We start from the raw sequence: 57,438 nt of genomic DNA, 5'->3' as shown, positions 1-57,438 counted from the left end.
TTCTTGTTTAGGTTGGCGCTCAGTTCGATATTCTGGTTCAGCATTTTCATTGATCACAGCTTCATTGATCACAACAGTACCAATATCAGAGCGACTTGGTAAATCGTACATCGTATCGAGTAAGACGTTTTCAAGAATTGAACGTAAACCACGTGCACCTGTATTACGCTCAAGTGCTTTTTTCGCAACAGCTCGCAATGCTGAATCTTCAAATAATAGATCAACATCTTCCATTTCGAACAAGTATTGATACTGACGCGTTAATGCATTTTTTGGTTCAGTCAAAATTTGCATTAATGCTTCTTCGTCCAATTCTTCGAGCGTTGCAATCACTGGCAGACGACCAATGAATTCAGGGATTAAACCAAATTTCACAAGATCGGCAGCTTCTACCTGACTAAATAATTCAGATAACTTCTTAGAGTCATCTTTAGTCTTCACGTCAGCAGTGAAACCAATTCCACCTTTTTCTTGACGCTGTTGCACGACACGCTCCAAACCAGAGAATGCACCACCGCAAATGAACAGGATATTAGACGTATCAATTTGAATGAACTCTTGCTGTGGATGCTTACGACCACCTTGAGGTGGAATTGAAGCTACCGTGCCTTCGATCATTTTTAAAAGCGCTTGTTGAACACCTTCACCTGAAACATCACGTGTTATTGAAGGATTTTCAGACTTACGGGTAATCTTATCGATCTCGTCGATATAAATGATACCCTTCTGTGCTTTCTCAACATCGTAATCTGCTTTTTGTAGCAATTTTTGAACGATATTCTCAACATCTTCACCAACATAACCAGCTTCAGTTAATGTCGTTGCATCAGCCATCGCAAATGGCACATCTAATAAGCGCGCTAAAGTTTGCGCCAACAAAGTCTTACCCGAACCTGTTGGTCCTATGAGTAAGATATTGCTTTTAGCAAGTTCTACACGATCTTCTGACTTTGCAGTTGATTGAGTCACTTTAAGACGTTTATAGTGGTTATATACCGCAACAGAGAGCGTTTTTTTCGCAGTGTCTTGACCAATCACATATTGATCTAAAGCTGCACGAATTTCATGCGGCTTAGGTAATGGACGAGTTGCCCATTCACCAGTTTCGACTTGCTGGCTCGTCTGAACTAAATCTAAGCATACATCTACACATTCATTACAAATGTAAGCGTCCTCGCCTGCAATGAGTTTACCCACTTCAGACTGCGTTTTACCGCAAAATGAACAATGCTTTTGTCCTTGAGGATTTTCAGACATCTTCACTCCAAATAAATTTCTATGCTTTACAGCTTAAAGTTGCGGACGTTTCGTTAAAACTTCATCGACCAAACCATATTCTTTTGCAGCTTGAGCGGTCATAAAGTTATCACGGTCTGTATCACGTGCAACAGTTTCATAATCTTGGCCACTGTGTTCAGCCATTAGACGGTTCAAACGCTCTTTAATAAATAGAATTTCACGTGCATGAATTTCAATATCTGAAGCTTGACCACGGAAACCACCCAATGGTTGGTGAATCATAACACGAGCGTTTTCTAAGCAGTAACGTTTACCCTTAGCACCAGCATTCAATAAAAAAGCGCCCATTGAGGCTGCTTGGCCCATACAATATGTCACGACATCTGGTTTGATGAATTGCATCGTATCGTAAATTGCCATACCCGCAGTCACTGAACCACCAGGTGAGTTAATGTACAGATGAATATCTTTTTCTGGATTCTCAGCTTCTAAGAACAACATTTGCGCAACGATTAAGTTCGCCATATTGTCTTCAACTTCACCCGTTAAGAAAATTACACGTTCGCGCAAAAGACGCGAGAAAATATCAAAAGAACGCTCACCACGAGATGATTGCTCTACGACAACTGGAACCAAAGCATTATCAATTGTTGGAACATACATACGTTATTTATTCCTGAATTTTTTGTCACTCAATACATTTTCACAATATGAGGGATAATTGTCGAAAATGCAAAATATTCACCATTAAATATCAGATATTTTTTAATTAGGCTTTGTGAATACAGGACAAGTTGATCCATATTTTTTACAAGAAAAAAGGCGCGTTAAGCGCCTCTTCCTTCGGATAACCGATTAGCCTTGTTGACGAGCTTGTTGTTCTTTCAACAATTCTTCATAGCTAACAGCTTTATCAGTTACTTTAGCAGACGCTAAGATGTGATCTACAACTTGGTCTTCTAAAACAACAGCTTCGATTTGTGCACGTTGTTGCTTATCATTTTTGAAGTATTCAATAACTTCTGTAGGATCTTCATAAGAAGTCGCCATATCTTCGATATAAGCTTCTACACGTGCTTGATCAACTTCGATTTTTGCTTCAGCAAGAATACTGCTCACCAAAACACCTAATTTTACTGATTTTTCAGCTTGCTCTTTGAATAATTCATCTGGAAGCATGCTTGAATCAAATGCTTTAGCGCCTTGAGCACCAAACTGTTGAGTAAACTGTTGGATCATTTGTTGACGTTGACGGTCAATTTCTTGAGACAACATAGATGCAGGTACTTCGATTTCATTTGCAGCTACAAGCGCATCAAAAGTTGCACCTTTCACTTGATTGCGAAGACCGTTTTTCACTTCACGTTCCATATTTTTGCGAACGTCAGCTTTTAACTTCTCAACACCTTCTTCTTCAGTTAAACCAAAGATTTTTAGGAATTCAGCATCTACGTCAGGAAGCTTTTGTTTTTCAACAAGCTTAACTGTGATTTTGAATTGAGCTGATTTACCTGCAAGGTTTTCTGCTTGGTAATCTTCAGGGAAAGTTACATCAATTACTTTCTCTTCGCCTTTCTTCATACCAACGATACCGTCTTCGAAGCCAGGGATCATACGACCAGAACCTAATACTAGTTTGAAGTCTTCAGCAGAACCACCTTCAAATTTTTCGCCGTCAATAGAACCTTCGAAATCAAAAGTAACTTGCATGTCTTTTTTAGCCATGCCTTTTGTTTCAGTCCAAGTCGCGCGTTGCTTTTGAAGATTTTCGATCATTTGATCTACATCTTTATCATTTACTTCAGTAGATTTACGTTCAACTTCTAAACCGTCAAACTTAACTGAAACTTCTGGATAAACTTCAACAGTAGCTTCATAAACTAAAGCATCTTCTTTGTTTTCAACTTTTTCAATGTTAGGCATGCCTACAGCATTGATTTTCTCTTGTTGAATTGCTTCGAATACTGTGTCACGAATAACATCATTTACCACTTCTTGGTAAATGCTCGCGCCGTATTCACGACGAACAACATTTAAAGGCACTTTACCTGGACGGAAGCCGTTGATCTTAACTGTTTTAGCAGTACGTTTTAAACGAGCTTCGAATTGCTCATTAACACGGCTCGTCGGTACAGATACATTTAAACGACGGGCTACGCCCGAAACCGCTTCAGAAGTTACTTGCATGGCTTCCTCGATATAGAAATAGTAATTGCAATTTTTAAAGTGCCACATTATATGACAACAATCAAAGATATACAAAATACCTTTTTCAAACCATCTTTTTTATGAACCTGAGAATATTTTTTTGCTCACAAGGTTTGACCATATTCAATTCATATTTCTTAATTATTGTTTGTTTTTTATTGCAAATGATAAAGTTTATCATTAATATTTGCATCAAATTTGATCATGCCCTCAAGCATCACTCATACCAGCGGAAGAACATAATATGAGTAAGTTTAAGCTTCAACCTCTTACAGTTGCATTATTCGCTTTGACTAGCGGTGTAACATTTGCAAATACCACAAATGAAAATAGTGCTCATCAACTTTCTACAATTGTAGTTTCTGCTGCGGGTTTTGAGCAGGATCTTAAAAATGCCCCTGCATCAATCAGTGTTGTTACGAAAGAAGATATTGAAAAGAAAAATGTGACTAGTATTGCTGACTTACTTGCAGATGTTCCTGGTATTGATGTTCGTAACGGCGTTGGTAAAACTGGTGGCTTGAACGTCAGCATGCGAGGTATGAATGCCGATGACACGATGATACTAATTGATGGTCGTCGTCAAACTACTGCTTCTGAAAATATTATGCCAAATGGCTTTGCAGAAGCAGCTACCAGTTTTATGCCTCCACTTTCGGCAATTGAACGGATTGAAGTTATTCGTGGCCCGATGTCTACTCTTTATGGCGCAGATGCAATGGGTGGTGTAATTAACATCATCACAAAAAAAATACATGATGAATGGATTGGCAACATTACGATCAGCGGTAATCTGATGGAAGATAAAAATGAAGCAGACTCGTGGAAAACCAGTTTTCTTTTCAATGGTCCAATTGTTAGTAACAAGGTAGGTCTACAACTTCGTGGTAGCTATTATGATCGTAACCGCTCTGAACGAATTAATAATGGAACAAGCCGAGATCCACGACCTACAGAAGCTGATAACTACGATTTTGGCGGAAAGTTAACACTCAACCTAAACAATGAAAATACACTTTGGTTAGATAGCTTTACTTCAAAGCAAAGTTACTCAAATGATGATAATCGCTTAGGTAACAAGGATATTCCAGCAAAAGCCAATGGCTATAAAGATGAGTTAGAGTTTTCACGTACACAATTTGCTGTAGGTCATGATGGTGACTATGACTTTGGCGTCTGGAAATCATATATAAGCCATTCAGAAACCGAAACTGATGGTCGTACTTTGCCAACTGATGCTTTTCCTAAAGGCAGTAACAATCCACTCATTGGAACTGACCGTACGTTAAAAAGTACAGACTTAATTGCAGACAGTCATATCATTTCAGAAATTGGTGCTCATAAGCTAACGCTTGGGATAGAATTTAAAAAACTTGAAATCGAAGATAATATTGCTGAACACATTACGGGTAAAAAGATTTTTGATAAAAACTCATGGTCAATTTATGCTGAAGACGAATGGCGTCTAACAGAAAGTTTAGGACTAACATTAGGTGGTCGTTATGAAGACCATTCAGGCTTTGGTGGACATTTTAGCCCACGTGCATACTTAGTGTGGAATACAAATGATATCCTAACGATCAAAGGTGGAGTAACTACAGGTTATAAAGCGCCGACACCTAAAGACCTTGAAAATGGTTTGGTCGACATGAGTGGTCAAGGTTCAACTTATATCTTCGGTAATCCTGACCTAAAGCCTGAAACATCTACAAACTATGAGCTGGGTTTCAACATTCAACCTACTGATCAAATCAACTTTACTGCAACTGGTTTTTATAATCAGATTGAAGATGCCATCATTACTAATGACCTTTCTGGACAAGCAATTTGCCCTGTTACCAATTGTTCACAAGATATAAATGCTCAAGAAGCTAAAGTCTACGGCGTAGAAACTGCGCTTCAATATAGCATTATACCTCAATGGGATATTAAAGCAGCTTATACCTACACGAAGAGTGAAATTACCGATGGTGAAAATGAAGGACTCTATTATAACAACAATCCACGTGATGCCTTTAACTTCACCTCTACTTGGCATGTAAACTCTGCTCTTAATCTCTGGTTGCAGCACGAATACAAATCCAGTCGTACACGCTTTACTAGTACACCGACTTCAGGGGACAATTTAGAAATTTATAAAATGTATGGCAACCAGTTTGCAGGATATAACTTGTTTAACTTTGGTGCCAGCTATACTATGAATGATCAAGTACGTCTGAATATGGCAGTAAATAATTTACTTGACAAAGACTTTACAGAAAATAAAACTTTAAATAATGTCACTGGCTACAAGTATCTTTCTACTGGCCGTAGTACAACAGGCACATACCTACCTGGTCGTAACTACTGGTTATCTATTTCATATGATTTCTAATTCTAGGTAGATTCTCTCTAGTAAAACCCTGCGCTAGCAGGGTTTTTTATTTTATTAAAAATTAATTCCCTATCAAAAATAGCCATACAAAAATGTAGAAACTTTAATTTTTCCAATATTATTTAAATTCATTTACTTATACATAAAATATTACATTATTACATTTAAGCTTCCGTTATTTAGTTTAACTTAAATCGCAAATATCAATTTTAAGACCCGTTAAAGCTAAAAAAGAATCATTATTATTCTCAACCTGAAAACAAATTCATATCAGGTTGAACATGGCCTTTATCAAGACACGTAAAAAAATCGTTTCATCTGCAATAGCAACGTCATTGGCTGTTATTTCAGGTCAAACTTTCGCACAAGAAGATACAGCGCATTTAGAAACAATTAAATCAGAGGCTCAATCAGAGCAGTCATTTAAAGTCGACAAATCCTCAAACGCTAAATACGTTGCTCCCCTACTCGATACTCCCAAATCAATCTCTGTTATTTCTCAAAAACAGATACAAGATACTCAAGTGACTACGCTGTCTGATGCTTTAAGAACTGTTCCAGGAATTACACTTGGTGCGGGCGAAGGTGGCAACCCAAATGGTGACCGTCCATTTATCCGTGGTTATAACTCTGAAAGTTCAATGTACGTTGACGGTGTGAGGAACTCTACTTCTCAAAACCGAGAAATGTTTGCCGTTGAACAGGTTGAAGTCACCAAAGGCTCCGCCTCTACTTTAGGTGGTGGAGGTTCCACGGGTGGTAGTATTAACCTAATTTCCAAATTAGCCAAATCTGGAGATGCTTTCCAAGGCTCTGTTGCTGGCGGTACTGATGCTTATGCACGTATCACATTAGATGCAAATAAAGATTTTGGGAATGGTATTGCGACTCGTGTCGTGGCAATGGGTCACCAGAATGAAAAAGCGGGACAACATAATGGCGCTGAATATGAACGTGCTGGTATTGCACCAAGTATTAGCTTTGGGTTAGACACGCCCACTCGAGCGACACTAGCCTACTACTACCTAAAGTCTGCTGATAAGCCAGATTCAGGTATTCCATATAAATACGACACTGACAGAAAAGCGACCGTCGGCTCACCCGTTGATGTTAAACAGGGTACATACTACGGTTGGTTAAATCGTGATTTTCAAAAGCAAGAAAATCAAAGTGGGACCCTTAAGCTAGAGCACGATTTTAGCGAAAATCTAAGCTTGATGAATACTGCTGTCTATAGCAAATCAAAAAATAATTACTTATGGACTCAACCAGATGACAGTCAGGGCAACGTCGCAAATGGAAAAGTTTGGCGTCGTCTAAATACCAACCTAACAACCACTGACAGTTTTACAGATCAACTCGCATTAACAGGTAAACTCCAAACAGGCATCATAAAACATAATTTCAATTTGGGTGCTGAATACAGTAAACAAGATTCTGAACGCGGCACAAACATTGTAACCGACCCTAATACCACGTTAATAGGCGGTAGTGGTGCTAATAATGCATGCTCATTAAATATTTCAAATGGTTGGTGTACTGATCTTTATAACCCCAATTCGAATGATGCTTGGCTAGGTAAAGTTCAAGCTAATCCAAATGTCATGAAGATTAAATCTGAAACACAATCAGTATATGCCCTAAATAATATTGAGCTTAATCCTCAGTGGCTCCTTGACCTTGGTATTCGCTGGGATGAATTCGAAACTGAAATGAAATACAATCAAGATACTGGTTCAGGCACTTCAGCAATTCAAGCAGGAACAAAATATAATTCAAAACACGATTTCTTCAATTATCAAGCTGGATTAACCTTTAAACCAAGAGAAAATGGATCAATTTATGCAAGCTATGCGACTTCAGCTAATCCCGTTGGAATCGATGCTGGTAATGGTTCAGAAGGGTTAAGTGTCCCAGGACGAAATACGACTGATGCACAAGCAAGAGCAATTAACAACCTCAAACCTGAAGAAGTCAAAACCTATGAAATCGGAACCAAATGGGACCTTTTGAATAACAGAATTAATCTCACAGCTGCTATTTTCCGTACAGAAAAAGAAAATACTCGCGCTTTAGATAGTGATGGATTTACAAGAAATATTGGTGAGACACGTGTTGATGGCGTTGAATTAGGCTTAAACGGCAATATCACAAATAAATGGGCTTTATCTGCAGGATACACATATTTAGATAGTGAAATTGTTGATGCAGGTTATGTAAAAAATAGCGATGGAAGTTATTCGGCTAGCCCAACTAATGGTAACCAAGTCCAAAATGTCGCAAAACACTCTGCCACTTTGTGGACAACTTACCAAGTTCTCCCTAAATTACAATTAGGTGCTGGTGTTTTAGCTATGGATCGAGTGTATGGAGATGCTGCAAATACCAAATTTGTACCAGGCTATGTTCGTTATGACGCCATGGCTCGCTATCAAGTAAATTCAGATGTTGATCTTCAATTGAACGTCAATAATCTCTCAGATACACGTTATTTCACGAAAGCTTATGCTTCGCATTATGCAACTGAAGCTGAAGGTCGAAATGCTGTATTGTCTTTAAATTTCAAGTTTTAATTTCATTTCAGCATAGCTCTATACAAGCTATGCTTTTCATCACCTAAAGCAGTGAGTGATCGTAGTGATTCATCATATTCCAAATATTCTAAGCCCTGAACAAGTTCGATATTTTCGTGAAGAAATGTCTAAAGTAGATTGGGTCAATGGAAAGGTAACAGCTGGAACACTCTCTGCAACAGTGAAACATAATCAGCAACTTTCCAATAATCATCCCCTGACCAAACATCTAGGCGATATTATTTTAGAATCCCTAGGTCAACATCCTTTATTCTTATCAGCAGCAATTCCACTAGATATCATCCCTCCTCTGTTTAATCGCTATGAACAGCATCAATCATTCGGTTTTCATGTCGACAATTCGATTCGCAGAGTTCAAGGCTCACAAGAACGCTTGAGAACAGATTTATCTTGTACTTTATTCTTGAGTGATCCGCACGAATATGACGGCGGTGAATTAGTCATTGAAGATACTTATGGATATCACGAAGTCAAACTCCCTGCAGGAGATTTGATACTTTATCCATCTACTAGCTTACATGAGGTCACTTCTATCCAATCGGGTTGTCGCTTGGCATCATTTTTTTGGGTACAAAGTATGATTCGAGATGATTCAAATCGACATATGTTATTTACTTTAGATCAATCTATTCAGCAACTTCGTATGGAATTAGGGGATCAACATGAGCAAGTCATCAAACTCACGAGCCTCTATCACAATTTAATTCGAAAATGGGCAGAACTCTAATTTATTTTTCATCGTTAATTTTTATAATGAAAAATTTTATTAAAAAAAAATATATTGTGAAAAAAAATTTCACATTCATCATACTTTGATCTAAATCAGGGAATAATTCTCTTGAAGATCGCACTATAATAAAAGAAAGAATTTACAAGCACTGTGACGGTATAGCTAAGCTCTATATATTCAAAAGATTTTTAGAGAATTCAGCAAAATGATGCAGTAAGCCACTTGTAAATTGATAGAATAGACACAATCGATATAAATAGCGCAGTGCCTTTACACAAGACCCAAGCATGTTGTGCTATGAAAGGAGTTATCTCATGATGTTGGCTGATCCAAGCAAAAAATACCGTCGCATGTACCAACGTGTAGACTTACCTGACCGTCAATGGCCAAATAACGAAATTAATAAAGCGCCTATCTGGATGAGCACCGACCTTCGTGATGGTAACCAAGCTATTTTCGAACCAATGAACATCGAACAAAAATTCAAGATGTTCCAAATGTTGGTGAAAATTGGTTTCAAACATATTGAAATTGGCTTTCCATCTGCCTCACAGATTGATTTTGACTTTACCCGTAAATTAATCGAAGAAAATCATATTCCAGATGATGTCTATATCGAAGTATTAGTTCAAGCTCGTGATCACTTGATTCAACGTACATTTGAATCATTACAAGGTGCAAAACGTGCAATTGTGCATATCTATAATTCAAACTCACCAACATTCCGCCAAAAAGTATTGAATGTTGATGTAGCGGGTGCAAAAGCCTTAGCAGTGAATGCGGCTCAAAAAGTGAAAGAATATGCAGCGCAATACCCTGAAACTGAATGGGTGTTCCAATACTCTCCTGAATGCTTTACCGCAACTGAATTAGAAGTTGCAAAAGATGTCTGTGATGCTGTCACTGAAATTTGGGACGCTCGTCCAGATAATAAGGTTATTTTGAATTTACCAGCGACTGTAGAAGTTTCTGGACCTCATATTTACGCTGACCAAGTTGAATGGATGCATCGCAACTTACAACGCCGCGATGGTGTCATTATTTCTGTACACTGTCACAATGACCGTGGATGCGGTATTGCAGCATCCGAGTTAGCGATCATGGCTGGTGCTGATCGTGTGGAAGGTTGTGTATTTGGTAATGGTGAACGTACAGGTAACGTTGACGTTGCAGCGATTGCATTAAATATGTATACCCAAGGTGTCGCTCCAAATCTAGATTTTTCAAATATTAATGAAATCATTTCTACTATTGAAGAATGTACAGGTATACCCGTTCATCCACGTCATCCATATGCGGGTGATTTAGTATTTACTGCATTTTCTGGCTCACACCAAGATGCGATTAAAAAAGGCTTTGAGTTCCAGAAAAACGAAGAAATTTGGGACATGCCTTACTTACCAATTGACCCTAAAGATTTGGGACGTGATTATGACGCAGTCATTCGTGTCAATTCACAATCAGGTAAAGGTGGTATCGCATACTTGTTAGAGTCGAACTACAACGTCGTATTACCACGTCGCTTACAAATTGAGTTCTCGCAAGTCGTACAACAGGTAGCTGACGAAGAAGGCGTAGAGGTTTCTGCTGAGCAAATTTGGAGTTTATTCCAAAGTACATATGTAAATCAGAAAGATAAACATTATGTCGCGAAAAACTATCGATTATCTGATGAAAATGGCAATCAAGTCATTGAATTAGATATTGAAGTCGGTGGTCAAGTTCAACATCTACGTGGTGAAGGCAACGGACCAATCTCTGCAATTTTAGATGCTTTACAGTTGCCAATCGATGTTGTGAACTATGAAGAACGTAGCATTGGTTCTGGTGCAAATGCTAAAGCGTTGGCACTAATTGAACTTCAAGTCAAAGGTACAGGTAAATCAGCATTCGGTGCTGGTGTACATGACAACATCGTGACTTCATCTATTGAAGGAATTATTGCATGTACAAATCGTTTAATTGATCAAGGTGTTTTGAGCACAGATCAAGTGATCGCTGCGGCAGTATAAATATTAGCAATAATATTTAGCACGAAAATGACTTTAGAAGGATACCCTCAAGTGGTATCCTTTTATTTATTCATACTTAAGATTTTAGGCGAATTTATCCTGTGTCTTTTCCAGCTGACTCAGTGGGCATTGTTGTTCCACAAAAGTTCCAATTTGAAGAACCACTCGCATTAGAATGTGGCCGCGTTTTACCACGTTTCGAATTGATGGTCGAAACTTATGGCACACTCAATGCAGATAAATCTAATGCAATTTTGATCTGCCATGCGCTTTCTGGTCATCATCATGCTGCTGGTTATCACCATGAAGATGATAAAAAAGCAGGTTGGTGGGATGCTTGTATTGGGCCAGGCAAAGCAATTGATACCAATACATTTTTTGTGGTGGCATTAAACAATATTGGTGGTTGTAACGGATCAACAGGACCAACCTCCCCAAATCCTGAAAATGAAAATCGTCCTTATGGTCCAGATTTTCCATTAGTGACCGTGCGCGATTGGGTTAAAACTCAAGCAATGCTGTCTGATCGTCTTGGTATCACTGTTTGGCACTCTATTATTGGTGGCTCTTTGGGAGGCATGCAGGCACTTCAGTGGTCTGTAGATTATCCTGACCGATTAAATAACTGTGTCATTATTGCCAGTGCGCCTAAACTTTCAGCGCAAAATATCGCATTTAATGAGGTCGCGCGCCAATCCATTTTGTCCGATCCTGATTTTCATCATGGTCGCTATTTAGAAAAAGATAGCTATCCTAAACGTGGTCTTATTCTAGCGCGGATGGTAGGCCACATTACCTACCTTTCTGAAGAAGCCATGAAACAAAAATTTGGTCGTGATTTAAAATCTGGCAAATTCATGTATGGTTTCGATGTTGAATTCCAAGTTGAAAGTTATCTTCGTTATCAAGGTGAACAATTTAGTCGTAACTTTGATGCGAATACCTACTTGATCATGACTAAAGCTTTGGATTACTTCGATCCTTCTCGTGAGTATGAACAATCTTTAGTTAAAGCAATGTCGAATACAAAATGTAAATTCCTTGTGATTTCATTTACTACGGATTGGAGATTCTCTCCTTCCCGATCTGTTGAAATTGTGGATGCATTGATTACCAATCATAAGCCTGTGAGCTATGTTGATATTGATGCAGAACAAGGTCATGACTCATTCTTGTTCCCTATCCCTTTATATGTCAAAACTTTAAGGGCTTTCTTAGGTGGTGTAGACCATCTTGCTTCAACCCCTAAGGAGACCGTGTAATGCGTATCGATCAGAAGCTTGCAGAAAAATGGATTAAACCTGATTCAAGCATTTTAGATCTTGGTTGTGGCGATGGTGAATTACTTGCTCATATGAGCAAAAAGCACAACATTCGTGCATACGGATTAGAAATCGATCAAGAAAAGATTGCAATTGCAGTCAGTCGAGGGTTAAATATCATCCAACAAGACTTGAACCTCGGTTTGGGACGCTTTGCAGACCAGTCATTTGACTATGTTGTCATGGCACAAGCTTTGCAAGCTGTAGATGCACCTGATGTGCTTTTGCGCGATATGGTGCGTGTTGGGAAACAAGCAATTATTACTTTTCCTAACTTTGCACACTGGAAAACACGCTCTTTCCTTGCTTTAAAAGGGAAAATGCCTGTTTCGGATGCCTTACCCTATATGTGGTATAACACTCCAAATATCCATCTGTGCACGTTTAAGGATTTCGAAGCACTTTGTGCTGAGAATCAAATTAAAATTATTGACCGTTTAGCCGTGAATGGGAATCAACAAGGGAGTTTGCTCAGCAAGCATATCCCGAACTTGTTTGGCGAGGTCGCGATTTATCGAGTGAGCGCTCTATGAAAAAGTTATTCTTAGGTACTTCATTATTTCTAGGGTTGTTGAGTTTCCAAGTTCATGCAGATTATGTACCTCAACAACCATCAACTTCTGCACTGGCTGCACAGTATTCACGTATGCCTGTATCTGAGCTGCAAAAAGCTGCTCGAGCAGGTCAACCGGCTGCCCAGTTTTATCTGGCAACACATTATCAACATGGTAAAGATGTTGCTAAAGACCTAAAACAAGCTTTCGTTTGGTATAAGGCAGCAGCCGATCAAGGTATTTCATCTGCTCAGCTGAATGTGGGTCGTATGTATGCTGATGGTATTGGTGTTACTAAAAATGAAACCTTAGCTCGCCAATACTTCGAAAAAGCAGCAAGTCATGGTGACAATCGTGCAAGCTTCAATTTAGCCGTTATGGAAGAGCAAAAGAAAAACTATATGGGTGCTTACCAATGGTATGAGCTTTCTACACGTGATGGCATGTTAGATAATAAAGTGATCAATATGTCTGAGACGAAAAAGACGGCTTTGGCTGCCAACCTGACACCAGAACAAATTCGTACTGCACGTGACCGTGCTGATCAATGGATTCAAAGCCGTTAATTACGCTTATAAGTTTGAAGAAAGCACCTATCGGTGCTTTTTTTATTCGATCATCTTCTTCATTCTTATGAATTTCATATCTTCGAATATGTCCACTTCACTATGTGAAGTAAAACCTAATTTTTTATAAAAATGAACAGCCCCTATATGTGCATTGACTGTTATCTGTTGGATATCCGTTTGAGTTAATTGATCTAACACATAATTAAATAAATGAGTTCCAACGCCTTGAAATTGCAGATTTGGATGAACAAAAAAATGAAAAATATGGGCGGGTTGTTTGTAAGCAATCACCCCCACAAGCGACTGCTTTAATTCTGCAACAAAGTATTTTATCTCTTGATGATTGATGTGCGATACAAGAGCTTCTTTTGAAAATAGGGACTTACTTTTTGGAATTTCATCAAAGTGATTCAAAGCTAAAGCAATACAGGATGCAATATTTTCAGCATCAGCGATCTCGGCTTGACGAATATGAATGCTATTTAAATTTGTCATGATTAATGATTGGTTATTTTAAAGATGAGTTCATCTGTATCATCGCAAATATCCGTTAGAATAGCTTCAAATTTGAAACAGAAAGTGATTCAACATGGCGTCTAAAGATTGGTTAGATCAAGGTACTTTGGTTTTAGCGAGCAACAATAAAGGGAAAATAGCTGAGTTCGAAAAGTTATTTGAAGAATTAAAACTCCCTGTTAACGTTGTGCCTCAAGGACAACTGAACATTGAGGATGCGGTGGAAGATGGGTTAAGTTTTGTAGAAAATGCCATTATCAAAGCACGACATGCCTCTAAGATTTCGGGTAAACCAGCTATAGCAGATGACTCAGGTATTTGCGTCCCTGCACTTGGTGGTGCTCCTGGTATTTACTCTGCACGTTATGCTGGTGAGCATGGCGATGATGCTGCCAATAATGCTAAATTACTGGCGGATTTAGCACCATTACGTAACAATGGTGACGTGATTGAAGGGATGTTTGTGTGTGTACTCGCCTTAGTTCAACACGCTGAAGATCCTTTACCTCAGATTTTCCAAGGAATCTGGAAAGGTGAAATTTTGGAAGTAGCACGTGGCAAAAATGGTTTTGGCTACGACCCACTGTTTTGGCTACCTGAACTCAATATTAGTAGCGCTGAAATGACCAAAGAAGAAAAAAATAAGATCAGTCATCGTGGTCAAGCCATGCAGTTATTCAAAGCAAGCCTCGAAAAGAACTAAACGATCAGTCCATGATAAACCATGGCAAATAAACCAATTGTCATGCAACTTACGATGGTACCCGCTGCGATATATTGGGCTGAAACGCCTGTTCCTGAATAATGTGTTTCTAAAGCAACAATATTCGCTGCGGGTGGCAATAAAAAAAACATAGACATCAGCGCAATAATAACCAGTTCGTGAGGAATCGGTAGAAGCAAATAGGCTACCGCACAGCACACTAAACCAAATAAAAATTTAATCAAAGCAAGTTTTAAACTTTCAATTAAGTCGGACAAGTGAATTTTTACTTGAGATAACCACATCCCAAGGATACACATCCCTGTAAAGGTCATTAACCACTTATCCAATATATACAATGATTGAATTATTGCATTCTGCTGAAAATGACTAACATTCCATAACGAAAGAAAACCAGCAACTAGTAAAGCTAAAATCGGTGGAGAGAAAGTCAACTTTCTCAAAATCTCCATCGCAGACTGCTTTTCAGCACTTAATACGGTCACTGCACAAATATTACCAAAAATAGAGCCCCCGACATAAAGTGCAACCATAGGACTAGATGCTTGCGCACCAAAAATAGCGAATGCAAATGGAAAGCCAAGCCAAGCCATGTTTAGGTAACTGGAACATAAGGAGACTAATTTGTCTTTTGTACGGTAATAAACAAATAAATACAGCAAAAATGAAGCGATAAAACTAAATAACATCAACCATAAACTGCCCTCTTGATAAAACACCATATTGTAAATAATGATGAGAGGAATCAGCACTTTCGCCAACAACATCGCCATAAAGGGACGAATTTTTTGTAAATATTCTACGCCAAAATAGCCGATAAGAAAGGAGACTAGTGGGAGTAGAAGAACCATATTAAATATGAAATAGATTTTTTCTCATCTTAGCACAACATCTATTTCACTTCAGGATAAGTCTCTTGCACACATAAAAAAGCCATGACTTCAAACTGAAATAATTCCGTCAACTTGCTGTCATAAAGAACTGTTGAAATCATTCAAGATCATTTTCAATAAGGAATATATCATGGCTGGATTATCAATTTGGCACGTACTTATTTTCGCAATTGTCGTTTTACTTTTGTTCGGTACGTCTAAGCTAAAAAATTTGGGTAAAGATGTTGGTGGTGCGGTTAAAGATTTTAAAAAATCAATTAAGGATGACGAAGACCAGAGCACATCTGCTCAATTAAAAGAACCACGCACGATTGAACATCAAACATCTCATGATTTGAACTCAACTGCGAAACATTAAAGGTAGGTAACAGTAATGCTGAATATTGGTATGGCTGAACTATTAATGTTTGGCATCATTGCATTGCTTGTTCTTGGACCTGAAAAGCTTCCTGAGGGTGCGCGATTTGCAGGTAAATGGTATGGCAAAATTAAGCGTATGGTCAGTAATGTACAAAATGATATTGATCGTGAACTAAGAATGTCTGAACTTAAAGAACAAATGCAGACTGAAATGAAGCGCATTCAAAAATTAGAAGAAAAAATGAAAGCGCAAATGCAGGAAATTGAAAAACACACAGTATTAAGCGATGAATATTTAAATCCACCTATCGATCTACAGGTTCTCTCTGAAACAAGACCTATTTATGTGTATTTAAACGTACAGCACAGTACAGCAGTTCCTTTTAGAGGACACGCTACACCTAAGCAAAGTTTTATTCATATTCAAAATTCAGCGCAACACAATAAACCGTATGTCGTCTTAGCGGAGGCAGTATGAGTCACAATACTCTCCCAAATATCATCTCTTCAAATGAGGAAAATCCTCAGCTTGAAGAAATGCCAATAACCAAGCATCTTATTATTTTAAGAAAATATTTATTTAGAATAGTTGGGGTCATTCTCGTTTTATTCTTTTGTTTATTACCATTTGCAAATCAAAGCTATCAAATGATGTCTGAGCCTCTTAGAGCTCAACTCCCAATAAATTCATCAATGATTGCAACGGATGTCACCGCGACATTTATGGCACCATTTAAGTTAAACTTCTTCGTTGCTCTAATGATCGCCATACCATTTATCATTTATCAAATATGGGCTTTTGTCAGACCGGCGCTATATAAAAATGAGAAAGCTTTAGCTCTACCATTACTCATCGGAAGTATTACATTATTTTATGCGGGTGTTGCTTTTGCTTACTTTATAGCCCTCCCTTCGATTTTACATTTTTTTATTAGCGTTGCACCTGAAACGGTTGCACCCATGACTGACATTAATAGCTATCTGAGTTTCTGTTTAAAATTATTCTTGGTTTTTGGTTTAACTTTTGAAATTCCAATTGTGACTTTATTACTCATTATGATTGGGGTCGTTACCACAGAACAATTGGTTGAAAAAAGACGTTTTATTATTGTAGGTTGTTTCTTCGTTTCTATGTTTGTGACGCCACCTGATGCACTATCGATGATTATGTTGGCGATACCAATGTGGATGTTATTTGAATTGGGGCTTTTCTTTGGAAAATTACTCGAAAATAGAAGAGCAAAGTCAGTACTTTGATATTTTGACCCTTTTAAACATAGGCGAGTCTTAAGACTCGCCTTTTTCATACTCTTTAAATAAAAGCTTAATTCAACTGACATAAATCTATCATTTGATTGTCATGATTGCGCATTAAGTTGTTGGTGACGCTAAAAACTACCAAGCAAGATGCTAGGAACGAACATGACTGATTTAACACCTTTTAACGATGATTACGATAGCAATGATTCGGGGAATCCAGAATTTCACCATTTACTTGAAAAGCAAATTACGCGTAGAGATCTTATTAAGAAGACTGCTGGTGGTGCAGTAGCATTGACAGTAGCGGCTTCAGTAGCAGGCTGTAACAGTGACGACAATGAAAATAACAACTCAAATCCTTCTCAACCTGAATTCGACAAATCAAAAACGCCAACTGAACTAACATTTAAAGCGGTTGATAAAAATATTAAAAATGAATTCACAGTGCCTGAAGGATATGAAGCACGTGTTATTTATGCACTAGGAGACCCGCTTTTTGAAGGTATGCCTGAATGGGATGCAGATAATATTCCGAGTGGTGCTTCATTTACCATGCGCTCAGGCGAATGTCATGACGGTATGACATATTTCGGCATGAAAAATAGTCGTTATGATCAAAACGAGTCAAATGTAGGTTTACTGGTACTCAACCACGAATATGTAGATAACAAAGCGATTTTGCATCCAGCGAATAATACCATTTCAGCGGATATTCGTTCTGAAGATGAAGCATTACGTGAAATCAACTGTCACGGCGTTTCAGTGATTGAAGTACAAAAAAATCCTACAACTCAACAAGTCACTCTAAACAAACGCTCTGTATTCAACCGTCGAATTACAGCTGCAACACCGATCGATTTCGCTGGTCCTGTAAAAGGGCATGAATTGGTACAAACCAAGATCAGTCCAGAAGGCACATTTACATTAGGTACGATCAATAACTGTGGTAACGGTTATACGCCTTGGGGCACATACTTAACCACTGAAGAAAACTTTAACCAATACTTTACTCGCGATGATAAAGATCGTTCTGAAAAGGATTTGGAGTCGTTAAAACGCTATAAAATTGCTTCAAATAGTTCTTATCAGTGGCACACAGTTCAAGCACAACTGTTCCCTCAAGATGTCTATGAGCGCTGGTTAACTAAAGTCTCTGCATCTTCTGCAACTCAAGATTTTAGAAACTCACCAAATACATTTGGTTGGATTGTTGAAATTGACCCGTTTGATGGTCGTCAACGCCCAGTAAAACGTACAGCTCTTGGACGTTTTGCACATGAAGATTGTCGTGTCAGTCGTGCCATTCCTGGGCAACCACTAGCCTTCTATATGGGGGATGACTCTCAAGGCGAATATATCTATAAATTTGTTTCAGATGCGGTTTGGGACCCTAAAGATATCAACGGCGGTTATGCTGCTGGTGATAAATATATGAATAACGGTAAATTCTATGTTGCTAAATTTAACTTTAATGAAGCAACTCAAAAGACGTCTGGTGAGTGGATTGAACTCAATATCTCCAATCCATTAATTGCTAGTTATTCAAAATACAAATTTACAGATCAAGCTGATGTATTGGTAAATGCCCGTTTAGCAGGTGATGCAGTTGGTGCAACCAAAATGGATCGTCCAGAATGGGTTGCAGTAAACCCAGAGAATGGTGAGGTTTATGTCACCTTAACAAATAACTCATTACGTGGAAGTGAGCATACGATTGATGCTGCCAACCCTCGTAATTATGCTGATAATGATAAAGGTGGTAGTCCTCGCGGGAATATCAACGGACATATTATTCGTTTCCGTGAAACTGGTGATACTGTTACAGCAAAAACATTTGTATGGGATATCTTCTTATTTGGCGCAGAAGAAGATTCACTTCCGGGTGTAAACCTATCTGGACTCACATCAGCAAATGATTTCTCAAGTCCAGATGGCCTATGGTTTGATCCACGTGGTGTCTTGTGGGTACAGACTGATGATGGCGCTTATACAGATGAGACGAATTGCATGATGCTCGCTGCACTTCCAGGTCAAGTAAGTGATGGTAAAGTGACTTCTGCAAATGCTGGTTCAAATAATGCCACTCAACTTACTCCTGCTGGCGCACAGCTTGATGATTCAAAGTTACGTCGTTTTTTAACAGGCCCTTCAGGCTGTGAAATTACAGGTGTAACGATGACACCAGACTATAAAGCTATTTTTGTGAATGTTCAGCATCCAGGTGGCACTTGGCCTGCAAATCACAGCAACACTATCAGCGGTGGTAAAGGTACACGTCCTCGCTCTGCGACGGTCGTGATTACACGTAAAGATGGTGGCGAGATTGTTGGCGAAAGTCTAGAAAAGAAAGAAAACACTCCTGCTGCTTAATTCAAACATTGAAATAGAAAATGCCGACTACGATGTCGGCATTTTTTTTGAGAAATGCAAATCAATTTTGACTATTTGATTCTGATGCTTACCTTGCTGCGTTTTTTCAAGCCAAGTCCATTGATTTCTTTTCATCAATAAATAGTTTGAACATCGTGTTCCATATATTGGGCTTCGTATAAAAGTAGAAGATAACAGCTGCTCCATTTCCACCGATATGCCCGTTTGAGGTAATAAATCTAAATCAATTTTTCTTTCATCTTGTAAGATATCCCAAACGGCGTGCTCTAAATCATACGCTTTTTGAGCATTGGGATTTAATTGCAATAATGGTAAGAACTCTTGTGTAAAGCGTTTACGCAAATGTTTAGTTTTTTCCCATGGATCACTTAATACACCATTGGAAACCACATATACACCTTTGGCAAGCACTTGTGGAGATTCACCACGATTACTCATATAAACCGCTTGATCAGAGGTTCCGATAAACAGGTTGAATCCAGCGTAATCACATTGCTTTTTTTCTAATTCTTGGGCAAATCGGATCGGTACTAAATCGGATTCCAGATATTGCTGAATGATATGTCCTCTTGAAGTTGGATATTCCTTCTTATCATTTGCATCACGGTAATTTGTCACAAGTGCCCAACGTCCTGCAGCAGTAATCCCCATCCATGTCCCACCAGATTGTAAATCTTGACCTGCAATAATTGGGCTATTTTCCCACTTATCAATTTGTGAAGCAGGTCGGTCATAAAACTCATCCCGATTTGAAATTAAGCATAATGGTGTTTCATCCAACACTTGCCATGCGATTGCTACAATACACATCGTTGCATCCTTAGAACTTTACACATTGAATGTACAACATTTTTTCAGTCTTTCCGTTAGAATCGACACAAAACATAATATAAAGGAAAAGCAATGCTGACCTATCCTTCTATTGACCCAGTGGCAATATCTGTGGGTCCATTACAAGTTCACTGGTATGGACTCATGTATCTACTCGCATTTTTATTTGCGTGGGGCTTGGCAACATTCCGTGCTAAGCAACGAGGATGGACACCAGACATGGTCTCTGATCTCATCTTTTACGGTGCATTAGGTGTCGTGATTGGTGGTCGAGTAGGCTATGTGTTCTTTTATGGTTTTGATCAATTCCTTGCAAATCCGATATGGTTATTCCAAGTTTGGACAGGTGGCATGAGCTTCCATGGCGGCTTCTTAGGTGTCATGTTGGCCATGTTATTGTGGTGTAAAAAATACAAAATGACTTGGTTCCAAACACTTGATTTTATTGCCCCATGTGTTCCAACAGGTCTGATGTTTGGTCGTATTGGCAACTTTATTGGCGGCGAACTTTATGGCCGACAAGTCACAGATACAAATTTCGCATTGGGTATGATTTTCCCTACAGATCCTTTACAACTCGTACGACACCCATCCCAACTTTACCAAGCACTCTGTGAGGGTTTGATTCTTTTTATTGTTCTGTGGTGGTTTAGTTCTAAACCTCGTCCACGCATGGCTGTTTCTGCCCTCTTCTTAATTGGATATGGCATCGCTCGCTTCACAGTTGAATTCTTCCGTGAGCCAGATAATGGACAATTATTTATCGGATGGATGAGCAAAGGACAATTCCTTACAGTTCCAATGATTCTCATCGGGCTATGGATGCTTTGGTATGCCTACCAAAAGAAAGTATATGACTGGGGTCCTCTACAAAATAATGGCAAATAAGTAAATTATGTCCTCAAAGGTGAACATCTTGTTCGCCTTTTTTTGTGCTAGAGTTTTGACTTATTTACTTTGATTCAGATTGCTATGCTCGAGTTTTGGTTTGATCCTAAAGTTTCAATACAACACAAAGCTTTATTTTTTATTTTGATTGCGAGTGCTACCGCTACGTTATATTGGATGCAACCGCTTAACTTCGATGCCCTCTTAATGTTTATGGGCACAGGTATTGTTTTTCTTATTTGCCGTTACTGTAAAATTCATTTCGCTTCACACCATCCAACTGGGCTGATGTACCGATTATTTACTTGGATTCCTATCGCTTTGCTACTTGCCTTAATTTTCATGCATGCAAAGGATGGAGAAATTCTTTTACCTGGTGCTCAAGGATTAGGATTTATGGCTTTATCTATTTGCTTATTTTCTCCACTGTCTCTACTTCATCAACATCAGCATTAAGACGTCATTATGTTAAATTTCTGGTATTCGGAACGATGCACACGCACGATTAAATTGATCATTTGTATATCAACGTGTGTAGTGATTCTGTTGACAGCTGAAATTAAAAAACTTGATTTTCTATCGACACTAATGAGCTTATGTTTAGGCTTAATTCTACACATTATTCATCATGTTTTGATCCAATCTACGCGTCTAAAGCATCAACTGAAAGTATTTTATGCTTTTAGTCCTTTCATCTTGATTGTATTTTTTATCTTCATGCTTTCAGCGCTGAACTTTCAAAATAGCAGAGAGTTTTTTGCACTTTTTGTACAACTCATGGGTTATAGCGCAGTGGGATTATTCGTAGTGAGTTTATATGCATCTCGTACACCCCGCTGAATTTCAAAACTACTAAGCAAATGAAAATAAATATAAATTAATCACACTCACTTAACGCTTTGCTACAGAACAGTATTATTTCTACTCCAAAACTGTGCCTATACTCAAAGGATGTATCTAATTTAGATTAAATGGAGTACATCATAATGAGTCAAAATTTAACGACCGTATCTAACTTCCAACTTGAACGCTATTTAGGTACTTGGTATGAGATTGCACGCTTACCAATGAAGCACCAACCTGAAGACAGTACGGATATTTCGGCAGTCTATACCTTAAACAGCGATGGAACCGTACGTGTTCAAAATCGTTGTCTTGATGGCAACAAAGAACTGGATGAGTCTATTGGCGAAGCCACAGTTGTAGATGCTGAACATGGCAAATTAGAAGTCAGCTTTTTGCCTGAAGGATTTCGTTGGATTCCATTCACTAAGGGTGATTATTGGGTACTTAAGATCGATGAAAATTATCAAACTGCTTTAGTCGGTGAACCTAATCAAAAATATCTTTGGATTCTGCACCGTGAACCTGTGTTAAATGAATCTATCAAACAAGCGTATCTAGCATATGCTCAATCCATTGGTTATGACCTAAGCGATTTAATTCATACTGTACATACAGGACACAAAACTGCTTAAGCCCTAAAATTTTGTGTTAAATGAGAGCACCCTAAAGGGTGCTTTCTTATTTCTTTAATTACTCGCTTTCAAAGAGTCTATTCCGTAAGGAAGATATTAAAATGCATGCTGCTTTAGTATAAACTGATGCCAATGAAATTTTTGGCATTGGTTTATTCTTCAAATGCCACATTCAAATCGATCAGGACATTTATGAAAGCGTATTTAGACCTACTACAACATATCCTCGACAATGGCGGTGATAAAGGTGACCGTACTGGTACAGGTACTCGTTCTGTATTTGGTCATCAAATGCGCTTTGATCTTTCTAAAGGTTTTCCTCTACTGACCACAAAGAAAGTTCACTTCCGTTCAATCGTGATTGAATTACTTTGGTTCCTTAAAGGTGATACCAATGTTAAATATCTGCAAGATCATAAAGTTACAATTTGGGATGAATGGTCGACAGCTGAGCAGACTGCTCGTTTTGGACGTCCTGAAGGAGAGCTAGGTCCAGTATATGGACACCAATGGCGTAACTTTGGTGCAACTAAAAAAGACGATGGTTTATACGAGCAAGATGGTTTTGATCAAATCAAATGGTTAATTAATGAAATTAAAACCAATCCAAACTCCCGTCGTTTAATCGTATCAGGTTGGAACCCAAAAGAAGCTGGACAAGTGGCACTCCCTCCTTGTCACACGCTTTACCAGTTTTTTGTTCAGGATGGAAAATTATCATGTCAGCTTTATCAACGTAGTGCTGATGTTTTTCTTGGCGTTCCATTTAATATTGCAAGTTATGCACTTCTCACCCATATGATTGCGCAAGTCTGTGATCTAGAAGTCGGTGATTTTGTTTGGACAGGTGGTGATACTCATCTTTACGCCAATCATTTCGAGCAAGCACAACTTCAATTAACACGTGAACCACTTCCATTGTGCCAACTCAAACTGAATCCCGAAATTAAAGATATTTTTGATTTCAAATTTGAAGATATTGAAATCGTAAATTACGAATCGCATCCTGCAATTAAAGCACCAGTTGCGGTTTGATTTTAACTAAAGTCTTTTGGGATCACCGTTGGTACCAATCGTGATCCAACTTTACATTTCCCTCTTTAACTCATATTCGCTGGAAGAATAATCATGGCATTTCAAGGTTTAGAAGTCGTACACGTCGTTGCAATGGATCAACAACGTTGTATTGGCAAAGGAAATGATTTGCCATGGCATATTTCAGCTGATCTCAAACATTTTAAAGAAATTACTCAAGGTGGTGTTGTGGTCATGGGACGTAAAACACTTGAGTCTATGGGTAGAACACTTCCTAAACGTGTAAATTGGGTCATTACACGAGATACGTCATGGCAGTTTGAAGGAACAAAAATCGCGCATACAATCGAGAGTGCACTTGAGCAGGCAGTCCATGATGTAAAAGCTTCAGAAAAGCCTGGATCTATTTTTATCATAGGTGGTGGAGAAATTTTTAGCCAAACGATCTCTATTGCGGATCGCTTAGAACTCACGCATGTTGAATTAGACGTTCAAGGTGATGCTCATTATCCTGAGATTCCACCTGAATTTAAAAAAGTGGCATCAGAGCAACACATTGATGACAAAACAAATATTGCATTTGAGTTCGCAACCTACCAAAAATAAAGCTTTCTTACATATAGCCAATAACAATGCATAACATCGGTAAAAGAGAGTTTATTCTTGCGCTTGCAAAGGGAGCTTTTCACTCCCTATTTAGTTTATTTGTCATCTTCTCTTCAATTTGGTTATGTATGGCCTTATGGGTTCAAGAGCCATTTGGCTGGTTAGTCAGTCGTATTATCATTGGCTTTTGGGTCGCTTTTGCCTTAAGTGTTTTAGGCATATATGCAACACAACATTTTTTCAGCCGTAGTAAAGATGTTGTCTTATACATTGTCTTTTTTGCGTTCAGTTTAGTTTGGTATTTTAGCATCCCTGCCAAACAAGACCGTGAGTGGAATCCTGAAGTCGCAAGAATTCTCAATTATGAACGTCAAGGTGATTGGGTCACTTTACACAATGTGCGTAATTTTGCATGGAATGAAGACGGAAGCTATCAAGAACGCTGGGAAACACGTCAAATTGATTTGAATCAAATCAGTGGGATTAACATCATTACTTCATATTGGATGGGACCACAAATCGCCCACACTTTAGTCAGCTTTGATTTCAAAAACTCTAAACCACTGACCTTTTCGATTGAAATTCGCAAAGAAAAAGATGAAGAGTTTTCTGCTATTGGTGGTTTTTTTAGAAAGTACGAAGTCAGTTTAGTTGCTGCTGACGAGAAAGACATTATTTATACACGTAGCAATGTACGTAATGAGCAGGTCTATTTTTTCCCAATCAACATGAAAGCTGCTGAAATGAAAGCTTTATTTGAGGAATATTTAGAGCAAGCAGATCAACTTAATCAAGAACCAAAATGGTATAACACCTTGACCAGTAACTGCACCACTTTGGTTTTTGATATGGTTCAAGCGATTTCCAAACATGAACTGCCAGTGGACTACAGATTATTAGCCTCAGGTTATTTACCTAATTATCTGTATGACTTGGGGGCATTACAACATCATTGGGATATCAAAACATGGTACAACAAGGCACATGTCAACCCAAGAACAGACCAATTTAATCAATTTAAATATCAAAGTAGTGAAAATTATTCAAAATTGATTCGTCTGGGTCTCCCTCAGAGTCAGCCAGAGCTTGCACCTTAGCGTATCAGTTGATATACATAAAATTGACTTGAATTTAATTTATATTAGAAAGAAATAACACAGGGGCATTTCATATGTTAAAACAACTTTTAGCCGTATCCGTTATAGGCTCAGCATTACTTTTTACAGCATGTACCACAACACCATCTGCTGAAAAGCAGCAACAAGCACTTAATCAATTGCAAAATAAAACTTGGATTTTGACACATATCGGCGCAACAGAATTTAAGACCGACCCTACTGCACACAATGTTCCAAGTATTCAATTTGATGCAGCATCTAGTCGTTTGAGTGGTGCAGATGGTTGTAACCGTTTTATGGGTGCATATAGCATTAAAGCTGACAAAATTAGCTTGAGTGAAGTTGCAACTACACAAATGATGTGTGTGAATACTCAAGAACTTGCAAATCGCTATAATGCTGCCTTGGCAAAAGTCGCGGCATTCCAAGTCTATGACAAAACACTTCGCCTACTCGATGAGCATGGTAATCCAGTATTGCAGTATGAGTCTGCAATACAACCGCGTTAACAGTTAAGCAACCATTCCACTGGTTGCTTTTTTCAATCTACACCCCATTATTTCAGTCATTACAACTCAATAAGGTGAATCCCATGCAACAAGCTTTGCTCGGTGGCGGATGCTTCTGGTGTGTTGAAGCAGTTTTCCTTCAACTTAAAGGTGTCACTAAAGTCGTGAGTGGTTATGCGGGTGGGTATACGGTCAATCCAAGCTATGAGGACATTTGCAAAGGAGACACCCATCACGCGGAAGTGGTTTTAGTGGATTTTGATGAAAGTCAAATTAGCTTTGCTCAATTGCTTGATGTATTTTTTGCAACACATGATCCAACCACACTCAATCGCCAAGGTAATGATATAGGCACTCAATATCGCTCTGTCATTTATTATTTTGATGAAGAACAGCGCCAGATTGCAGAGAAAGCGATTCAACAGTTAAAAGCAGAAGGTTTAGATATTGTTACAGAACTAAGCTCAGTACCGACCTTCTACCCTGCTGAAGAATATCATCAAAATTTCTTTGCTCGTAACCCGACTCAAGGCTACTGCAATTTTAGTATCCCACCAAAACTTTTAAAGCTGCGCTCTAAATTTGAAGGTTTACTCAAAGACTAATACAGGTTTAAAAAAAGCGACCTTATGGTCGCTTTTCTCATGTTAATCAATTAATTATCTGTGGCAAAGGCAATGTCAGCAAGCCCGGCTTCGCTTGCACGTGACATCACTTGAGCAACAGTATCATAACGTGATTCTTTATCTGCTTTAAGAATAATCGTCGGTTGTTGTGCTGAACCACCCGCATCGTTAAATCTTTTTTGCAATTCATCTAAGCTGATAATTTCCGAATCCCATGCAATCTCACCCTGTGAGTTAATGCTTACTTGAATCGATTCAGGTGGTGGATCAATGATATCCGCTGTCGTTTTTGGTAAAGTTAATGGAATTGATGGGTTAGCAACGGTCGCTGTCACCAAGAAGATGATCATCAAAACCAACATAATGTCAATTAACGGGATGAGGTTCATCTCCGTCATGCCTGTATCGTTGTCTTCACCCAATTGAAAAGCCATTAAGCTTGACCTCCAACGTAACTTTCTTGAGTCGCTTTCACTTCAACTTTTTGCGCAGAAGAATCTTGTTGCAGCATCGTGTCGATTAACAGACTGTGAGCATGATCTTGTAGTTCATTACTTAATGTACGATTAAAGCGAATACAAATGTTGTATGCGATCACTGCTGGAATAGCAACTGCCAAACCAATACCAGTCATAATCAGGGCTTCACCCACAGGTGTTGCCACTTGTGCAAGTCCTGCTTGACCGCTTTTACCTACTGCAACCAATGCATGGAAGATTCCCCATACTGTACCAAATAGCCCTACAAATGGTGCGAGTGAAGCAATTGTTCCGAGTACAGCAACACCTTTTTCAGCAGATGCTTTTTCCAAAGCAATCTGACGCAATAAAGCTTGCTCCGCAACAGCTTTACGTTGTTCAAATCCCAAAGGAGCGAGTTTTGCTTTCAATCCTGCTAATGCTTTAGAGAGTTGAACATAAGCAACTTCTTTCAGTTGACGTGTTCCCATCACACGTAAAACGACAATTGTCCATGTCGCAATAGACATTGCGAGTAAAACGAAATAAAGCGTCTTACTGACTGCATCAGCATGTTGCCAATAAACTGAAAAGTTCATACTCGAACTCCTAATAAAAGTTAGCCGTTAGAATTCAACTTAAGTTCAAATGGTTGTTCCGCTCTAAACGGATAAGCCACGCCATTTTCCTTATAAGGTCTGAATTTTGCATTACGCACTGAGCGTAAAATCTTTTGATCAAGCGAATCAATTCCACTTGATTTTGTGATTCTGGCATTCACTACATTACCGTTAGTGTCCGCTTCAATCGATACTACAACAGTACGATCAGAACCTTGTAAATCTCGGTTGGTATATGATGGCTTCGGTGTACGAGACCATGATATTTGCCCAATACTTAAATTCTTTGGTGTATTGCGTGCTTGCTGCTCACGACGTTCTTGTTCGCGTCTTTCATTTTCCAAGCGCTCACGTTCTTGTTGCTCACGTAGCTGTTGGTCACGCAATGCTTGCTCTCGTCGCTGCTGTTCCAGCAACTCACGATTTTTACGTTCTTGCTCTAACCGCTGTTGTTCCTGCTTTTGCTTTTCTAATTTATCTTCTTGAACAATTGCTTTTTGTTCGACAGGTTTAGGCTTTTCAGCAATGACTTTGGGTTTAACCACAGGAGGTGGTTCAACCACTTTAGGTTCTGGTTTTGGTTGAACTTGAGGTTTCACAGGTTCAACAGGAGGTGGCGGCAGTGGCGCATCCTCTTTAATCTGAACAAAACGAACCTTAATTGGATCTTTATCAATAGGTTTTAATTCAGGTGTTTTCATCTGACTCACGGCAAATAAAACACCAATATGCCCGATCACCACTGCAATGAGCGAAATAAGCACTTTCTTTTTCATTGAGATTGGATTTTGCATCATAGGAATGGGAGATGGGCTCATTAAAATTTATGACCTGATATACATTGACGCTGTCTTCAGAAGGAAGATTTCAATCAAACTTATCGGTTAGTACAATTAAAGTACGCCAATAATAAATGAGAAGTGTTTTCATTTGCAACTATTAATTCTGCAGTTTTGATGAGTTTTTTTGATCATCAATAAAAAAGGCATGCTCATGCATGCCTTAATAAATCAGTGATATTTAATTAAAAATCACTGGAATACCACAGTTTTATTACCATCAACAATGATACGGTCTTCTAAATGCCACTTAACAGCACGCGCCAAGACATTACGTTCAACGTCTTGACCTAATTCACGTAATTGATCAACTGTAAAATCATGGCTGACACGCTCAACATCTTGTTCAATAATCGGACCTTGATCCAAATCAGCTGTCACATAATGCGCTGTTGCACCAATCAGTTTTACGCCTTTTTCATACGCTTGCTTATAAGGGTTAGCACCCACAAAAGCTGGAAGGAAAGAATGATGAATGTTGATCACTTTCATTTCCCACTTAGAGACGAACTCTTCATCAAGAATCTGCATATAACGTGCGAGTACAAGCAAATCATTACCTTGCATTAACTCATCAATTTTTGCATATGCTTCGCGCTTGTTCTCTTTATTGACAGGCACAACTTCAAAAGGAATACCGAAGTTTTCCACAGACTCACGTAGATCTTCATGATTCGACACAACCTTAGTGATTTCACAAGGTAATCCACCACGTGCATGACGCCATAAAAGTTCAAGCAAGGCATGGTCGACTTTCGATACCAAAATACCGACTTTCTTTACATCTGACACTAAAGCTAAACGCCAATGCATGTTGTAACGTTCAGCTACGTTTGTGGCGAAAGTTTGTAGAATATTTTCCTTACGGCTTTGCAAATTGTCGAGTTCAAACTCAACACGCATGAAATAACGCCCGCCCTGAGCTTCTGTTGCATATTGATCAAGCGCAGTGATGTTTGCCCCTTGATGATACAAAAAGCTCGATACAGCCTGCACGATTCCTGGTTTATCTTCGCAAGTAATCAGTAAACGTGCTGTGTTAGCAGTTGTCATATTCATGATGATTTATATCACTTAACAGTTAAATTGAAAAACAGCCGCGTATTCTAACTCTTTTTTTAATGCTTTCAAATTATCTTTGCTGAAATCAATCTTCTCGATCAGCAGAAAGACTAGCAAATAATTCAGATGTTCCCAGCGTTTCAAGCAAGCGCTCATAAGTCTGACGACTTTCACCACGTAAATAAGGACCTTCAAGAAACACCATTTGACGCAGTGCCTGCCAAACCCACTTTTCATCTAGATGGTTGGAATCTTTTAAATGACCAGACATATAGAGAAAGTTCGTCCAATTGGTTAGGACGATCCATAGGTTAATGATCAACGCTTCAATTTCAGACTCTGTCATTTGCATGAGACCTGCATTGACGAAGGCTCGGTAAATCTTTTGACCTTGTTGCATCACTTTACCTGCGAAACGCGGGTAAATTTTTCTAAAGTCATCATTATTTTCGGTTAAATGATATACATCACGATGCAGAAAACGATAGGCCCATAACTGACTACTGAGTACTTGAAAGTATCGGATTTTATCATTGGCATTTACATCACGGTCTTCTGGCAATGCTAGCAGCTCTAAAGTTGCATGCTGATATTGCTCCATCAACTCTTTAATGATCTCTTGCTTGTTACGAAAGTGATAATAGAGATTACCAGGGCTAATACCTAACTCTGCTGCGATATGGTTAGTTGTGACAGATCGCTCTCCACGTTCGTTAAAGAGTTGCAAACTAATTTGCAAGATTCGGTCTTTGGTTTTTAACGTTTTGGAATGCGACATCCTAATACCATCTATAACAAGAATAATGACGTTTAGCCCAAGCTAACATAAAAGTGACTTGACTTTTAGAGTATTTACTCTAAAAATAAAAATCACATCAACCCTTACATTAGTGGTACTGGTCATGAACAGTCAAACAAAAACAAATTTAATGACGACTGAAGCATCGGAAGTTCAGCATTTACATGATCTTCTAGCGCTTCAGAAAGCAGCCTATCGACGTTATCCGAACCCGACAGCAAAACAGCGTATTGAACGTTTGGCTCGTCTTAAAGCAGTTTTGATTAAATATCAGGACCAAATTGCAGAAGCAATTAGCCAAGATTATGGTAATCGTTCGGTTTCTGAAACGAAAATTGGTGAACTACTCACTTCACTCGAACAAATCAAATATTACAGCAAACATTTAACAGAGTGGATGAAGCCTTCTAAACGCCATATCGGTATTTTACATCAACCTGCAAAAGGTTGGGTTCAGTATCAACCTTTAGGTGTTGTCGGTATCATTTCCCCTTGGAACTACCCTTTATTATTGGCGATTAGCCCATTAGTATGTGCATTGGCAGCGGGCAACCATGCCATGATTAAAGTTTCAAGCACCTCTCGTAACTTTGGCTATGTATTACAAAATGCTTTATCTGAAGCGTTCCCACAAGAGTTAGTTGCCGTTGTTACAGGTGGTGGCGTAATCTCTGACACATTCAGTCATCTTGCATTTGATAAATTAGTCTTCACAGGCTCTACCAATGTTGGTAAGACTGTGATGAAAGCAGCATCTGAAAACTTAGTTCCAGTTATTCTAGAACTTGGTGGTAAATCACCAGTTATCGTGCACCCTTCAATTGACTTAAAGGATGTCGCGGAGCGTGTTGCATTCGGTAAATTGTGGAATGCGGGTCAAACTTGTGTCGCACCAGATTATATTTTCCTACCACGTGGTAAAACTTCAGAGTTTATTCACCAGTTTGAAACCGTTGCGAAAACGATGTATCCAACATTACGTGACAACCAAGATTACACCTCTATAGTGAGCGATAAGCAAAATAAACGCTTACAAGGTTACTTAGAAGATGCGATTCAAAATGGTGCTCAAGTCACTGAAATTAACCCATTAAAAGAAGAGCTTGCTTCTGTACGTAAAATAGCGCCAACCCTTCTGACCAATATCAGCCCTGATATGGAAATTATGAAGAACGAAATCTTTGGTCCAATTTTACCAATCTTAGAATATGATCAAATAGACGAAGTTATCGAGTTTATTAATGACCGACCACGTCCACTTGCATTATACTATTTCGACTTTAACGATGCTCGAGCAGAATACGTTTCGCAACGTACTCACTCTGGACACTTTGGTCAAAACGCTGTTGTTACTCATGTTGCACAAGATGATCTACCTTTCGGTGGCGTTGGTGCATCTGGTATGGGCAGATACCATGGTCCCGAAGGCTTCTTCAGTTTATCAAATGAACGCTCAGTCATGTCTATTCCAAAGCTATTCAGCTTGAAATACGTACTGCCTCCGTTTAATAGACCGATCCCTAGTCTTATCCGTAAAGCCTTTCTTCGTTAAATGATCAAGGCATGATCTATCACAACAGGTCATGCCCTGTTTTTATCAATTTCGCTTGTCTTTTAAGCGTATTTTTGATATAAAACGCCCCTTGAATGAATTCAATCCGTTTTATTTTGACTGGCCATACAGGTTTGCTGTTGGCTAAATCAATGGAGTTACACCATGTCTAAGGTTTGCCAAGTTACCGGCAAGCGTCCAGTCGTTGGTAACAACGTCTCACACGCCAACAACAAAACTAAGCGCCGGTTCGAGCCGAACCTGCACCACCACCGTTTTTGGTTAGAAAGCGAAAAACGTTTCGTACGTCTTCGTCTAACTACTAAAGGTATGCGTATTATCGACAAATTGGGCATCGAAAAGGTTGTTGCTGACCTACGTGCTCAAGGTCAAAAGATCTAAGGAGCAACGAAAATGCGTGATAAGATTCGCCTAGTTTCTTCTGCTGGTACAGGTTATTTCTATACCACTACTAAGAACAAACGTACTATGCCGGAAAAAATGGAAATCAAAAAATTTGATCCAAAAATCCGTCAACACGTAATCTTCAAAGAAGCTAAAATCAAATAATTTTAGTTCTTTAAAAAAATACGACCCATTGGGTCGTTTTTTTTGCCTTTTTTTTCTTCAGGTTGTTAAAATTTAATCTCAGTTTGGCATTTTTTATGCTTATACAGCTCAAAAGCCAATTCATAATTTATAAATATTTAAGGGGTGATTAGTGCCACATGATGTAGATTTAATTATATTGCTTGCGGTTGGTTTTGGCTTAGCCCTTATTTTTGGCTTTATCGCCGCACGTTTACGTCTACCCCCTCTTGTTGGCTATCTCATTGCCGGCATTATTATTAGCCCCAAAACCCCCGGTATCGTCGCCGATATCACACTAGCCAATCAACTCGCAGAACTGGGTGTCATGTTTTTGATGTTCGGTGTCGGGATGCACTTTTCACTGAAAGATTTAATGCAAGTTCGGCGTATTGCTGTCCCTGGTGCAATTTTACAAATCACAGTGGCTACCATCCTCGGGATTGGCGTCTCCATGCTATGGGGATGGAGTTTTGGGTCAGCATTGGTGTTTGGCTTAAGCTTATCTTGTGCGAGTACTGTGGTACTCCTAAAAGCTTTAGGTGACCGAGGCTTACTGGATTCAGTCAATGGAAAAATTGCTGTGGGATGGCTACTCGTCGAAGACCTAGTCATGGTGCTCGCTTTAGTTTTATTACCCGCTACAGCTGTACTCCTTGGCGGAACAGCACTGGAAGGCGCTGATCCAGATCAAAATGTCTTTGTGACTTTAGGAATAACCTTACTTAAAGTTGCGGGCTTTATTGCCTTTATGCTGATTATTGGTAAGCGCCTCATCCCTAAAATTATTCAGTTTGTCGTACGCTTGGGTTCTCGCGAGCTATTTACACTGACTGTGGTTGCAGCAGCCGTATCCATTGCCTATGGTTCATATGCGATTTTTGGCGTTTCAATGGCATTAGGTGCATTCTTTGCTGGGATGGTGGTTAAAGAGTCTGACTTCAGTCATCGTGCTGAAGAAGAAACGTTACCACTGCGTGAGATATTCTCCATCCTATTCTTCGTCTCTGTCGGAATGTTGTTTGACCCAACAATTATCGTTGAAGAACCACTTCATATTCTGGCTGTGATTAGCATTATCATGATCGGAAAAACATTAGCAGCAATGGCGCTGGTTTTGTTCTTCCGCTATCCATTAAATACCGCACTTACAGTAGGTGCCTCACTCGCTCAAATCGGTGAGTTCTCATTTATATTGGCAACACTCGGTCTATCTATAGGATTATTAACCCCTGAAGCTCAAAACTTGATTTTAGCCGGGGCATTATTTTCTATTTCGCTCAATTCTGTTTTATTTTCAGCCATTGAACCCGTACAGAAATGGATTCGTGAGCGCTCGCATTTGGCTCGTTTGCTTGAGCGTAGTGGTGATCCATTGGCGATGCTACCTGACGAGGTCTCACAGGACTACCTGCGCGATCAAGTGGTCATGGTCGGTCATGGAGAAGTTGGACGTCGCTTAACAAAAACACTGATGGAAAATAACATCAAAGTGGTGATTGCTGAAGAAAATCGAGAAATTGTTGAAAAACTACGTGCAAAAGATATTGCTGCAGTATCAGGTTCAGCAACAGAACCGGGCGTATTAATTCAAGCGCATATACAACATGCGAGGCTTTTAATTATCTCGCCGATGGATATTTTAGATATTCATAAGATTGTAGATACTGCCAAACTTCTGAATCCACAGATTCAAGTTTTGATCTGTGCAGAAAGTAAAGAAGAAGCTGAAGCAATACGTGCAGATGAAATTGGTGAAGTGTATTACGCGAAGGAAGAAATGGCGAAGAACATGAGCAATCATATTCTAAATCAAATTGAAATCGCACATCATCATGCACCATCTCACTAAGTAAAATAAAAACCGCGCTATTTGCGCGGTTTTTTCTTAGCTATAAAACTGTGGTTTTTCATCTACGACTTCCGCATGCCATTCATTCGATTGTTTTTCGAGAAGTGCAAATAACGCAGCCTGAATCATGTGTTGGGCAATCAAAGGCATATGATCACCTAATAAAGCTTTCACTTCATCATTAAATTGAATTTTCACAAGTGGCTCATCCTCGGATGCAGCGTGACGAAGCGCTAACTCGCCATTCTCAAGTTGCACCAATTCTAAAATTGCTTCTTGTGTTCCGAATAATTCTTTCAATTGCTCTATAGACATATACCCTCCATGATTCACATGGTGGCAAAATGCTGAATGCACTTTGCATAGCTTAGACTATTTTATATAAGTTCTAAAATTTATATTTCAAGTCTAATCGTTTAAAACTGTCATGATTACAATTAAAACTCAACCATTTCGTTACGAAAACCGTCAATAAGATGGGTTAAGTCACGATGCCACTCTCGAAGAATTTGAGTGTCTGGCAACCACGCTTGAGGTGTCTGCGTGACTTTAATAATAAGATTTGAAGAAGTCTCATCCTCAGGTTCTGGTGCACTTGGTTCAGGTGCATACTGGCACATACGATAAGCGCGCTTTAGTTCTGCAATAAAACCATCCTTTGCAAGATGCTGTAAAACGGTGATTTCTGGAGAAACTTGCCCTTTAGCGGCCATATGCTCTTCAATAGATTTTAATGTAGGTGAAAAATCATTTAAACGGTAATAACGAACCAACTCTTGCAAAAATGCCAAAACCGCTCCATGCAAATGAAAGACTGCCGCTTCACGATGGGCTTGAGCTTGTTGAATATGATCTGTCTGTTCTGCTTGCTGACATGATAGACGGGCAAAATAGAGTTTTTGATTAGTGCGATCTGCATGAAAACGAGCAACACGAGACATGAAAACTTCCTAGCAACATTTATGTCATACAACTTAAATGTTGGCGCCATATCACGCAATGCTTTTAAGAAAAAAATAAAGATTAATTTTAGATCAACAAGATTGATTGAAAGCTTGATGATTAATGCATACTGCTTAAAAAAAAGCCAGCCAAATACATGGCTGACCCTTTCGAATGAATCTAAGGTTATATTAGCGAACAATACCCTTAAAAATTCCTAATGGATTATAAGTCCCATCGCCTTTTTCATTGTCATAATGAAATTTGACCTGATCTTGATCACCACCTAACAGTGTTCCAGCCTTGTAAAGACCTTCTGAAATCGCAAGGAAGCCAACATCAATTGCTTGATGAACTGTACCAACACCAGGAATTAGGCTCAGTGGCTTCCAAATTGGAGCTTGAACATTCAATGTGCTCGAAAATAAGTTTGATGCGTTTTGAAGCGTGTCACCGATTAACGTACCTGCACCTGATACGATTTCTGTTTCTAGATGATTTAATTCTTGAATAGACATTTTTATAACCTTTTGGGGTTTTATAATGGAGCTTTTATACTACACACTTCACTCAAAATTATTCAATCTATTATTAATATATACTTCACAATAATTTGTATATAAATGTGATTTTAAGTGTATGTTTTTAATAAAAATATTAATATATAACAGAAATACATTTCAAAAACATGTCAATTCTTGAAAGTACAAAAGTCGGTCAAAAAAGCTAAAAAAGATTCATATTTATTAGTGAAATTAAATAAAATATAAAATAAAAAGGAGCAATAACTGCTCCTACTTTATTTAGACATCAAGTTATGCTTCTGGCTTTTCGTCTGCAGCTTTTACTCGAATACCTGCACCTTTAACTTTACGGGTGTTCAGCCCCTTAATTGCTTTCACAGCTTCACGGCCATGTGGCATCTCAACAAAGGCAAATCCTTTCGATTTTCCTGTTGCAGCATCTAACACCAATGTACATGAGTCTACTGTTCCAAACTGCTGAAATAACTCCAGAATCTCAGCTTCAGTAATGCTGCGCTCTAAGTTACGAACTAAAATTTTCATGAAAAAACCTTAAGAAGATAGGCAAAAAAACCAAAAAGTACGCGCCTACTCTACTTTTTGTATGAAACAATCTAGATAGTTTAATCGAGATCAATCCCAAAATCTAAATTAATCGACTGTCGCTCAATCAAAGCACTCTTAACCGTTTGCTGCCTGGTTTTATAATGTGTTTCACTTGTACACAAATGTCTTGAAAGATCATTAAGAAAATAGCTTTCAACTTTTCGTCCTTGCTCATCGACTTGTTCCCTTGCCCACGTCACCAAATTTTGCTTGGTTAAAATCAATTCATTTTGTGCACGGGTAAGTGCTACATAAAGCACACGGCGTTCTTCTTCAACTTCATCAAAATCCCCTTGAGCTCTTGCATGTGGATACTGACCAGGTGTCACATTCGCCACGTAACAAACTTTTTGTTCAGTTCCTTTAGCAGAATGTATCGTGATCAAGGTAACAACATCAGTATCTGACTGGCGTTCGATTTCACTGATTGAAACTGGATCAAGCACGTAGGCTTCTAAAAACTCACTTAACTGAGTATGTTTTGAAGCTAACTGTTTCACCAACTCAAAGTCTCCTTGACGACGCCCCCAATCCTTTTTGTAATTTTCACTCAACTGAATTTCTATTGCCTGAATTGCCAAGCTTACGCAAGCTTGAACTTCAGTCTTTATCACATTCAACTGCTTCATAATGAGTAGAGCCTCAGCAGGAATACGTCCAAATTTTTCTAGTTTTTCCGCAATGACGTCATCTTGAGGGTCCTGTAACAACTGTTGCGCTAAACGGCTTGCGCCAACATCACCGACCCCATCCCAAAGCGTCAAAAACCGCATCCATGCAATATCGTCTGAAGGATTGGCAATGACCCGTAGTAAACTCAGTAAATCCTTAACATGCGCAGTTTCAAGAAGTTTCATACCACCAATAAACCGATATGGGACATTGGCTGCAATGAAAGCTGCTTCAATATGACGAGCTGCAAAGCTTGAACGTACCAGAACCATATGATCGCGCCAAGGACTTCCCTCAAGCAAATGTCGCTCTTTAATATCTATGGCAATCCATTTTGCTTCATCAAACTCATTCGGGAAAATATGAATTTTAGGCTTTATGCCTGTACCTCGATACGCATTTAAGCGCTTGTCATATTTAATCTCACTTTGATCAAGCAACCAATTTGATAAATCTAAAATTTCTTGAGTAGATCGGTAGTTTTTTTCTAATTTAAAGATCTGTGCTGCTGGCACACGCTCTTTAAAATGATGAATGTTTTCGAAATCTGCTCCACGAAAACCATAAATCGATTGAGCATCATCCCCGACACAAAACAAACTTACTCGATCCTTTAAAGGCTCTAATAGCGCCCATTGCAATGGATTGGTGTCTTGCATTTCATCCACAAGCATATGTCTGCAAATCGAGGCCACATAATCGACTAGACCCTCAGACTGTGCTAAAGCTGATGCCACGATCGCAAGAATATCGTCATAATCAAGAAAGCTACGTGCCTGCTTTCGAGTTTCATATTCTTTCATGATTTCTGCAATCAGGTCTTTCATTGCTAAGAATTCAGGCATTTGCTTTTCTATGGCAACACTTAGCTTTTGACGCGTATTTCTAGCATATGAATACAGATCACATAATTCAGCAGGCTTCGGGAGCTGATTGGGATTCTTCTTATCATCTTTACCACGTATCAAACGAAACATCATGAGTTGATCATCACGATCAATAATTGAGAATTGCGCTAAGCTGAAAGCTTTTGGTATACGACGCAGCAAGTACATACAAAAAGTATGGAATGTTGATGCTCGTAATCCTTTTGCTTGTTCACCGAGTGCCAATTCGACACGCGCCACGATTTCACTGGCAGCACGACGCGTAAACGTCAAAATTTGAATTTGATTGGCGGGTACACCTTGATCAATGAGATAAGCAGCACGTGCCACAATCGTTTTGGTTTTACCACAGCCCGCACCCGCCAACACCAAACTATGTAAGGCTTCTGTGGTTGCAGCTTGTTTTTGTTGAGGATTTAATTCATCAATCAGGCTGTCTAAACTCATCGCTACTCATCAATTTTACAATAACAATAGTTTAACAGAGCTAGATTTAGAAAATACAAACACGCTTCAGTTTTAAACCTCAAAGCCCACTTACATAGAGAATTAGATATACTGCCTTACGATATTTTGTACCGTTAAATCTAAATTCTGAACTGCATTTTTCAAGGATTCTGACAAACTTTGATCCAGAGGATTAATACTACAGATGTGATGAAACCCTTGTTCGTACAATGGTTCTACCCCTTCACCAACTCTACCAGCGAATGCAAATACAGGCTTGTTGTGCCGATATGCGACTTGAGCAACGGCAAATGGGGTTTTACCAAATTGAGTCTGAGTATCAATTTTCCCTTCACCCGTAAATACATAATCAGCTTGCTCAATTTTTTCAGCCAATTGAGTTTCCTCAATGATTAATTCAGCACCAGATCGAATATCTGCGCCTGTAAATGCCATCAAACCAAATCCCAAACCACCTGCTGCACCAGCACCAGATCGATGACGTAAATCGACTAAAAGCTGCTGCTCTACCACCCCTGCAAAGTGCAATAAATTATGATCCAATACTTGCACCATTTCAGGTGTTGCCCCTTTTTGCGGACCAAAAATATAAGATGCGCCAAGTGGACCACATAATGGATTGTTTACATCTGAAGCAATAACAATATCTGTTTTAGTCAATCTTGGGTCGAGTTGTGACACATCAATGGAATCGATTTGGTTTAAGTTTCCACCTGTTGGCTCAAATGCTTCATGATATTGATTAATAAATTTCACGCCCAAAGCATGCGCCATACCAGCACCACCATCATTGGTCACACTCCCACCCAATCCGATGATGATCTTTTTCACACCGAATTCGAGAGCTGCGGCAATCAGTTGCCCTGTTCCTACAGTATTAGTGAACAAAGGATTTCTTAAATGAGGTGGTATGAGATGAATGCCATTGGCTTTCGCCATTTCAATGACTGCTGTTTGTCCCTGATCAATTAATCCAAAATGAGTCATGACACGCTGATTAGCGAATGGGCCTTGTACTTCGCACGCGATTTTTAATCCTGATTTTGCCATGACCAATGCATCAATGGTTCCTTCACCACCATCTGCCATTGGATTCAAAATACATTGTGCATCGGGTAAGACTTTATGGATTGCATTTTTCATAATCATGCATACCTGCTCAGCAGGCATGCTTTCTTTGAAAGAGTCGGGAGCCAAAATAAAAGTTTCTATCCTTTGCTGCATACTTTATTGCTATTCTCATATTTAAATTAATTCAGATACTTATTTATTACATTGAGATTTTCAATTTTTCAAATAGAACCCTTATATATTGTAATAAACTTACAATTCCCCAAAAAAAATAACGGTATAACAATGCAAAAATATCAAATATTTAAAAAAACTTTAGTGCTGTGTACATTCATTTTTGTATGTAATCAAGCTACCAGCTCGTCTGCAACCAATTCACACAGTAGTGAAAATATTCAATTATCAGCACTTTCAGCCAAATGGAAATGTACTGAAGAAATGGATTACATGGGTTATGCTGCGAAAAGCGAAATAGTGTCTGAGTTCAAACCAAATGGTCAATATTTTGAAAAAAATCAAATGACCTTTATTAAAGATAACGAGAAAGCAATTGCTTATACCCAATCTGAAGCTCAATGGAGTTTACAAGAACATATACTCACAATTGATCAAAATAAATTACTGAAATTTGAAATAGACAATGCTCAAGTTGAAGAGCAATTAAACCTTAAATCAGCTTTAGCTGATCCTGATGCTGTGAAATTACTAATTAAAAAACTCGATAACAAAGAAATGATTGCGAATTTCATTCTATTTGATACAGAAATAGAAAATCTCTCAAGAGTATGTGTAAGACAATAAATTTAATGTCATAAAAAAATGCTGACCTAAGTCAGCATTTTCTGTTATTTAAACGTTAAGCTTCAATCCATTTACCATCTTGGTAAATCAAAGACCATTTCGTTTGTTTACCTTCAGGCGTTTCAGAACCAATATATTGCGCTTGATTTTTACGACTAAACTTCACTAAAGTTGGGTTTCCATCAGGGTCAGTATCTGGCGCTTGCAGAATAAACTGATACTTTGGATCTAGCTGTTCAGCAACCGTACGCAATTCCGCAACCTTAGGAGCACGAGTTTCACGCACTTTAGGGAATTTACTTGCTGCTAAGAATAAGCCTGCTGCTCCATCACGTAATACGAAAAAGTCGTCATGTTTCGTTGAGCGCAAATGTTCCATTTTAATCGGGTCGACACGAGGAGGTGCTGGTTGACCATTCTTCAATACTTTACGTGTATTTTCACAGCTTGTGCAGGCAAAATAAGGACCAAAACGCCCTGTCTTTAACTGCATCTCACCATCACATTTGTCACATGGAATTGTTGGACCATCGTACCCTTTAATTTTGAACTCACCTTCTTCAAGCTCAAAACCTTCGCAGTCTGGATTGTTCCCACAAATATGAAGTTTACGACCACCATCAATAACGTAGCTATCCATTGCTGTTTCGCAAATTGGGCAACGTTTTTTCGACATTAAATCTGCGGTTTCTGCAGACTCATCATCAGATAATGCAGCCAAAGACTCTACTGGCGTTAAATTAAGTGTGCCTTTACAACGTTCTTTCGGTGGTAAGTTATAGCCAGAACAACCTAAGAATACACCTGTGGTACCGGTACGAATCTGCATCGGACGATCACATTCTTTACAATGCACAGCATCAACTTCAACAGGCTGATTACGGCGCATGCCATTTTCACCCTGTGCAGTAGTCAGACGTTTCTTAAAATCACCATAGAAACTATCTAATAACTCTTTCCAATTACGCTCACCATCCGCAACTTTATCCAGTTGACCTTCTAAATCTGCAGTAAATGCGTAGTTCATTAAGTTGTTAAAACTTTCATCCAAACGATCTGTAACAATTTCACCCATCTTCTCTGCATAGAGACGACGGTTATCCAATTTCACGTAACCACGATCTTGAATCGTTGAAATAATCGCTGCATAAGTCGAAGGACGACCAATACCTTTTTTCTCAAGCTCTTTCACCAAAGATGCTTCTGTGAAACGTGCAGGTGGTTTAGTGAAATGTTGCGAAGGATCTAACTTTTGAAGTTGTAGAACTTCACCCACTTTCACAGCAGGCAGTAAAACATCATCATCCGACTTGTTCTGGCCACGTACTTTCGTAAAGCCATCAAATACCAAAGTACGACCTTTAGCTTTAAGTTCTACACCGTTTGCATCGACCAAGATTGTCGAAGACAAATATTCAGCAGGTGTCATTTGACATGCAACAAACTGACGCCAAATCAGATCATATAGCCGCTGAGCATCGCGATCTACGCCCGCAAGCTGATCACCCTTCAACGCGACGTTTGATGGACGAATCGCTTCATGGGCTTCTTGCGCACCTGCTTTATTTCCAAAACGGTTTGGCTTTGCAGGAAGATATTTTTCACCATACTCGGTTTCGATATGTCCACGTACCATATTGACCGCATCATCACTCAAGAATGTAGAGTCGGTACGCATATAGGTAATATAACCTGCCTCATACAAGCGCTGTGCCATCGTCATTGTTTTCTTTACAGAGAAACCAAGTCGAGTACTTGCTGCTTGTTGTAAGGTCGATGTGATATAGGGTGCGCTCGGATTAACTTTGGTCGGTTTATCTTCACGGGCAGCAACTTTAAATTCAGCTTCTTTTAAAACATCCAATAAAGCATCTGTTTGTGCTTTGTTTTGAAGTTTTAATGTCTTACCTGACTGTTTGACTGCTTCTAAACGAATATCATCTTTTTTAGATTTGGTATCTGCAAAAACTTGCCAATATTCTTCAGGAATAAAAGCACGAATTTCTCGCTCACGCTCTACCACAAGTTTCGCAGCAACTGACTGTACACGACCCGCAGATAAACCACGTGCGATCTTCTCCCACAATAGTGGTGAAATCATAAAGCCAACAATACGATCAAGGAAACGGCGTGCTTGTTGCGCATTGACTTTATCAATGTCTAAACGAGCAGGCTGTTTAAATGCTTCTTGAATGGCATTTTTAGTAATTTCGTTGAAAACCACACGTCTATAACGAGAGTCATCACCACCAATGACTTCTTTTAAATGCCAAGCAATTGCTTCTCCTTCGCGGTCCAAATCGGTTGCGAGATAGACCTCGTCAACCTGCGAAGCAAGCTTTTTTAGTTCTGAAACAACATTTTCTTTACCAGGAAGCACTTCATAGTGTGCTTTCCAACCGTGCTCAGGGTCTACCCCCATACGATTAATCAGTGCCTGTTGAGCTTTTTCAGCTTTCTCTTCAGCAGTCTGTTTGGTACGTGTTACTGGTTTCTTTTCCGTACTTTTTGAAGCACCTGTTGGTAAGTCACGGACATGACCCACAGATGATTTCACAATGTAGTTTGAACCTAAGTATTTATTAATGGTCTTCGCTTTAGCAGGCGACTCGACGATCACTAAAGCACGTTTTTTTCCAGCTTCTGACGATTGAGCTGTAGCGCTTTTGGATGTGGACTTAGGAGCATTCGCCATAGTGAACCGTTATTCCTATAAGATTAAAAAAATTAAATTTCAGCCAATTTATGTAAAAGTGCTTTCATTTCATCAAGTTGTGTAGCGTGAAGATCTTCTTCTTCATTCCAGTACAAACCGACGCAATTAGACTGCATATCAATAGCATAAATCCCTTTTAATGCAATGGGGAAATCATTAAATTTCTCATTTCCGTGAACAACATTGAGTTTTTCATTTTCAACCAAAGCGCGCATTAAAGGTAGGCGACCATCAGGAATGATAACGCTGTAATACGCCACCATACTGGCACGATTTTCTGATGCCATTGGAATATTGGTCCATGAAGGTGCAGCAATCAAACGTGGGTGTAATCCCATTTTTCGCGCTTTCTCACGCATAATCCCCAAAGCTTTTTCTCTTGGATTTACACGTAATCCGAAGATCGAGCCCAGCACAAACACAACGATAAGAATCGTTATCCAAAGTCCAGCATTTTCCATAGTTCACCTTTTGCTTCTTATATTAGAGTTGCATAAGCCGAATATAAAAGGCAAGTTGAAAATTAAAAATACGATTTATAGCGGCATGAAACCAGTATTGAGACCTGAACCAAATAAGGCACGATGTGGTATAACCCACCTAAGCACAGTGCAACTGAAATAAAAAAAAGCGATAAAATCATCGCTTTTTTCCTAGGCATATTTTAGTTCAAAAACATCTCATGGCTATAAAGTACTTCATGACCATTCCAATAAATATATCCCTTATCAATCATTTCCTTAAGCAATAACCGCACATCTGATTTTGGAAATAGTTGTTCTAATAAATCACGCAGTTCATAAATATCTTTAGGCTTTCCGGATTTTAAAGCATTCAATTTTTGGATGACTTCCAGCTGGACAGGATCTATTTTTTCAAAATTTTTAAACAAATCACTCTGAATATGTTGAATGTCTTGTGACTCTTCAATTTCAGCTAAAATGTCTTTTGCTTCGATATGTAGCTTCGCCAATAACGCATCTACCTGACCAAGCTTGTGGTCTGCTACTACATCTTCATCAACATTCATATCCAATTGAGCCCACTGCTTTAATACCTTTTTACGAAAGGAAATTTGCTCACCTTCTTTTTTAACTACCTTTAAATTAATCAGCATGCCGATCAATTTAGCGCTGTGCTCGTCATTTATTCTCAACGTATTCTCGATCGAGTTTTTAAGCTTAGCTAAGGTGTTGGGCTTCCCTTCCATACGAACCACAACATCACAATACTGCTTTACTTTAAATAAATCATGATTTTGACGAATAGTTTCAACTGAAGGCACGTTGTATTTGAGTTTTGACACAGGTTGCTCTGGTTGTACCTGTATCAAATTACATTGAATGCCAGAAGCTCGCATCATGTCAGCCAACATGGTGCTACAGTCTCGTGCAGAAATCACATCAATCTCTGCGCCATGCTCAACCAATGCCAAGATTTGCCCCACAATCACAGCGTACTCAAATTCTTTTTCTTTTGCCTCAAGCATTTCTAAAATGACAATTTGACCACTACTAATCCAACTCGCAAATTCAGTCAAATCAGTGAGACTGTAATGAAAACTCCCTTTCGAATGAAATAGATAGGTCGTGGTGTAATGTTGCACAATCTCCCGAAATAACGTCGAAGTCGGCATGTTATTTTCAAGATCTATTAGGACAACTTTAGCGCTCATAGGATAAGATTCAGAATTCGGCAAGTGAAAAGACTATTACAACGACCTTCATATCAAAGGTCAAACTATTTACGCATACTTCTTGATAAATAATCAGTATTTATGTCACGTCTTAATAATGTGGCGGTTTATCCAAAATTGGATCAAATGGAGCAACACCATCGTCAGCATGAGTAGCTTCAACACGTTGATACAAAATTTGCATTTGTTTCTTTAAATCGCTGATTTCACGGCTTTGTAATGCAATTTGAATATTTAACTGATCAACTAATTCATCTAAAAATGCAATTCGGACTTGCAAATCTTCTATGGGTGCGGAAAATGACGCCTGCTCATTTAGATTTTTTTGATTCGACATTATAAGTCCTCATCAGGGGATTTCAGGAAACATTATGGCCTATATTACCTTAAGGGACGTCCAACTCGCATTTGGTGGACCGTACTTACTCGACGGCGCGAATTTTAGTTTAGAGCGCGGCGAACGAGTGTGTTTGATTGGCCGTAATGGTGAGGGTAAGTCTACTTTACTTAAACTCATTGATGGAAGTTTATTGCCTGACGCTGGTGAAGTTTCCCTGCAAAATGGTATTACCATTTCTATGCTGGCTCAAGACGTGCCAATGGACTCGGGACGTGTTGCAGATATTGTGGCAGATGGCGCAGGTGAAGCAGCTTCTGTTCTTAGAGCTTATCACGAAGCAAGCGAAGCTTGCGTACTTGGTGATATGGAAGCTTGCGATCGCATGGGTAACTTGCAACATAAAATGGATCAATTAGATGGTTGGGCACTTGAAACTAAAGTGAATTCAATCCTCAGTAAAATGGGACTTGATCCTGATGCTGATTTAGCTGATCTTTCAGGTGGTCGTAAACGTCGTGTGCTTCTTGCACGCGCACTACTCACCCAACCTGATGTTTTGTTACTCGACGAACCAACGAACCATTTAGATGTTGAAAGTATCGAGTGGTTAGAAAAATTCTTACTCGATCAAAATAATCTAACATTACTCTTCATTTCGCATGACCGTTCATTTGTAGACAGTATTGCTACACGTATTGTGGAACTGGATCGTGGCATCTTACGCAGTTATGAAGGGAACTATTCACGTTACCTCGAACTCAAAGCTGCACAGATGGAAGCAGAAGAAAAACAAAATGCGCTGTTCGATAAAAAGTTAGCAGAAGAAGAAGTTTGGATTCGTCAAGGTATTAAAGCACGTCGTACCCGTAACGAAGGTCGTGTGCGTGCCTTAAAAGCATTACGAGAAGAATCTAAAGCCCGCCGTTCGCAGCAAGGCAAAGTGAGCATGGCCACCCAAGATGCTCAACGTTCAGGCAAAGTGGTCTTCGAAATTGAAAACCTCAGTGTGCAATTTGGCGACAATCCTCCAATTATCAAAAACTTTAACGCATTGGTGCTACGCGGTGACCGTATTGGTCTAGTCGGTGACAACGGTGTCGGTAAAACCACGCTGATCAAAGCAATTTTGGGTCAACAAGAACACTCAGGTACGGTCAAAACAGGGACACAACTCGAAGTGGCTTATTTTGACCAGCTTCGTAACGTGCTCGATCTTGAAAAATCGGTAAAAGACAACGTGGCCGAAGGGTCAGACTTTGTCGATATCAATGGCGGACGTCGTCATATCTATAGCTATTTACAAGATTTCTTGTTCTCCCCTGAGCGTGCTCGTACACCTGTAAAAGCCCTTTCTGGTGGTGAACGTAACCGCATTTTATTAGCGAAATTACTGCTTAAACCATCGAACCTCATCGTGATGGATGAGCCAACCAATGACTTGGATATGGTGACGCTTGAGCTGCTTGAAGAGATGCTCAGTGATTACAAAGGAACTTTATTGTTGATCTCGCATGACCGTGCCTTTATGGACAATGTCGTGACCTCAACTTGGGTATTCGATGGCAAAGGCAATATCGATGAATATGTCGGTGGTTATCAAGACTACCTCATGCAACGTCCTGATCAAACTGTAGTCGATCAGAAATCTGCGGTGAAGAAAGCAGCTGCAAAAGCTGAAGCGGCGGCAACCCCTGCACCAGCGGTTAAAAAAGTAAAACTAAGCTATAAAGATCAACGTGCTTTAGAACAACTTCCTGCTGAAATGGAAGCTTTGGAAAAGGAACAAGCCGAGATTAATGCACTTTTAGCAGATGGTTCTTTATTTGTGTCAGATAGTAACAAAGCAACTCAACTTTCAATTCGACTTACTGAAATTGATGAGCTACTTTTAGAGAAATTAGAACGCTGGGAAGCGCTTGAAAGTCTTGCGAATGGTAGCTGATTACCCTAGTAAATAAAAAACTCCGCGCTTGCGGAGTTTTTTTTGTCAAGATTGATCACGCTAAACCAATTACTGCAACCAATGCTGCTAGCACACCTACAATCTTTTTACCTTGTGGAACAAATTTCACCATCAATGCCCCTAAACCCAGTCCAAGTGCATAAATCATTGCCATGGCAGTAATCATGCCTAAAATCTGAACGCCAACATTTCCATTCATCGCTAATTCAGCTCCGTGTGCTGAACCATGAAAAACTGATAGAAACACTGCTGCAACTGGAAAAATTCTGTTCGATTTGGTCCATAAACTTACAGCTAAGATGAACAATGAACTTACAATTCCAATTTCTGCAACGCCAGTCGGAATAATGCCATGTGCACCTAAACTGAATCCAGCAACGAGCGCTGTAAGCAAGCCCCATGCCCCAATCATCTTCCAAATTTTAGACATGCTCCACATCAAGACGCCTAAACTGAGTACCATCATCAAATGATCCAATCCTGTAAACGGATGAATGAAGCCCGTCCAAAAATTAACGTCATGGTGATGATGGCCTGGATGTGCCATTACAAGGCTCGGAACACCTGCCAGAATGAATAGACCGAATTTATTGCATTGTTTCATCCTTTAAGCCCTCTTGTTTAAGCTTTGAATAAACCTTGTTTTTCAATAAAACTGATAATCTCGTTTAAACCCTCTTCAGTTTTCATGTTTGAAAACAAGAACGGTTTATCTCCTCGCATACGCTTGGCATCTTGGTCCATCACCTGCAAATTCGCTCCAACCATTGGCGCCAAATCTGTTTTATTGATAATCAGTAAGTCCGACTTGGTAATGCCTGGACCGCCTTTACGTGGAATTTTTTCACCACCAGCAACATCAATCACATATAGCGTCAGATCAGACAGTTCAGGGCTAAACGTTGCTGCCAAATTATCGCCACCACTTTCAATGATAATTAACTCCAGACCATCAAACTTTTCACATAAGTCATCAATCGCTGCCAAATTGATTGAGGCATCTTCACGAATAGCCGTATGAGGGCAACCGCCAGTTTCCACCCCCACAATACGATCGGGTGACATGGCTTCATGACGAGTTAAGAAGTTGGAATCTTCTTTGGTATAAATATCATTGGTCACCACCGCCATATTGTATTTATTACGCAATGCACGGCATAAATTTAAAGTCAGTGCTGTTTTACCAGATCCGACTGGTCCACCAATTCCGACACGTAAAGGAGAACGTTCTGACATGATTGATTCCTTATGATAATTTTTAAGATCTAAATAAACGCGAATATTGTGTTTCATGAGACATGCTGAGCATGGCATATTGAGGTAAGGCACTGCTAAGTTGATGATCTTCTATACACATTGCATGCGTTATGGCATCTGGGACTAAGCCATGTAAATGCCACAAAATTCGTTGACCACTCATCTGACCGAGCGGCACAGTTTTGACTGCGCCAAGCACTTGGTTTTCTAAAACAGTAAACGTATACGCCGTTAAAACATCTTCGATATTCAGATCCAATCGCCCACATAACTGAGCATATACAGGTACAAATCCAAGTTGTTTTTTGACCGTAACGGTCATTTTCAATACATCTTTAATCCATGCGTTCAAGGAAAATGCCAACTGCTGAGATTCAGCTAATAACTCACGACTTTCACGACTAGCACGATAGAACTGCGCCCAATGATTAAACTGCTGTTCATCATCATGGGCCTGCATCAAACGCTTCAATACAGGTAGCTCAAAACGAACCAAAAGCATTTCCAGAACTTCTTCGAAGTACGCAATACTGGATTGCTCATTATGGATCAAACCTTGATCGATCGCACTTTCAACACCTTGCGAATAGCAATAAGCGCCTACAGGCAAAGCTGTAGAGGACAAAGTTAACAGTTTGAGTAAGTGAGCTGCATTAGTGATGCGCATGAGCATGAATCGCTTTGATTGGGCTGAGACGATGATCATGTCCATGCTGAGCATAAGCACCACTTTCTGGCTCAAATGGATGATCCACTTCAGTCACTATTAAACCCAATCCTTCGACCATTTCTGCTAAGACATGATCAGGTTCAAAATATAATGCATGAGGAGTGAGCATAAGAGGGACATGACGATTCCCTAAATGATAGGCTGCTTTCAAAAGCTCAAATTCAGATGAAGCTTGGACACACATTAGGCGTTCAGGCAAAGCATCCACCCGCAGTAAGTCACCTGATTCAGTTGCTATAAATGATCCTCCGCGAAGAATACCTGTACGCGGTAAATCTGCACCAATATCGCCCCCTGAAGCTAAAGTTGCACGAAAACGGCTCTTTTGTCGTGTATCAAAGTTGAGTTGCACAGTTTCGAAAGCTTGATCTTCTGTCACTGCTTCTATTCTTTGAGTATAGATTTTCATGCCTTTCCTATTGTCACTTGAATACTTTGCTTTAATTTCAACTCGCGAAATGTCTTGTTCAACATCAATCCATTTACGCATCAAAATTAAGCATTATTCATGCCAACATGAAATCTATTGGTGCATCCCCTTCTTTCTTATTAAATAATATTCAATGATCTATAAAAATGTTTAAGCCCAGATCACCAAGATTGCTGCAATTACAACTAAGGCTAATCCCAAATGTTCGGCCTTCGCTAACTTTTCTTTAAAGAAATAAGCTGAAATCAACAAACTAAATAAGATTTCAATTTGTCCAAGTGTTTTCACCACTGGGACACTCATCATACTCATGGCAGTAAACCATCCGAGAGATGCCACAAAACTACATACACTGACTTTAAAGGTCAATCCTAGACGTTGCCACATCGCCAGCAGCGTTTGACGACTGAATAAACTGAGATACAAAAGCATACTCAAACATTGAAAGCCAATCACCGACAGTAATACCCATGCAGCACGATGAATTGTTGGCAACATTGTTAGTTCAAGACTTGCCTCTCTGACCAATAATGAAGTGATGGCAAAGCACAAACCACTTCCGATGCCAATCACCAGTGTTTTGGGTGAAAATCCAGTAAAACCATGCCCCCGACTCAACAGAAACACAGCAAAACCACCCAGTAACACCCCAAACCATGCCAACCATGACAAATGATCAGAGAGAAAAGCAACGCCAATGATTGCAGCTAAGATCGCTTCACTTTTAGCCAGTCCCACGCCAATGGCATAGTTTTTTTGTTTAAATAACTGCACCATCAATGCAGTGGCTAAAATTTGGCTAATGCCTGCGATAAAAATATAAATCCAATATTTTGTCGTAAATTGAACAGTCGCTGTTACAGGTGAGAAATGATAAAGGCTACTCAAATAAATCAATGCAAAAGGAAAGGCGAAGATAAAGCGTGCAAGGGTCACGCCCCATACATCGACAGTGGTACTCAGTTGTTTTTGAAAAGCATTGCGCCAAGCCTGCATAAAAGCAGCCATGAGGGTAAAGAGAATCCAACTGAACGCCATAAAAATATCACTTTAATGAGTAGGACTGACGGGTTTTATTCTATGCCTCATCCAGTGTAATGACTAATCAAAAAAGGATTGTATGTAGATAGCATAAAGTTTGAAATATCTAAACTTAGAGACCTTTAGATGTTTGTAGCGGATTATATAGTTTCAACTTTGAATTATAAGTCACAAAACAAGAACAGATTTGAATAACAATACAAATTTATAAATTATGAATCTATGTTGAATTAAGGGATTATCTTGTATAAATATTGACTTTTTCTCACTGGTATAGAGGTTTTAGAGAAATAAAATAGGTTTTCTTCACTATAGTGATAGGTAAAATCCCCTATAAATGTGAATGATTTTTTATTTAAATTACATGTTTTGAAACATTTGAAAGTTAGCGTTGTCATATCGCTGTTGTACTTTGTAGAACACAGAGCAGCTAGATGTGCACAATCATGAATATTAAAAGTAACCCAATCATCGGCGTGGGCATCATGTTGATGGATCAACGTCAAAAAGTTCTATTGGGTTATAGAAACAAAAATGATGAGCCTGCCTCATGGTGTTTTCCGGGTGGAAAAATGGATGCGCATGAATCATTTGAGGATGCTGCAGTACGCGAATTGTTAGAGGAAACTGCTTTAGATCTAAGTCAATATATTGAATCTATTCAACCCTTAAATACGATCATTGATCAGAATGCTGTGGCAGTAAAAGTTACGTTCGGAACGATTTATCAACTTTTAGATGAACGTTTAAAAACTCAAATTTGCGTGACAGAACCTGAGATTTTTGAGCGTTGGGAATGGTTTAGCATTGATGAACTTCCACAACCACTTTTTCCTGAAACTGAAGTCATGATTAGACATTGGCTCAAGCAATTTCAAGATAAAAAATGGTCTGTATATTCCTTGTCCAAGAATGATTAGTTTTAATAAATTAATTTCAAAATTATTTTATAAAAGTATCTTTATTTATTTCATATAAAATATGATTTTCAAGAATATGCCCTGTAGGTAATTCTGGATGCTTGAATTGCTTAACTTCGGTCATACCTAGCCTTTTCATAACTGCTTCTGAAGGCTTATTTGTCAAAGCTGTAAATGCAACTACTTTATTTAAATTAAGCTCTTCAAAAGCATATAACAATGCAGCTCTTGCACCTTCTGTTGCGTACCCCATTCCCCAATATCTTTTTAATAACCGCCATCCAATTTCAACACATGGAGAAAATTCGAATAACACTGGTTGATTGTGCAATCCAATAAAACCAATAAACTCACTAGTATCTTTCAACTCTACAGCCCAAAAGCCCCACCCGTTTCGTTCAATTAACTCATAAATTTTTTCCGCCATCTCAATACTCTGTTGTGGGGTCAAAACTTCATGAAAATATTTCATAACATCTGGATCTAAACCCATTTTTATAAAAGATGAGTAATCTGCTTCCTTCCATTGTCTTAATATTAGTCTCTCAGTTTCAATCATTAGAGTACCTCTATGAATCTATTAAATTTAATATTTTTTGTGCTTGGAAAACTTCTAATATCGATTAAATTTAAAATTTATATATTTTAATTCAGTGTTTAATTTCTTTTAGCAAACGCGTTTATTCCGCTGAAATTTTTATGTATTTAAAATAAATCGATGAATTCTATCTAATGATAAAGTCTTATTAATTACATAAGACTTTATCACCTATCACAGTAATTATCTTTTCTAGAGACAACTTTAAAACAAGAAATACCGCTGTGCCATCGGCAATACTTCCGCAGGCTCACAGGTTAGCAATTTCCCATCGGCTCGCACTTCATAAATTTCAGGATCAACCTCCATCACAGGACAATAGGTATTTAGTTTCATATCTTTCTTCTGAATATCGCGTGTACCTTTACATGGACTGATCAACTTTTTCAGACCCAATTTTTCATGTACACCTGCCCCAATGGCGACTTGGGATAAAAAGGTGATACAGGTGTTATGCACACCGCGCGCATTTGCCCCAAACATCGGACGATAATGCACAGGCTGTGGTGTTGGAATCGAAGCGTTAATATCTCCCATCGGCGCAGCTGCAATCATGCCACCTTTAATAATCATCGAAGGCTTCACCCCAAAAAATGCAGGCTTCCACAACACTAAATCTGCAAGTTTCCCCACTTCAACCGAGCCAATTTCATGGCTTAAACCATGCGTAATGGCAGGGTTAATTGTATATTTGGCGATATAACGTTTGACCCGATTATTGTCATGCGTGGCATTGTCACCTTCTAAAGGACCCCGCTGTATTTTCATTTTATGTGCGGTTTGCCATGTGCGAATCACCACTTCACCAACTCTCCCCATCGCTTGCGAGTCTGATGACATCATGGCAATGGCACCTAAGTCCTGCAAAATATCTTCTGCTGCAATGGTTTCACGTCGAATACGACTTTCCGCAAATGCCACATCTTCAGAAATCGCAGGGTCTAAATGGTGACACACCATCAGCATATCCAAATGCTCATCAATGGTGTTGATGGTATACGGACGAGTTGGATTGGTGGAAGATGGCAACACATTCGGCTGACCAATGGCTTTTAAAATATCAGGGGCATGTCCACCGCCTGCGCCTTCGGTATGGTAGGTGTGAATGGTACGATTTTTAAATGCAGCCAAGGTTTCTTCCAAGAAACCGCTTTCATTTAACGTGTCAGTATGAATGGCCACCTGCACATCAAACTCATCGGCAACGGTCAGACACGTATCAATCGCTGCAGGGGTTGAACCCCAATCTTCATGTAGCTTTAAACCTACTACCCCTGCACGAATTTGCTCACGAATTGGGTCGGGCTGACTTAGGTTTCCCTTACCGAGTAGACCAATATTCATCGGTAAATCATCTATGGCTTGAAGCATTGTCCCAATATGCCAAGGCCCCGGTGTCACTGTTGTTGCAGAAGTCCCTGCCGCAGGGCCTGTACCACCACCAATCATGGTGGTCACACCGGACATCAGTGCGGTTTCAACTTGCTGCGGGCAAATCCAATGAATATGCGTATCGACACCGCCCGCGGTGAGAATCTGTCCTTCACCAGCGATCACTTCCGTCGCTGCACCAAGTGGAATGGTGATATCGGGCTGAATATCTGGATTTCCCGCTTTCCCAATTTTCCAAATGCGACCGCTCTTTAAACCGACATCAGCTTTGACAATACCCCACCAATCCACAATCAGCGCATTGGTAATGACCGTATCCGCAACATCTTCAGCCAACAGTTGTGATTGTCCCATGCCATCACGAATCACTTTACCACCGCCAAACTTCACTTCCTCACCATAGGTAGTGAGGTCTTGCTCAACTTCAATAAACAGCTCAGTATCCGCGAGACGAACTCGATCACCTACCGTTGGACCAAACATTTCCGCATAAGCACGGCGTGACATTTTCATTATTATTTTCCCTTAATCCAACTTACCCATAACACGACCCGCAAAGCCATACACCTCACGCTTACCTGCGAGTGCAACAAGTTCAATATCTCGACTCTGTCCTGGCTCAAAACGCACCGCTGTACCTGCAGCAATATTCAGTCGATATCCTCGTGCTAACTCACGATCAAACTGCAACGCATCATTCGCTTCAGCAAAGTGATAATGTGACCCAACCTGAATCGGTCGATCCCCTGCATTTGCTACCGTCATTTTGAGCGTTGCCCGTCCGACATTCATTTCAATGTCTGTATCGGACGTAATGATTTCACCTGGAATCATATTTAATTTTTCCTCTCAGACATCACACAATCGGTTGATGTACAGTGACCAGTTTTGAACCATCAGGAAATGTCGCTTCCACTTGGACCTCTGCGATCATTTCAGCCACGCCTTCCATTACTTCATCCCGTTTTAGCAATGTTGTTCCAAAATGCATGAGGTCACTCACACTCATTCCTTCACGTGCACCTTCTAATAGTGCGGCAGAAATATAAGCCACTGCTTCTGGATAATTCAGCTTTAATCCACGGGCCTTGCGTCTTTCCGCTACAAGCCCCGCAGTAAAAATCAGCATTTTGTCTTTTTCTGTAGGTGTTAGTTCCATAATGCTTTCCTCACTATCTTTAAATATTGATGCAAGATGTGTGCTCAAATGTTTGTGTTAAAACAACTTAACTATGTTGCTATGACAAGAATAAATTTATGTGCGCCAAATTCTTGGGAACTCTTCATCAAGATCAAACCAATAACGACGAAGCTTTGCACGAATTGCAGCAAATGCATCATGACACTCACGTACATCATCTCCGAGATAACGTGCGGTTACGACGTAATCGAGTAACGTCAATGTGACGTTAATATTCATACGCATGATTAATTCACGAATTTGATCAATATGTTGATCAAGATAGAAATTTGACCGGTATTGTTCTGGAGGCACTGCCCAAAAACTGGCCATCACTGCATGACCGTTCATCCCTAAACAGGACTTTAACCAACGATCATTGCCTTTAAAATTTAAACAGTCTGCAACCAATATTTTCTGATTTTGATAAAGCTGAAATTTATTTTGGTAAGCACCCTGCGAGAAGGTTTCATGTCTTGCTTGCCGTCCAATCACCAACATATCCCAACCGATAAAACTGGCAGCAGCGTCCAAATGTACGATTGTTTCTGAATTTGCATTCGCACCATTAAAGAGCATCGTCTCTTGAGGAAGCCATTCGAAAATCGCCTCATCTTGGACATGAATATGAATATGTTGAAATGCTTGTTTAAGATTGGTTTTGTACCACTTCCCTGCGCCAGGTGTGGTAACCAAAGCATGCGAATCCTGATCTATTTTTATTTCAAAGGTAAGATGATCTCCACCAGCAATTCCAGCAGGTGGATGAACAATAATGGCGTGACATACTCCTGTTTTTTCAGGCCACAGCATCTTTTGCACGCGAACAGGTCCAAAGTGCTTACGATGCGCCAAAATTGTGCGATTTGAATCTTTGGTAAAACCTAACTCTAATTTAGCAAACCAATACTGTGCATTTTTGACTGGCTCATTGAACAATACTTGATTCATTCACGGTCATCTTCGTATTCATATCATTTTCAGTAAATGTTCTGCAAAAATTGCACCAAGTTTGCTCAAGCTAATTTTGGTTAAAGGTTCTTAGGCACTTAATGTTGATATTGATGAGTAATTCATGTGAAAAATCTAAGAACGTTTTTCTAAAGAATCCGATTGTTGCCTTCGCCGAAAAAAAACAGTTCGTGCTAATATAGTGAATTACCTTAAATTGTTATCAAGTTTGAATATGAGTAAACAGAAAAACTACCAACCGGGAGAGTTCCAGTGGTCTTTCTTAATGCCAAAATATTGGGGCATTTGGATTGGTATTATATTTCTGATGCTCCTTGCGATATTACCTTGGGCAATTCAGCATCGTTTAGCGTATCTGATGGGAAATATAGCTTTCAAATACTTGCGTTCACGTCGTGAAACAACTTTAAGAAATTTAGAAGTCTGCTTTCCTGAATGGATGCCCGAACTCCGTTATGAAAATGCTCGCCAAGTCTTTATTGATCAAATGATCGGTGTTTTTGAAACACTGAATGCTTGGTATTGTCCCAAATGGTTTAAAGATCGTGTAACGATTGAAGGTTTAGAACATATTCAACAAGTGCAAGCTGAAGGGCGTGGGGCTTTACTACTTGGTACACACTCTACCCTACTCGATGCAGGTGGGTATGTATGTGCCCAGTATTTTGATCCAGATGTCGTGTATCGTCCGCAAAATAATCCATTGCTAGATATGCTGATTTACCGTTGTCGTGCCACGATTTATACCCATCAAATCGACCATGATGATATGCGTGGATTAGTCCGTCATTTAAAAGAAGGACGACCTATTTGGTATAGTCCCGACCAAGATTTTGGTCTTAAACAAGGTGTTATGGCGCCCTTTTTTGGTGTACCCGCAGCCACTGTAACTGCACATCGCCGTATATTAAAAATAACCAAAGCTGCCGCGATTCCACTTTACTTCTACCGTAAAGGTGATATTACAAATCCGAAATATCATATTTTGATTGAACCTGCGTTAGACAATATGCCAAGTGAAGATGAAATTGCAGACGCGACACGAACAAATTTGATTATTGAAAATCAACTTCGTTTAGCACCAACCCAATATATGTGGTTCCACCGTAGATTTAAAACACGTCCCGAAGGTTTTGAAAAAATTTATTAAAAAAAGCGGCTGAGCCGCTTTTTTATTGTGTTTCTAATACATCTGAATTTTTATCAGTATCAGGCTTTTTCGCCTCTACCATCTTATAGCGGTTGATACGACCTAACTCATCTTTTAAAGTCATATGCTGCATGTCCAAGACATTTAATATCAGCTTTTCTGAAGTTTTATTTTGATTCTGATCTGTCCAATTTACATTGAACTCCGTACCTAAACGAGTCCATTGATTTGCATGAATTTCACCGACAGCAACAGGGGTTATAAATTTTGGTACTTTTCCGTTGAGATCAATTTGAATCTCTTTTAAATCCACCCTTGGACACTGCTCAGCAAAACATTGATAGGCTGTTGGTTCAGGCGTTACTTTTTGAGCAAAAGACTGTGCTTTAGCTTCTTTAGCTTCTTTAGCTTCTTTAGCTTCTTTAGCTTCTTTAGCTTCTTTAGCTTCTTTAGCTTCTTTAGCTTCTTTAGCTTC

The 57,438-nt window shown here is 39.3% G+C and carries 61 protein-coding genes (1 of these 61 only partly in view); 29 read left to right on the top strand and 32 right to left on the bottom strand.

What is annotated here, in order from left to right; all coding sequences use genetic code 11:
• The 3 genes from clpX to tig form a co-directional block, all read right to left on the bottom strand.
• Positions 1-1,257 carry the 5' portion of an ATP-dependent protease ATP-binding subunit ClpX gene (clpX, locus tag AC1M9F_RS09010; protein ID WP_035265272.1) on the bottom strand. The gene continues 54 nt to the left of window position 1, outside the view, so 1,257 of the gene's 1,311 nt are visible here — the first part of the coding sequence; the start codon lies at positions 1,255-1,257; the stop codon falls past the left edge of the window.
• A gap of 33 nt (positions 1,258-1,290) precedes the next feature.
• Positions 1,291-1,902, bottom strand: coding sequence for an ATP-dependent Clp endopeptidase proteolytic subunit ClpP (gene clpP, locus AC1M9F_RS09005; protein ID WP_035265270.1), 612 nt, complete (start codon positions 1,900-1,902; stop codon positions 1,291-1,293).
• A 192-nt stretch (positions 1,903-2,094) separates the two neighbouring features.
• Positions 2,095-3,426, bottom strand: a complete 1,332-nt coding sequence (gene tig / locus AC1M9F_RS09000; protein WP_180028337.1) for a trigger factor — start codon at positions 3,424-3,426, stop codon at positions 2,095-2,097.
• 265 nt (positions 3,427-3,691) lie between these two features.
• Between tig and AC1M9F_RS08995 the strand changes: the two genes are divergently transcribed.
• The 7 genes from AC1M9F_RS08995 (at position 3,692) to AC1M9F_RS08965 (ending at position 13,599) form a co-directional block, all read left to right on the top strand.
• Entirely contained in the window at positions 3,692-5,821 is a 2,130-nt protein-coding gene (locus AC1M9F_RS08995) for a TonB-dependent receptor domain-containing protein (protein ID WP_481597597.1), read from the top strand.
• Positions 5,822-6,102: 281 nt separating this feature from the next.
• Entirely contained in the window at positions 6,103-8,394 is a 2,292-nt protein-coding gene (locus AC1M9F_RS08990) for a TonB-dependent receptor (protein ID WP_481597596.1), read from the top strand.
• 64 nt (positions 8,395-8,458) lie between these two features.
• The gene (locus AC1M9F_RS08985; RefSeq protein WP_481597595.1) at positions 8,459-9,142 is read left to right on the top strand and encodes a Fe2+-dependent dioxygenase; all 684 of its coding nucleotides are present in this window, start codon (positions 8,459-8,461) and stop codon (positions 9,140-9,142) included.
• Positions 9,143-9,459: 317 nt separating this feature from the next.
• Positions 9,460-11,157 carry a 2-isopropylmalate synthase gene (gene leuA / locus AC1M9F_RS08980; RefSeq protein ID WP_481594948.1) on the top strand — a complete coding sequence of 566 codons (1,698 nt, stop codon included), beginning with the start codon at positions 9,460-9,462 and terminating at the stop codon, positions 11,155-11,157.
• A 101-nt stretch (positions 11,158-11,258) separates the two neighbouring features.
• Positions 11,259-12,419, top strand: coding sequence for a homoserine O-succinyltransferase MetX (gene metX, locus AC1M9F_RS08975; protein ID WP_035265259.1), 1,161 nt, complete (start codon positions 11,259-11,261; stop codon positions 12,417-12,419).
• Positions 12,419-13,012, top strand: coding sequence for a methionine biosynthesis protein MetW (metW, locus tag AC1M9F_RS08970; protein WP_092766759.1), 594 nt, complete (start codon positions 12,419-12,421; stop codon positions 13,010-13,012). The genes metX and metW overlap by 1 nt, the downstream gene beginning before the upstream one ends.
• Positions 13,009-13,599 carry a tetratricopeptide repeat protein gene (locus tag AC1M9F_RS08965; protein ID WP_481597594.1) on the top strand — a complete coding sequence of 197 codons (591 nt, stop codon included), beginning with the start codon at positions 13,009-13,011 and terminating at the stop codon, positions 13,597-13,599. Before metW ends, AC1M9F_RS08965 begins: the two co-directional genes overlap by 4 nt.
• A 42-nt stretch (positions 13,600-13,641) precedes the next feature.
• Here AC1M9F_RS08965 and AC1M9F_RS08960 read toward each other — a convergent pair whose 3' ends face one another.
• On the bottom strand, positions 13,642-14,097 hold the full coding sequence (locus AC1M9F_RS08960) for a GNAT family N-acetyltransferase (protein WP_481597593.1): 456 nt from the start codon (positions 14,095-14,097) through the stop codon (positions 13,642-13,644).
• 94 nt (positions 14,098-14,191) lie between these two features.
• On the opposite strand from AC1M9F_RS08960, the gene rdgB reads away from it, so the two are divergent.
• Complete coding sequence (gene rdgB, locus AC1M9F_RS08955; RefSeq protein ID WP_481597592.1) at positions 14,192-14,821, top strand: RdgB/HAM1 family non-canonical purine NTP pyrophosphatase; 630 nt, start codon at positions 14,192-14,194, stop codon at positions 14,819-14,821.
• Here the strand turns inward: rdgB and AC1M9F_RS08950 are convergent.
• Complete coding sequence (locus AC1M9F_RS08950) at positions 14,818-15,693, bottom strand: AEC family transporter (RefSeq protein WP_481597591.1); 876 nt, start codon at positions 15,691-15,693, stop codon at positions 14,818-14,820. The two genes, rdgB and AC1M9F_RS08950, sit on opposite strands and share 4 nt — an antisense overlap.
• 172 nt (positions 15,694-15,865) lie before the next feature.
• On the opposite strand from AC1M9F_RS08950, the gene tatA reads away from it, so the two are divergent.
• From tatA to AC1M9F_RS08930, 4 genes are all read left to right on the top strand, one after another.
• Positions 15,866-16,093, top strand: coding sequence for a Sec-independent protein translocase subunit TatA (tatA, locus tag AC1M9F_RS08945; RefSeq protein ID WP_035266725.1), 228 nt, complete (start codon positions 15,866-15,868; stop codon positions 16,091-16,093).
• A gap of 15 nt (positions 16,094-16,108) precedes the next feature.
• Positions 16,109-16,573, top strand: coding sequence for a Sec-independent protein translocase protein TatB (gene tatB, locus AC1M9F_RS08940; RefSeq protein WP_481597590.1), 465 nt, complete (start codon positions 16,109-16,111; stop codon positions 16,571-16,573).
• The gene (tatC, locus tag AC1M9F_RS08935) at positions 16,570-17,352 is read left to right on the top strand and encodes a twin-arginine translocase subunit TatC (RefSeq protein WP_481597589.1); all 783 of its coding nucleotides are present in this window, start codon (positions 16,570-16,572) and stop codon (positions 17,350-17,352) included. Before tatB ends, tatC begins: the two co-directional genes overlap by 4 nt.
• A gap of 165 nt (positions 17,353-17,517) precedes the next feature.
• Positions 17,518-19,725 (top strand): PhoX family protein, encoded by a 2,208-nt coding sequence (locus tag AC1M9F_RS08930; protein WP_481597588.1) that lies wholly within the window; start codon positions 17,518-17,520, stop codon positions 19,723-19,725.
• Positions 19,726-19,752: 27 nt separating this feature from the next.
• Here the strand turns inward: AC1M9F_RS08930 and AC1M9F_RS08925 are convergent, their stop codons facing one another.
• Positions 19,753-20,556: an NRDE family protein gene (locus tag AC1M9F_RS08925; protein ID WP_481597587.1), complete on the bottom strand. Its 804-nt coding sequence runs from the start codon at positions 20,554-20,556 to the stop codon at positions 19,753-19,755.
• A gap of 93 nt (positions 20,557-20,649) precedes the next feature.
• On the opposite strand from AC1M9F_RS08925, the gene lgt reads away from it, so the two are divergent.
• The 9 genes from lgt (at position 20,650) to msrA (ending at position 26,816) form a co-directional block, all read left to right on the top strand.
• Positions 20,650-21,465, top strand: a complete 816-nt coding sequence (gene lgt, locus AC1M9F_RS08920; protein ID WP_481597586.1) for a prolipoprotein diacylglyceryl transferase — start codon at positions 20,650-20,652, stop codon at positions 21,463-21,465.
• Positions 21,466-21,549: 84 nt separating this feature from the next.
• Positions 21,550-21,921 carry a hypothetical protein gene (locus AC1M9F_RS08915; protein WP_481588675.1) on the top strand — a complete coding sequence of 124 codons (372 nt, stop codon included), beginning with the start codon at positions 21,550-21,552 and terminating at the stop codon, positions 21,919-21,921.
• Between the two features lie 9 nt (positions 21,922-21,930).
• Positions 21,931-22,305: a hypothetical protein gene (locus tag AC1M9F_RS08910; protein ID WP_481597585.1), complete on the top strand. Its 375-nt coding sequence runs from the start codon at positions 21,931-21,933 to the stop codon at positions 22,303-22,305.
• A 146-nt stretch (positions 22,306-22,451) separates the two neighbouring features.
• The gene (locus AC1M9F_RS08905) at positions 22,452-22,943 is read left to right on the top strand and encodes a lipocalin family protein (protein WP_035266738.1); all 492 of its coding nucleotides are present in this window, start codon (positions 22,452-22,454) and stop codon (positions 22,941-22,943) included.
• A gap of 192 nt (positions 22,944-23,135) precedes the next feature.
• Positions 23,136-23,978 (top strand): thymidylate synthase, encoded by an 843-nt coding sequence (thyA, locus tag AC1M9F_RS08900; RefSeq protein WP_481597584.1) that lies wholly within the window; start codon positions 23,136-23,138, stop codon positions 23,976-23,978.
• Positions 23,979-24,071: 93 nt separating this feature from the next.
• Positions 24,072-24,584, top strand: coding sequence for a dihydrofolate reductase (locus AC1M9F_RS08895; RefSeq protein ID WP_035266739.1), 513 nt, complete (start codon positions 24,072-24,074; stop codon positions 24,582-24,584).
• Positions 24,585-24,610: 26 nt separating this feature from the next.
• A complete protein-coding gene (locus tag AC1M9F_RS08890; protein WP_481597583.1) occupies positions 24,611-25,681 on the top strand; it encodes an Lnb N-terminal periplasmic domain-containing protein in 1,071 nt (356 codons plus the stop codon).
• Positions 25,682-25,755: 74 nt separating this feature from the next.
• Entirely contained in the window at positions 25,756-26,211 is a 456-nt protein-coding gene (locus tag AC1M9F_RS08885) for an META domain-containing protein (RefSeq protein WP_481597582.1), read from the top strand.
• Between the two features lie 83 nt (positions 26,212-26,294).
• On the top strand, positions 26,295-26,816 hold the full coding sequence (gene msrA, locus AC1M9F_RS08880) for a peptide-methionine (S)-S-oxide reductase MsrA (RefSeq protein WP_481597581.1): 522 nt from the start codon (positions 26,295-26,297) through the stop codon (positions 26,814-26,816).
• Positions 26,817-26,866: 50 nt separating this feature from the next.
• On the opposite strand, the gene AC1M9F_RS08875 is transcribed toward msrA, so the two are convergent.
• The 5 genes from AC1M9F_RS08875 to AC1M9F_RS08855 all read right to left on the bottom strand — a co-directional run bounded on the left by AC1M9F_RS08875 (position 26,867) and on the right by AC1M9F_RS08855 (position 30,594).
• Positions 26,867-27,271: an ExbD/TolR family protein gene (locus tag AC1M9F_RS08875; RefSeq protein WP_035266746.1), complete on the bottom strand. Its 405-nt coding sequence runs from the start codon at positions 27,269-27,271 to the stop codon at positions 26,867-26,869.
• Positions 27,271-27,894 (bottom strand): MotA/TolQ/ExbB proton channel family protein, encoded by a 624-nt coding sequence (locus AC1M9F_RS08870; protein ID WP_481597580.1) that lies wholly within the window; start codon positions 27,892-27,894, stop codon positions 27,271-27,273. The genes AC1M9F_RS08875 and AC1M9F_RS08870 overlap by 1 nt, the downstream gene beginning before the upstream one ends.
• Positions 27,895-27,914: 20 nt before the next feature.
• On the bottom strand, positions 27,915-28,733 hold the full coding sequence (locus tag AC1M9F_RS08865) for an energy transducer TonB (RefSeq protein WP_481597579.1): 819 nt from the start codon (positions 28,731-28,733) through the stop codon (positions 27,915-27,917).
• Positions 28,734-28,946: 213 nt separating this feature from the next.
• A complete protein-coding gene (gene purU / locus AC1M9F_RS08860; RefSeq protein WP_092766746.1) occupies positions 28,947-29,813 on the bottom strand; it encodes a formyltetrahydrofolate deformylase in 867 nt (288 codons plus the stop codon).
• Between the two features lie 88 nt (positions 29,814-29,901).
• Positions 29,902-30,594 (bottom strand): TetR/AcrR family transcriptional regulator, encoded by a 693-nt coding sequence (locus AC1M9F_RS08855; protein ID WP_035266753.1) that lies wholly within the window; start codon positions 30,592-30,594, stop codon positions 29,902-29,904.
• 124 nt (positions 30,595-30,718) lie between these two features.
• On the opposite strand from AC1M9F_RS08855, the gene AC1M9F_RS08850 reads away from it, so the two are divergent.
• From AC1M9F_RS08850 to AC1M9F_RS08835, 4 genes are all read left to right on the top strand, one after another.
• A complete protein-coding gene (locus AC1M9F_RS08850; protein WP_035266754.1) occupies positions 30,719-32,167 on the top strand; it encodes a coniferyl aldehyde dehydrogenase in 1,449 nt (482 codons plus the stop codon).
• A gap of 165 nt (positions 32,168-32,332) precedes the next feature.
• The gene (gene rpmB / locus AC1M9F_RS08845) at positions 32,333-32,569 is read left to right on the top strand and encodes a 50S ribosomal protein L28 (RefSeq protein ID WP_000048256.1); all 237 of its coding nucleotides are present in this window, start codon (positions 32,333-32,335) and stop codon (positions 32,567-32,569) included.
• Between the two features lie 12 nt (positions 32,570-32,581).
• A complete protein-coding gene (gene rpmG / locus AC1M9F_RS08840; protein WP_001205031.1) occupies positions 32,582-32,737 on the top strand; it encodes a 50S ribosomal protein L33 in 156 nt (51 codons plus the stop codon).
• Positions 32,738-32,888: 151 nt separating this feature from the next.
• Entirely contained in the window at positions 32,889-34,607 is a 1,719-nt protein-coding gene (locus AC1M9F_RS08835; protein ID WP_035266756.1) for a cation:proton antiporter, read from the top strand.
• Between the two features lie 36 nt (positions 34,608-34,643).
• Here AC1M9F_RS08835 and AC1M9F_RS08830 read toward each other — a convergent pair whose 3' ends face one another.
• From AC1M9F_RS08830 to AC1M9F_RS08805, 6 genes are all read right to left on the bottom strand, one after another.
• Positions 34,644-34,922 (bottom strand): hypothetical protein, encoded by a 279-nt coding sequence (locus tag AC1M9F_RS08830; protein WP_035266758.1) that lies wholly within the window; start codon positions 34,920-34,922, stop codon positions 34,644-34,646.
• A gap of 122 nt (positions 34,923-35,044) precedes the next feature.
• Positions 35,045-35,548: a DUF6586 family protein gene (locus AC1M9F_RS08825; RefSeq protein WP_035266761.1), complete on the bottom strand. Its 504-nt coding sequence runs from the start codon at positions 35,546-35,548 to the stop codon at positions 35,045-35,047.
• Between the two features lie 192 nt (positions 35,549-35,740).
• Entirely contained in the window at positions 35,741-36,067 is a 327-nt protein-coding gene (locus AC1M9F_RS08820) for a hypothetical protein (protein ID WP_035266764.1), read from the bottom strand.
• A 297-nt stretch (positions 36,068-36,364) separates the two neighbouring features.
• Positions 36,365-36,616: an RNA recognition motif domain-containing protein gene (locus tag AC1M9F_RS08815; protein ID WP_035266766.1), complete on the bottom strand. Its 252-nt coding sequence runs from the start codon at positions 36,614-36,616 to the stop codon at positions 36,365-36,367.
• Positions 36,617-36,696: 80 nt separating this feature from the next.
• Positions 36,697-38,685: an ATP-dependent helicase gene (locus AC1M9F_RS08810; protein ID WP_481597578.1), complete on the bottom strand. Its 1,989-nt coding sequence runs from the start codon at positions 38,683-38,685 to the stop codon at positions 36,697-36,699.
• Positions 38,686-38,787: 102 nt separating this feature from the next.
• Positions 38,788-39,930, bottom strand: coding sequence for a glycerate kinase family protein (locus tag AC1M9F_RS08805; RefSeq protein ID WP_481597577.1), 1,143 nt, complete (start codon positions 39,928-39,930; stop codon positions 38,788-38,790).
• 132 nt (positions 39,931-40,062) lie between these two features.
• Here AC1M9F_RS08805 and AC1M9F_RS08800 point away from each other — a divergent pair, with 132 nt between their 5' ends.
• Positions 40,063-40,578, top strand: a complete 516-nt coding sequence (locus tag AC1M9F_RS08800; RefSeq protein ID WP_481588666.1) for a hypothetical protein — start codon at positions 40,063-40,065, stop codon at positions 40,576-40,578.
• A gap of 55 nt (positions 40,579-40,633) precedes the next feature.
• Here AC1M9F_RS08800 and topA read toward each other — a convergent pair whose 3' ends face one another.
• From topA to AC1M9F_RS08780, 4 genes are all read right to left on the bottom strand, one after another.
• A complete protein-coding gene (topA, locus tag AC1M9F_RS08795) occupies positions 40,634-43,273 on the bottom strand; it encodes a type I DNA topoisomerase (RefSeq protein WP_481591572.1) in 2,640 nt (879 codons plus the stop codon).
• Positions 43,274-43,305: 32 nt separating this feature from the next.
• The gene (locus tag AC1M9F_RS08790) at positions 43,306-43,755 is read right to left on the bottom strand and encodes an ammonium transporter (RefSeq protein WP_481587602.1); all 450 of its coding nucleotides are present in this window, start codon (positions 43,753-43,755) and stop codon (positions 43,306-43,308) included.
• Between the two features lie 203 nt (positions 43,756-43,958).
• Positions 43,959-44,969 (bottom strand): hypothetical protein, encoded by a 1,011-nt coding sequence (locus AC1M9F_RS08785; protein ID WP_035266782.1) that lies wholly within the window; start codon positions 44,967-44,969, stop codon positions 43,959-43,961.
• Positions 44,970-45,081: 112 nt separating this feature from the next.
• Entirely contained in the window at positions 45,082-45,327 is a 246-nt protein-coding gene (locus tag AC1M9F_RS08780) for a SlyX family protein (protein ID WP_035266784.1), read from the bottom strand.
• A 34-nt stretch (positions 45,328-45,361) separates the two neighbouring features.
• Here AC1M9F_RS08780 and AC1M9F_RS08775 point away from each other — a divergent pair, with 34 nt between their 5' ends.
• Positions 45,362-47,272 (top strand): ATP-binding cassette domain-containing protein, encoded by a 1,911-nt coding sequence (locus AC1M9F_RS08775; RefSeq protein WP_481597576.1) that lies wholly within the window; start codon positions 45,362-45,364, stop codon positions 47,270-47,272.
• 55 nt (positions 47,273-47,327) lie between these two features.
• On the opposite strand, the gene AC1M9F_RS08770 is transcribed toward AC1M9F_RS08775, so the two are convergent.
• The 5 genes from AC1M9F_RS08770 to AC1M9F_RS08750 form a co-directional block, all read right to left on the bottom strand.
• Positions 47,328-47,897 carry a HupE/UreJ family protein gene (locus tag AC1M9F_RS08770; RefSeq protein WP_481597575.1) on the bottom strand — a complete coding sequence of 190 codons (570 nt, stop codon included), beginning with the start codon at positions 47,895-47,897 and terminating at the stop codon, positions 47,328-47,330.
• Between the two features lie 17 nt (positions 47,898-47,914).
• Positions 47,915-48,529 carry an urease accessory protein UreG gene (gene ureG, locus AC1M9F_RS08765; protein WP_481597574.1) on the bottom strand — a complete coding sequence of 205 codons (615 nt, stop codon included), beginning with the start codon at positions 48,527-48,529 and terminating at the stop codon, positions 47,915-47,917.
• Between the two features lie 22 nt (positions 48,530-48,551).
• Positions 48,552-49,217 carry an urease accessory protein UreF gene (locus AC1M9F_RS08760; protein ID WP_481597573.1) on the bottom strand — a complete coding sequence of 222 codons (666 nt, stop codon included), beginning with the start codon at positions 49,215-49,217 and terminating at the stop codon, positions 48,552-48,554.
• Positions 49,204-49,689 (bottom strand): urease accessory protein UreE, encoded by a 486-nt coding sequence (gene ureE / locus AC1M9F_RS08755; RefSeq protein ID WP_481597572.1) that lies wholly within the window; start codon positions 49,687-49,689, stop codon positions 49,204-49,206. The genes AC1M9F_RS08760 and ureE overlap by 14 nt, the downstream gene beginning before the upstream one ends.
• Before the next feature lie 171 nt (positions 49,690-49,860).
• The gene (locus AC1M9F_RS08750) at positions 49,861-50,748 is read right to left on the bottom strand and encodes a DMT family transporter (RefSeq protein ID WP_481597571.1); all 888 of its coding nucleotides are present in this window, start codon (positions 50,746-50,748) and stop codon (positions 49,861-49,863) included.
• Between the two features lie 449 nt (positions 50,749-51,197).
• On the opposite strand from AC1M9F_RS08750, the gene AC1M9F_RS08745 reads away from it, so the two are divergent.
• Positions 51,198-51,671, top strand: a complete 474-nt coding sequence (locus AC1M9F_RS08745; protein WP_481597570.1) for a nucleotide triphosphate diphosphatase NUDT15 — start codon at positions 51,198-51,200, stop codon at positions 51,669-51,671.
• Between the two features lie 22 nt (positions 51,672-51,693).
• Here AC1M9F_RS08745 and AC1M9F_RS08740 read toward each other — a convergent pair whose 3' ends face one another.
• The 5 genes from AC1M9F_RS08740 to AC1M9F_RS08720 form a co-directional block, all read right to left on the bottom strand.
• Entirely contained in the window at positions 51,694-52,230 is a 537-nt protein-coding gene (locus AC1M9F_RS08740) for a GNAT family N-acetyltransferase (protein ID WP_481597569.1), read from the bottom strand.
• Between the two features lie 243 nt (positions 52,231-52,473).
• Positions 52,474-54,174: an urease subunit alpha gene (gene ureC / locus AC1M9F_RS08735; protein ID WP_481597568.1), complete on the bottom strand. Its 1,701-nt coding sequence runs from the start codon at positions 54,172-54,174 to the stop codon at positions 52,474-52,476.
• Positions 54,175-54,186: 12 nt separating this feature from the next.
• Entirely contained in the window at positions 54,187-54,495 is a 309-nt protein-coding gene (locus tag AC1M9F_RS08730; RefSeq protein ID WP_035270651.1) for an urease subunit beta, read from the bottom strand.
• Positions 54,496-54,517: 22 nt separating this feature from the next.
• The gene (gene ureA / locus AC1M9F_RS08725) at positions 54,518-54,820 is read right to left on the bottom strand and encodes an urease subunit gamma (RefSeq protein ID WP_481597567.1); all 303 of its coding nucleotides are present in this window, start codon (positions 54,818-54,820) and stop codon (positions 54,518-54,520) included.
• A gap of 96 nt (positions 54,821-54,916) precedes the next feature.
• Positions 54,917-55,792, bottom strand: coding sequence for an urease accessory protein UreD (locus AC1M9F_RS08720; protein WP_481597566.1), 876 nt, complete (start codon positions 55,790-55,792; stop codon positions 54,917-54,919).
• Between the two features lie 235 nt (positions 55,793-56,027).
• Between AC1M9F_RS08720 and AC1M9F_RS08715 the strand changes: the two genes are divergently transcribed.
• Positions 56,028-56,963, top strand: a complete 936-nt coding sequence (locus tag AC1M9F_RS08715; protein ID WP_481597565.1) for an LpxL/LpxP family acyltransferase — start codon at positions 56,028-56,030, stop codon at positions 56,961-56,963.
• Positions 56,964-56,985: 22 nt separating this feature from the next.
• Here the strand turns inward: AC1M9F_RS08715 and AC1M9F_RS08710 are convergent.
• Positions 56,986-57,438: hypothetical protein (locus AC1M9F_RS08710; protein ID WP_481597564.1), on the bottom strand; the 453-nt coding region annotated here is incomplete at its 5' end.

Source organism: Acinetobacter sp. ANC_7504, from assembly GCF_056779995.1.
The sequence above is the reverse complement of the archived record's forward strand: the minus strand, read 5'-3'. Positions and strand labels throughout refer to the sequence as shown.

What these genes read in the sequence shown, in the direction of transcription:
- rpmG (WP_001205031.1), top strand. Translation starts at nt 32,582, where the DNA reads ATGCGTGATAAGATTCGCCTAGTTTCTTCTGCTGGTACAGGTTATTTC.
- ureG (WP_481597574.1), bottom strand. Translation starts at nt 48,529, where the DNA reads ATGTCAGAACGTTCTCCTTTACGTGTCGGAATTGGTGGACCAGTCGGA.
- AC1M9F_RS08850 (WP_035266754.1), top strand. Translation starts at nt 30,719, where the DNA reads ATGAACAGTCAAACAAAAACAAATTTAATGACGACTGAAGCATCGGAA.
- AC1M9F_RS08830 (WP_035266758.1), bottom strand. Translation starts at nt 34,922, where the DNA reads ATGTCTATAGAGCAATTGAAAGAATTATTCGGAACACAAGAAGCAATT.
- AC1M9F_RS08915 (WP_481588675.1), top strand. Translation starts at nt 21,550, where the DNA reads ATGCTCGAGTTTTGGTTTGATCCTAAAGTTTCAATACAACACAAAGCT.
- AC1M9F_RS08925 (WP_481597587.1), bottom strand. Translation starts at nt 20,556, where the DNA reads ATGTGTATTGTAGCAATCGCATGGCAAGTGTTGGATGAAACACCATTA.
- AC1M9F_RS08800 (WP_481588666.1), top strand. Translation starts at nt 40,063, where the DNA reads ATGCAAAAATATCAAATATTTAAAAAAACTTTAGTGCTGTGTACATTC.
- AC1M9F_RS08870 (WP_481597580.1), bottom strand. Translation starts at nt 27,894, where the DNA reads ATGAACTTTTCAGTTTATTGGCAACATGCTGATGCAGTCAGTAAGACG.
- AC1M9F_RS08780 (WP_035266784.1), bottom strand. Translation starts at nt 45,327, where the DNA reads ATGTCGAATCAAAAAAATCTAAATGAGCAGGCGTCATTTTCCGCACCC.
- AC1M9F_RS08895 (WP_035266739.1), top strand. Translation starts at nt 24,072, where the DNA reads ATGGCATTTCAAGGTTTAGAAGTCGTACACGTCGTTGCAATGGATCAA.
- tatC (WP_481597589.1), top strand. Translation starts at nt 16,570, where the DNA reads ATGAGTCACAATACTCTCCCAAATATCATCTCTTCAAATGAGGAAAAT.
- msrA (WP_481597581.1), top strand. Translation starts at nt 26,295, where the DNA reads ATGCAACAAGCTTTGCTCGGTGGCGGATGCTTCTGGTGTGTTGAAGCA.
- thyA (WP_481597584.1), top strand. Translation starts at nt 23,136, where the DNA reads ATGAAAGCGTATTTAGACCTACTACAACATATCCTCGACAATGGCGGT.
- topA (WP_481591572.1), bottom strand. Translation starts at nt 43,273, where the DNA reads ATGGCGAATGCTCCTAAGTCCACATCCAAAAGCGCTACAGCTCAATCG.
- AC1M9F_RS08770 (WP_481597575.1), bottom strand. Translation starts at nt 47,897, where the DNA reads ATGAAACAATGCAATAAATTCGGTCTATTCATTCTGGCAGGTGTTCCG.
- rpmB (WP_000048256.1), top strand. Translation starts at nt 32,333, where the DNA reads ATGTCTAAGGTTTGCCAAGTTACCGGCAAGCGTCCAGTCGTTGGTAAC.
- AC1M9F_RS08865 (WP_481597579.1), bottom strand. Translation starts at nt 28,733, where the DNA reads ATGAGCCCATCTCCCATTCCTATGATGCAAAATCCAATCTCAATGAAA.
- AC1M9F_RS08905 (WP_035266738.1), top strand. Translation starts at nt 22,452, where the DNA reads ATGAGTCAAAATTTAACGACCGTATCTAACTTCCAACTTGAACGCTAT.
- AC1M9F_RS08775 (WP_481597576.1), top strand. Translation starts at nt 45,362, where the DNA reads ATGGCCTATATTACCTTAAGGGACGTCCAACTCGCATTTGGTGGACCG.
- AC1M9F_RS08825 (WP_035266761.1), bottom strand. Translation starts at nt 35,548, where the DNA reads ATGTCTCGTGTTGCTCGTTTTCATGCAGATCGCACTAATCAAAAACTC.
- clpP (WP_035265270.1), bottom strand. Translation starts at nt 1,902, where the DNA reads ATGTATGTTCCAACAATTGATAATGCTTTGGTTCCAGTTGTCGTAGAG.
- ureA (WP_481597567.1), bottom strand. Translation starts at nt 54,820, where the DNA reads ATGGAACTAACACCTACAGAAAAAGACAAAATGCTGATTTTTACTGCG.
- tig (WP_180028337.1), bottom strand. Translation starts at nt 3,426, where the DNA reads ATGCAAGTAACTTCTGAAGCGGTTTCGGGCGTAGCCCGTCGTTTAAAT.
- rdgB (WP_481597592.1), top strand. Translation starts at nt 14,192, where the DNA reads ATGGCGTCTAAAGATTGGTTAGATCAAGGTACTTTGGTTTTAGCGAGC.
- AC1M9F_RS08745 (WP_481597570.1), top strand. Translation starts at nt 51,198, where the DNA reads ATGAATATTAAAAGTAACCCAATCATCGGCGTGGGCATCATGTTGATG.
- AC1M9F_RS08910 (WP_481597585.1), top strand. Translation starts at nt 21,931, where the DNA reads ATGTTAAATTTCTGGTATTCGGAACGATGCACACGCACGATTAAATTG.
- ureE (WP_481597572.1), bottom strand. Translation starts at nt 49,689, where the DNA reads ATGAAAATCTATACTCAAAGAATAGAAGCAGTGACAGAAGATCAAGCT.
- AC1M9F_RS08890 (WP_481597583.1), top strand. Translation starts at nt 24,611, where the DNA reads ATGCATAACATCGGTAAAAGAGAGTTTATTCTTGCGCTTGCAAAGGGA.
- AC1M9F_RS08730 (WP_035270651.1), bottom strand. Translation starts at nt 54,495, where the DNA reads ATGATTCCAGGTGAAATCATTACGTCCGATACAGACATTGAAATGAAT.
- AC1M9F_RS08790 (WP_481587602.1), bottom strand. Translation starts at nt 43,755, where the DNA reads ATGGAAAATGCTGGACTTTGGATAACGATTCTTATCGTTGTGTTTGTG.
- AC1M9F_RS08815 (WP_035266766.1), bottom strand. Translation starts at nt 36,616, where the DNA reads ATGAAAATTTTAGTTCGTAACTTAGAGCGCAGCATTACTGAAGCTGAG.
- AC1M9F_RS08760 (WP_481597573.1), bottom strand. Translation starts at nt 49,217, where the DNA reads ATGCGCATCACTAATGCAGCTCACTTACTCAAACTGTTAACTTTGTCC.
- lgt (WP_481597586.1), top strand. Translation starts at nt 20,650, where the DNA reads ATGCTGACCTATCCTTCTATTGACCCAGTGGCAATATCTGTGGGTCCA.
- purU (WP_092766746.1), bottom strand. Translation starts at nt 29,813, where the DNA reads ATGAATATGACAACTGCTAACACAGCACGTTTACTGATTACTTGCGAA.
- AC1M9F_RS08720 (WP_481597566.1), bottom strand. Translation starts at nt 55,792, where the DNA reads ATGAATCAAGTATTGTTCAATGAGCCAGTCAAAAATGCACAGTATTGG.
- AC1M9F_RS08740 (WP_481597569.1), bottom strand. Translation starts at nt 52,230, where the DNA reads ATGATTGAAACTGAGAGACTAATATTAAGACAATGGAAGGAAGCAGAT.
- AC1M9F_RS08855 (WP_035266753.1), bottom strand. Translation starts at nt 30,594, where the DNA reads ATGTCGCATTCCAAAACGTTAAAAACCAAAGACCGAATCTTGCAAATT.
- AC1M9F_RS08785 (WP_035266782.1), bottom strand. Translation starts at nt 44,969, where the DNA reads ATGAGCGCTAAAGTTGTCCTAATAGATCTTGAAAATAACATGCCGACT.
- AC1M9F_RS08885 (WP_481597582.1), top strand. Translation starts at nt 25,756, where the DNA reads ATGTTAAAACAACTTTTAGCCGTATCCGTTATAGGCTCAGCATTACTT.
- tatB (WP_481597590.1), top strand. Translation starts at nt 16,109, where the DNA reads ATGCTGAATATTGGTATGGCTGAACTATTAATGTTTGGCATCATTGCA.
- AC1M9F_RS08820 (WP_035266764.1), bottom strand. Translation starts at nt 36,067, where the DNA reads ATGTCTATTCAAGAATTAAATCATCTAGAAACAGAAATCGTATCAGGT.
- AC1M9F_RS08995 (WP_481597597.1), top strand. Translation starts at nt 3,692, where the DNA reads ATGAGTAAGTTTAAGCTTCAACCTCTTACAGTTGCATTATTCGCTTTG.
- AC1M9F_RS08875 (WP_035266746.1), bottom strand. Translation starts at nt 27,271, where the DNA reads ATGGCTTTTCAATTGGGTGAAGACAACGATACAGGCATGACGGAGATG.
- AC1M9F_RS08750 (WP_481597571.1), bottom strand. Translation starts at nt 50,748, where the DNA reads ATGGCGTTCAGTTGGATTCTCTTTACCCTCATGGCTGCTTTTATGCAG.
- leuA (WP_481594948.1), top strand. Translation starts at nt 9,460, where the DNA reads ATGATGTTGGCTGATCCAAGCAAAAAATACCGTCGCATGTACCAACGT.
- AC1M9F_RS08930 (WP_481597588.1), top strand. Translation starts at nt 17,518, where the DNA reads ATGACTGATTTAACACCTTTTAACGATGATTACGATAGCAATGATTCG.
- AC1M9F_RS08960 (WP_481597593.1), bottom strand. Translation starts at nt 14,097, where the DNA reads ATGACAAATTTAAATAGCATTCATATTCGTCAAGCCGAGATCGCTGAT.
- AC1M9F_RS08990 (WP_481597596.1), top strand. Translation starts at nt 6,103, where the DNA reads ATGGCCTTTATCAAGACACGTAAAAAAATCGTTTCATCTGCAATAGCA.
- AC1M9F_RS08950 (WP_481597591.1), bottom strand. Translation starts at nt 15,693, where the DNA reads ATGGTTCTTCTACTCCCACTAGTCTCCTTTCTTATCGGCTATTTTGGC.
- AC1M9F_RS08810 (WP_481597578.1), bottom strand. Translation starts at nt 38,685, where the DNA reads ATGAGTTTAGACAGCCTGATTGATGAATTAAATCCTCAACAAAAACAA.
- ureC (WP_481597568.1), bottom strand. Translation starts at nt 54,174, where the DNA reads ATGAAAATGTCACGCCGTGCTTATGCGGAAATGTTTGGTCCAACGGTA.
- metW (WP_092766759.1), top strand. Translation starts at nt 12,419, where the DNA reads ATGCGTATCGATCAGAAGCTTGCAGAAAAATGGATTAAACCTGATTCA.
- AC1M9F_RS08715 (WP_481597565.1), top strand. Translation starts at nt 56,028, where the DNA reads ATGAGTAAACAGAAAAACTACCAACCGGGAGAGTTCCAGTGGTCTTTC.
- AC1M9F_RS08805 (WP_481597577.1), bottom strand. Translation starts at nt 39,930, where the DNA reads ATGCAGCAAAGGATAGAAACTTTTATTTTGGCTCCCGACTCTTTCAAA.
- AC1M9F_RS08965 (WP_481597594.1), top strand. Translation starts at nt 13,009, where the DNA reads ATGAAAAAGTTATTCTTAGGTACTTCATTATTTCTAGGGTTGTTGAGT.
- tatA (WP_035266725.1), top strand. Translation starts at nt 15,866, where the DNA reads ATGGCTGGATTATCAATTTGGCACGTACTTATTTTCGCAATTGTCGTT.